45 protein-coding genes (1 of these 45 running past the window's edge) are annotated in these 57,671 nt (G+C 51.1%); 28 read left to right on the forward strand and 17 right to left on the reverse strand.

Features of this window, described 5'->3' with window-relative positions; all coding sequences use genetic code 11:
• Positions 1 to 224: hypothetical protein (locus CRO74_RS31850; protein WP_218840239.1), on the forward strand; the 224-nt coding region annotated here is incomplete at its 5' end.
• 72 nt (positions 225 to 296) lie between these two features.
• Here CRO74_RS31850 and tyrS read toward each other — a convergent pair.
• From tyrS to CRO74_RS26700, 3 genes are all read right to left on the reverse strand, one after another.
• Positions 297 to 1,598 (reverse strand): tyrosine--tRNA ligase, encoded by a 1,302-nt coding sequence (tyrS, locus tag CRO74_RS26690; RefSeq protein ID WP_097130581.1) that lies wholly within the window; start codon positions 1,596 to 1,598, stop codon positions 297 to 299.
• Positions 1,599 to 1,660: 62 nt separating this feature from the next.
• Positions 1,661 to 2,890 carry an S-adenosylmethionine:tRNA ribosyltransferase-isomerase gene (locus tag CRO74_RS26695; RefSeq protein WP_097130583.1) on the reverse strand — a complete coding sequence of 410 codons (1,230 nt, stop codon included), beginning with the start codon at positions 2,888 to 2,890 and terminating at the stop codon, positions 1,661 to 1,663.
• Positions 2,883 to 3,392, reverse strand: coding sequence for a hypothetical protein (locus CRO74_RS26700; protein WP_097130585.1), 510 nt, complete (start codon positions 3,390 to 3,392; stop codon positions 2,883 to 2,885). Before CRO74_RS26700 ends, CRO74_RS26695 begins: the two co-directional genes overlap by 8 nt.
• A gap of 186 nt (positions 3,393 to 3,578) precedes the next feature.
• Between CRO74_RS26700 and CRO74_RS26705 the strand changes: the two genes are divergently transcribed.
• Entirely contained in the window at positions 3,579 to 4,136 is a 558-nt protein-coding gene (locus tag CRO74_RS26705; RefSeq protein ID WP_097130587.1) for a cob(I)yrinic acid a,c-diamide adenosyltransferase, read from the forward strand.
• A gap of 180 nt (positions 4,137 to 4,316) precedes the next feature.
• Positions 4,317 to 5,387: a branched-chain amino acid aminotransferase gene (locus tag CRO74_RS26710; RefSeq protein WP_097130589.1), complete on the forward strand. Its 1,071-nt coding sequence runs from the start codon at positions 4,317 to 4,319 to the stop codon at positions 5,385 to 5,387.
• Positions 5,388 to 5,490: 103 nt separating this feature from the next.
• Here the strand turns inward: CRO74_RS26710 and CRO74_RS26715 are convergent, their stop codons facing one another.
• Complete coding sequence (locus CRO74_RS26715; RefSeq protein ID WP_097130590.1) at positions 5,491 to 6,075, reverse strand: hypothetical protein; 585 nt, start codon at positions 6,073 to 6,075, stop codon at positions 5,491 to 5,493.
• A gap of 206 nt (positions 6,076 to 6,281) precedes the next feature.
• Here CRO74_RS26715 and CRO74_RS26720 point away from each other — a divergent pair, with 206 nt between their 5' ends.
• On the forward strand, positions 6,282 to 7,214 hold the full coding sequence (locus CRO74_RS26720; protein ID WP_097130593.1) for a sterol desaturase family protein: 933 nt from the start codon (positions 6,282 to 6,284) through the stop codon (positions 7,212 to 7,214).
• Here CRO74_RS26720 and CRO74_RS26725 read toward each other — a convergent pair whose 3' ends face one another.
• From CRO74_RS26725 to CRO74_RS26740, 4 genes are all read right to left on the reverse strand, one after another.
• Positions 7,215 to 8,978, reverse strand: coding sequence for an ABC transporter ATP-binding protein (locus CRO74_RS26725; protein ID WP_097130595.1), 1,764 nt, complete (start codon positions 8,976 to 8,978; stop codon positions 7,215 to 7,217).
• The gene (locus CRO74_RS26730) at positions 8,962 to 10,716 is read right to left on the reverse strand and encodes an ABC transporter ATP-binding protein (RefSeq protein ID WP_097130597.1); all 1,755 of its coding nucleotides are present in this window, start codon (positions 10,714 to 10,716) and stop codon (positions 8,962 to 8,964) included. The genes CRO74_RS26725 and CRO74_RS26730 overlap by 17 nt, the downstream gene beginning before the upstream one ends.
• Positions 10,717 to 10,840: 124 nt before the next feature.
• Entirely contained in the window at positions 10,841 to 12,793 is a 1,953-nt protein-coding gene (locus CRO74_RS26735; RefSeq protein WP_097130599.1) for an SPFH domain-containing protein, read from the reverse strand.
• Positions 12,794 to 13,028: 235 nt separating this feature from the next.
• Entirely contained in the window at positions 13,029 to 14,465 is a 1,437-nt protein-coding gene (locus tag CRO74_RS26740; protein WP_097130601.1) for a BamA/TamA family outer membrane protein, read from the reverse strand.
• A gap of 122 nt (positions 14,466 to 14,587) precedes the next feature.
• Between CRO74_RS26740 and CRO74_RS26745 the strand changes: the two genes are divergently transcribed.
• Together CRO74_RS26745 and CRO74_RS26750 are read left to right on the forward strand one after the other, a co-directional pair.
• Positions 14,588 to 16,117 carry an MFS transporter gene (locus tag CRO74_RS26745; RefSeq protein WP_097130602.1) on the forward strand — a complete coding sequence of 510 codons (1,530 nt, stop codon included), beginning with the start codon at positions 14,588 to 14,590 and terminating at the stop codon, positions 16,115 to 16,117.
• Between the two features lie 122 nt (positions 16,118 to 16,239).
• Positions 16,240 to 17,187, forward strand: a complete 948-nt coding sequence (locus tag CRO74_RS26750) for a carbohydrate kinase family protein (protein WP_097130604.1) — start codon at positions 16,240 to 16,242, stop codon at positions 17,185 to 17,187.
• Positions 17,188 to 17,250: 63 nt separating this feature from the next.
• Here the strand turns inward: CRO74_RS26750 and CRO74_RS26755 are convergent, their stop codons facing one another.
• From CRO74_RS26755 to lgt, 4 genes are all read right to left on the reverse strand, one after another.
• Entirely contained in the window at positions 17,251 to 17,868 is a 618-nt protein-coding gene (locus CRO74_RS26755) for a transposase (RefSeq protein ID WP_097130606.1), read from the reverse strand.
• Between the two features lie 169 nt (positions 17,869 to 18,037).
• Positions 18,038 to 19,696: a M1 family metallopeptidase gene (locus CRO74_RS26760; RefSeq protein WP_097130608.1), complete on the reverse strand. Its 1,659-nt coding sequence runs from the start codon at positions 19,694 to 19,696 to the stop codon at positions 18,038 to 18,040.
• A gap of 64 nt (positions 19,697 to 19,760) precedes the next feature.
• Positions 19,761 to 21,902, reverse strand: a complete 2,142-nt coding sequence (locus CRO74_RS26765) for a S9 family peptidase (RefSeq protein ID WP_097131132.1) — start codon at positions 21,900 to 21,902, stop codon at positions 19,761 to 19,763.
• A gap of 201 nt (positions 21,903 to 22,103) precedes the next feature.
• On the reverse strand, positions 22,104 to 22,949 hold the full coding sequence (gene lgt / locus CRO74_RS26770; RefSeq protein ID WP_097130610.1) for a prolipoprotein diacylglyceryl transferase: 846 nt from the start codon (positions 22,947 to 22,949) through the stop codon (positions 22,104 to 22,106).
• An 85-nt stretch (positions 22,950 to 23,034) separates the two neighbouring features.
• Between lgt and yidD the strand changes: the two genes are divergently transcribed.
• The 3 genes from yidD to CRO74_RS26785 all read left to right on the forward strand — a co-directional run bounded on the left by yidD (position 23,035) and on the right by CRO74_RS26785 (position 24,257).
• Positions 23,035 to 23,244 carry a membrane protein insertion efficiency factor YidD gene (gene yidD / locus CRO74_RS26775; RefSeq protein WP_097131134.1) on the forward strand — a complete coding sequence of 70 codons (210 nt, stop codon included), beginning with the start codon at positions 23,035 to 23,037 and terminating at the stop codon, positions 23,242 to 23,244.
• Between the two features lie 132 nt (positions 23,245 to 23,376).
• Positions 23,377 to 23,751, forward strand: coding sequence for a co-chaperone GroES (locus CRO74_RS26780; RefSeq protein WP_097130611.1), 375 nt, complete (start codon positions 23,377 to 23,379; stop codon positions 23,749 to 23,751).
• A 125-nt stretch (positions 23,752 to 23,876) separates the two neighbouring features.
• Positions 23,877 to 24,257 (forward strand): DUF4174 domain-containing protein, encoded by a 381-nt coding sequence (locus CRO74_RS26785; RefSeq protein WP_245877995.1) that lies wholly within the window; start codon positions 23,877 to 23,879, stop codon positions 24,255 to 24,257.
• 105 nt (positions 24,258 to 24,362) lie between these two features.
• Here CRO74_RS26785 and CRO74_RS26790 read toward each other — a convergent pair whose 3' ends face one another.
• A complete protein-coding gene (locus tag CRO74_RS26790) occupies positions 24,363 to 26,324 on the reverse strand; it encodes a sialate O-acetylesterase (protein ID WP_097130614.1) in 1,962 nt (653 codons plus the stop codon).
• Positions 26,325 to 26,434: 110 nt separating this feature from the next.
• Here CRO74_RS26790 and CRO74_RS26795 point away from each other — a divergent pair, with 110 nt between their 5' ends.
• A complete protein-coding gene (locus CRO74_RS26795) occupies positions 26,435 to 27,319 on the forward strand; it encodes an SDR family oxidoreductase (protein ID WP_097130616.1) in 885 nt (294 codons plus the stop codon).
• A gap of 12 nt (positions 27,320 to 27,331) precedes the next feature.
• On the opposite strand, the gene CRO74_RS26800 is transcribed toward CRO74_RS26795, so the two are convergent.
• Together CRO74_RS26800 and CRO74_RS26805 are read right to left on the reverse strand one after the other, a co-directional pair.
• Positions 27,332 to 28,198 carry a hypothetical protein gene (locus CRO74_RS26800; RefSeq protein WP_097130617.1) on the reverse strand — a complete coding sequence of 289 codons (867 nt, stop codon included), beginning with the start codon at positions 28,196 to 28,198 and terminating at the stop codon, positions 27,332 to 27,334.
• Positions 28,199 to 28,445: 247 nt separating this feature from the next.
• A complete protein-coding gene (locus CRO74_RS26805) occupies positions 28,446 to 28,976 on the reverse strand; it encodes a DUF2911 domain-containing protein (protein WP_097130619.1) in 531 nt (176 codons plus the stop codon).
• Positions 28,977 to 29,263: 287 nt separating this feature from the next.
• On the opposite strand from CRO74_RS26805, the gene CRO74_RS26810 reads away from it, so the two are divergent.
• The 16 genes from CRO74_RS26810 (at position 29,264) to CRO74_RS26885 (ending at position 53,007) form a co-directional block, all read left to right on the forward strand.
• Positions 29,264 to 31,084 (forward strand): acyl-CoA dehydrogenase, encoded by a 1,821-nt coding sequence (locus CRO74_RS26810; RefSeq protein WP_097130621.1) that lies wholly within the window; start codon positions 29,264 to 29,266, stop codon positions 31,082 to 31,084.
• 170 nt (positions 31,085 to 31,254) lie between these two features.
• On the forward strand, positions 31,255 to 32,313 hold the full coding sequence (locus tag CRO74_RS26815) for a YheT family hydrolase (RefSeq protein ID WP_097130623.1): 1,059 nt from the start codon (positions 31,255 to 31,257) through the stop codon (positions 32,311 to 32,313).
• Between the two features lie 66 nt (positions 32,314 to 32,379).
• Entirely contained in the window at positions 32,380 to 34,284 is a 1,905-nt protein-coding gene (gene serA / locus CRO74_RS26820) for a phosphoglycerate dehydrogenase (RefSeq protein WP_097130624.1), read from the forward strand.
• Between the two features lie 80 nt (positions 34,285 to 34,364).
• The gene (locus CRO74_RS26825) at positions 34,365 to 35,456 is read left to right on the forward strand and encodes an aminotransferase class V-fold PLP-dependent enzyme (protein ID WP_097130626.1); all 1,092 of its coding nucleotides are present in this window, start codon (positions 34,365 to 34,367) and stop codon (positions 35,454 to 35,456) included.
• 158 nt (positions 35,457 to 35,614) lie between these two features.
• Positions 35,615 to 36,310 carry a putative outer membrane beta-barrel protein gene (locus CRO74_RS26830; RefSeq protein WP_097130628.1) on the forward strand — a complete coding sequence of 232 codons (696 nt, stop codon included), beginning with the start codon at positions 35,615 to 35,617 and terminating at the stop codon, positions 36,308 to 36,310.
• Positions 36,311 to 36,772: 462 nt separating this feature from the next.
• Positions 36,773 to 38,569, forward strand: a complete 1,797-nt coding sequence (locus tag CRO74_RS26835) for an arylsulfatase (RefSeq protein WP_245877996.1) — start codon at positions 36,773 to 36,775, stop codon at positions 38,567 to 38,569.
• Between the two features lie 323 nt (positions 38,570 to 38,892).
• The gene (locus CRO74_RS26840; RefSeq protein WP_097130630.1) at positions 38,893 to 39,492 is read left to right on the forward strand and encodes an RNA polymerase sigma factor; all 600 of its coding nucleotides are present in this window, start codon (positions 38,893 to 38,895) and stop codon (positions 39,490 to 39,492) included.
• 48 nt (positions 39,493 to 39,540) lie between these two features.
• Entirely contained in the window at positions 39,541 to 40,659 is a 1,119-nt protein-coding gene (locus CRO74_RS26845; protein ID WP_097130632.1) for a FecR family protein, read from the forward strand.
• 48 nt (positions 40,660 to 40,707) lie between these two features.
• Entirely contained in the window at positions 40,708 to 44,211 is a 3,504-nt protein-coding gene (locus tag CRO74_RS26850; protein WP_097130634.1) for a SusC/RagA family TonB-linked outer membrane protein, read from the forward strand.
• A 42-nt stretch (positions 44,212 to 44,253) separates the two neighbouring features.
• Positions 44,254 to 45,783 carry a SusD/RagB family nutrient-binding outer membrane lipoprotein gene (locus CRO74_RS26855; protein WP_097130635.1) on the forward strand — a complete coding sequence of 510 codons (1,530 nt, stop codon included), beginning with the start codon at positions 44,254 to 44,256 and terminating at the stop codon, positions 45,781 to 45,783.
• A gap of 33 nt (positions 45,784 to 45,816) precedes the next feature.
• Positions 45,817 to 46,590 carry an HpcH/HpaI aldolase family protein gene (locus CRO74_RS26860; RefSeq protein WP_097130637.1) on the forward strand — a complete coding sequence of 258 codons (774 nt, stop codon included), beginning with the start codon at positions 45,817 to 45,819 and terminating at the stop codon, positions 46,588 to 46,590.
• A 43-nt stretch (positions 46,591 to 46,633) separates the two neighbouring features.
• Positions 46,634 to 48,079 (forward strand): GntP family permease, encoded by a 1,446-nt coding sequence (locus CRO74_RS26865; RefSeq protein WP_097130639.1) that lies wholly within the window; start codon positions 46,634 to 46,636, stop codon positions 48,077 to 48,079.
• Positions 48,080 to 48,109: 30 nt separating this feature from the next.
• Positions 48,110 to 48,973, forward strand: coding sequence for a 2-hydroxy-3-oxopropionate reductase (locus tag CRO74_RS26870; RefSeq protein ID WP_097130641.1), 864 nt, complete (start codon positions 48,110 to 48,112; stop codon positions 48,971 to 48,973).
• Positions 48,974 to 48,993: 20 nt separating this feature from the next.
• Positions 48,994 to 50,121 (forward strand): mannonate dehydratase, encoded by a 1,128-nt coding sequence (locus tag CRO74_RS26875; protein WP_097130642.1) that lies wholly within the window; start codon positions 48,994 to 48,996, stop codon positions 50,119 to 50,121.
• 14 nt (positions 50,122 to 50,135) lie between these two features.
• Complete coding sequence (locus CRO74_RS26880) at positions 50,136 to 51,440, forward strand: enolase C-terminal domain-like protein (RefSeq protein WP_097130645.1); 1,305 nt, start codon at positions 50,136 to 50,138, stop codon at positions 51,438 to 51,440.
• Between the two features lie 253 nt (positions 51,441 to 51,693).
• On the forward strand, positions 51,694 to 53,007 hold the full coding sequence (locus tag CRO74_RS26885) for an IS4 family transposase (protein ID WP_218840240.1): 1,314 nt from the start codon (positions 51,694 to 51,696) through the stop codon (positions 53,005 to 53,007).
• Positions 53,008 to 53,190: 183 nt separating this feature from the next.
• On the opposite strand, the gene CRO74_RS26890 is transcribed toward CRO74_RS26885, so the two are convergent.
• Entirely contained in the window at positions 53,191 to 53,706 is a 516-nt protein-coding gene (locus CRO74_RS26890; RefSeq protein ID WP_097130648.1) for a DinB family protein, read from the reverse strand.
• A 264-nt stretch (positions 53,707 to 53,970) separates the two neighbouring features.
• On the opposite strand from CRO74_RS26890, the gene CRO74_RS26895 reads away from it, so the two are divergent.
• Complete coding sequence (locus tag CRO74_RS26895) at positions 53,971 to 55,122, forward strand: spore photoproduct lyase family protein (protein WP_097130650.1); 1,152 nt, start codon at positions 53,971 to 53,973, stop codon at positions 55,120 to 55,122.
• Positions 55,123 to 55,217: 95 nt separating this feature from the next.
• Here CRO74_RS26895 and CRO74_RS26900 read toward each other — a convergent pair whose 3' ends face one another.
• Complete coding sequence (locus CRO74_RS26900; RefSeq protein WP_097130651.1) at positions 55,218 to 57,257, reverse strand: M13 family metallopeptidase; 2,040 nt, start codon at positions 57,255 to 57,257, stop codon at positions 55,218 to 55,220.
• Between the two features lie 125 nt (positions 57,258 to 57,382).
• On the opposite strand from CRO74_RS26900, the gene CRO74_RS26905 reads away from it, so the two are divergent.
• On the forward strand, positions 57,383 to 57,671 hold the 5' portion of the coding sequence (locus CRO74_RS26905) for a DUF4920 domain-containing protein (protein WP_097130653.1). The gene runs 167 nt beyond the window's last position; the window shows 289 of its 456 coding nt (coding positions 1–289); the start codon lies at positions 57,383 to 57,385; the stop codon falls past the right edge of the window.

The raw sequence follows: 57,671 nt of genomic DNA on the forward strand, positions 1-57,671 counted from the left end.
TTAATCTCTTTTTGTCAATCTCCCTTATTGTTTGGGAGTGCAAAGGTACGAGACTTTTTTTTGTTTGTCAAGTAAATCTGAAAATAAATTTTTACATTGATTTTCAGGGCTTTGCACGTAATGAATTGATTGCCAGTGGCTTTCGCTTATGCTTTCAACTCATTCCCGATGTTTGGGAGTGCAAAGGTAGGCTGATTTTACACCCTTGTCAAGACCTGTTCTGAAAATAATTGGGTGTTTACCAAACATTATTCGGTAAACACCCAATTATCAATTACTTAACCAATGAAAATTCTTTACAATTTTTTCAACAAATGGTTCTTTTTGCCTTTTGAGATCAGCACATAGCGGTCTTGAAGCCATTCCAGGTCAACAGATGCGGATGGATCAGACACCTTCGTTTTGTTAATACTAACCGCATTTTGTGAAATCGCCCGCCTTGCCTCGCCCTTCGATGCATATACCTCGCCCCTACTGGCTACGGATAATAGGTCCGTAATATCTTTACTGTTGGCCAGTTCTTCTGCCGATACTTCGGTTTGTGGTACTCCTTCGAAAATAACGTCGAATTCATCCACCTGTATGGAGCGTAATGTTTCGAGAGTTGCTTTCCCAAATAGTACTTCAGACGCTTTTACGGCTAGGTCGTACCCGGCTTCTGAGTGGATTCGGGTCGTTACTTCTTTTGCAATTGCTTTTTGAAGGATTCGCAGATGCGGTGCCTCGTTATGCTGCCGTTCCAGCTCTTCAATCTCCTCACGCGTTAATAAGGTGAAAACACGAATAAGGCGTGGGCAGTCAGCATCAGCCGTGTTAAGCCAGAACTGATAGAATTGGTATGGCGAAGTAAGCGTCGGGTCAAGCCAGACATTCCCACTTTCCGATTTCCCAAACTTTGTGCCATCCGATTTGGTCACTAGTGGTGTGGTCAGGGCAAAAGCCTGATGACCTCCTTCTTGATTGTCGCCCCCCCCCTCTTTGCGCCGGATAAATTCGGTGCCGGTGGTTATGTTGCCCCACTGATCAGAACCTCCCATTTGCAGACGTACATTCCTATGCTTGTAGAGCCAGTAAAAATCGTATCCCTGCAACAACTGGTATGAGAATTCGGTGAACGAAATACCCGTTTCGAGCCGTTTCCTCACCGAATCTTTTGCCATCATATAATTGACGGTAATATGCTTTCCGGCTTCCCGCAGAAAGCCCAGGAAGGAAATCTCTTTAAACCAGTCGTAATTATTGACCATCTCGGCGGAGTTATCGCCACAATCGAAGTCGAGAAACTTAGTTAGCTGTTGCCGGATGCCTTCCTGATTACGTTGCAGCGTTTCTTCCGAAAGAAATTCCCGTTCGGCCGCTTTGCCCGACGGGTCGCCAATCATACCAGTGGCCCCCCCAACGAGTGCGAATGGCTTATGCCCTGCCCGCTGTAAATGGACAAGTAGCATAATGGTAGCCAGATTTCCAATGTGGAGTGACGCAGCCGTTGGATCGAAGCCAATGTAAGCCGCTGTCATTTCTTTCTGTAATTGCTCTTCGGTGCCGGGGGTCATGTCGTTTAACATACCACGCCAGCGGAGTTCGTCAATAAAATTCATAAGTAAAAAAAAGAGTAAAACCGGGCCGCCGGTTCACTCGTTAAGTTTGCAAAATTAATTCTTTACGGTAAAAGAAGGGACGAGTCGCCATAACTCAGAAAACGGTACTCGTTTTCGAGAGCTTCCTTATATACAGTCTTCCAGTTATCACCAATCAGGGTAGCAATCAGTAAAATGAGGGTTGAACCCGGCTGATGAAAATTAGTCACCAGACCTTTGCACAGCCTGATTCGATAGCCGGGTGTTATATAGATACCCGTATGTGCCACAACCGACTCTTTATTCATAGCGATCAGATAATCTAGAACAGCTTTAAGCGCATCGGCTACAATGGGTTGCTTGTCGGGTGGAAGTTGGTATGCATAATGTTGATCGAGTTGAAACGGATTCGACTCCTTTCGCACCAGTTTAGTGCCCATCCAATACAAACTTTCCAACGCTCGCATGGATGTAGTACCCACTGCTATGATCGTATCCAGATGATTCAGGAGATTCGTCAAATTGGCCTGCGTATACACGACCTGCTCCGTATGCATGTGATGCTGCCTGACATCATCCGTCTTAATGGGCTGAAACGTTCCGGCCCCAACGTGTAAAGTAAGGTAGTCATGGCTGATATTCTTATTGGTTAATGCCTCGAATACAGCCGGTGTAAAATGCAGTCCAGCGGTTGGCGCGGCTACGGCACCCTCTTGTTTTGAATAAACGGTCTGGTACGTTTCCCGGTCGGTGGCGGTGGCTTCCCGTTTGAGGTAGGGCGGTAAGGGGATCTCTCCTATATACTGGACAAGCTGTGCAAATGTCAGCTTGGCAGGTTGCCAGCTTAGTCGAACAGCCGACTGCTCGTAATCATACCAGGAAGCGGTAAGAATAACCTCCCCTTCGGGCGTAGGAAACGAGGTTACCAGCAATTCATCCTGTTTCCATCGCTTCCGATTACCGATCATACCCTGCCAAATGGTCGTGCCCGTTGCTTCCATAGCCAGCGAGATTGGCGCAGGCTCTCCGCCAGGTTCAGTTGGAAATGGGCTTAGCAGGAACAATTCAATAACAGCCCCTGTCGGTTTAGCAAAGTGCAGCCGTGCCGGTATGACTTTTGTGTCATTAAATACCAGAAAGCTATTCGGCGGCAGCAGATCGGGCAAATCCGTAAACCGGTTGTGGCTCACCTTCCCACCTTTGTAGAGAAGCAGTTTCGATGCATCGCGCTGGGGCAATGGGAAACGGGCTATCCGGCTATCGGGCAAGTCGTATTGAAATTCGCTCAACAACAACTCATTCGAATTAGTCATCATCACCGGGTTTCATGAACAAACGGATGGGCAACCACGCCAGTACGGCAATCAGGATAGCCGTACTTAGGGGTAACAACCAGGCATACTCGACAGCCCGAATTGGCCGGTCGGACCGGTTGAGGAACGAGAGGACCAATAGTCCCAGGCCAACTATTGTATTAATAGCCGACATCAGTAAGCTGAACCAGTTCTTAAAAAGAAGATTCAATTTTGGCCGATTCGCTGCCCAGACATCGTGATTTGGTATCGGAAGTTTGTCGGTCGGCACTTTAGCAATCAACCGGGAGGCCAGATTTATCAAGGTATTGTTGATGATAAAAATACCGATGGCCAGATAGAAAATTGTTTCGCGACCCAGGGTCTGGATAGGGTGATTCTGCTCGTCGAAGCGAACGGCTACCGCATCGGGATACGAAATGTAACTACTGAAAAGAGCGAATAAGAATCCGGCAATGGAGAGAATACGCCATACCCGGATAAAGAAGATACCTGCTTTCATTTAAATACAATGCGTGAAATAGTGAACGATTGAATGACGAATTATCCTTTTAGATCCTAAGTCATCGTTACAACCACTTTATGAAATTTACATCTGGCTTTTTCAAATCAGGGCGCAAAGGTAAGGCCCGAACGGGGGAAATCCGTTAGCTTAGCCCCTTGTTAAGCATAATGGTTTCGGTAGCGTATGAAGATTTACACAAAAACAGGTGATAAAGGCCAGACGGCGCTGATTGGCGGGCGCAGAGTATCGAAAAGTGATCTACGGATTGACACCTATGGAACCGTGGACGAACTGAACTCCTGGATAGGTTTGGTTCGTGACCAGCCCGTAAATAATGGTCGTAAGGATTTATTGAAAGAGATTCAGGATCGGCTTTTTACCATTGGCTCAGAACTGGCTACAGATCCTGAAAAGAACCTCAAGCGGCCAATGCCTGCTATCACCCCCGAGGATGTTACGCTGCTGGAGCAAGGCATGGACACTATGGATGCCGAGTTACCTGAGCTTCGGGCCTTTGTGTTGCCGGGTGGTCATGAATCCGTTTCCTTCTGCCACCTTGCCAGGACGGTTTGCCGCCGGGCTGAGCGGCTTATTATTTCGTTGAACGACGAGACGAATGGTGCTGTAGACGAACTCGTTTTACAATATGTTAATCGATTATCTGATTACCTTTTTGTGTTGAGTCGTAAAATGGCACAGGAATTGAACGCCGAAGAAGTAACCTGGCAACCAAGAGTCTGATTTTAAGTTAATTGACGGGTCTCATTTCACTCGCTATATCTCGAAAGTACGGTATGCGAAATGGGATCAATCTAGCCACTCAAAAAAAAGTTGTCTTGACAACTAAACTTACTCAATCTAATTTTTTAGCTTTGCCTCAGCCAGTTCACAAACAGGCTAACTCATTAACCACAAGCAGTTATGACGACAGACGTATTACAAATTGAACTGCGGAAAGCGGAACGCTCTCGCATTCAGGAGGTAGATTTTAACCATCTGCCTTTCGGCAAACATTTTTCGGACCACATGTTCGTGGCCGATTTTATAGATGGTCAGTGGCAAAATCAAATGATTGTGCCGTTCGACAATTTCACGCTAAGCCCTGCTCTGTCGTCGCTGCATTATGGCCAGTCTATTTTTGAAGGCATGAAAGCGTTTAAAAATGAGGACGGTCAGGTTTCTCTATTTCGTCCTTACGCGAACTTTGAGCGTATTAACGAATCGGCCCGGCGGATGTGCATGGCCACCTTACCCGAAGAAGTATTCATCGGTGGCCTGGAAGCGCTGTTGCGCGTCGATGCGGACTGGGTTCCCAACACCCCCGACAGTTCGCTTTATGTACGTCCTTACATGTTTGCGACGGATACCTATCTGGGCGTAGCGCCTTCCAAGACGTACCGCTTTTGCATTTTCACCTGCCCGGTGGGTGCGTATTACTCGAATCCGCCAAAGCTGAAGGTTGAAACCGAATACATCCGCTCGGCACCGGGTGGCGTTGGTTATGCCAAATGCGCCGGTAACTACGGTGGCTCGCTATACCCAACCCTCATGGCGCAGCAACAAGGTTATGACCAATTGATCTGGACCGATGCCCGCGAACACAAATACATTGAGGAATCGGGTACGATGAATATCATGTTCGTCATTGATGGTAAACTAATAACTCCAGCCACTTCCGATTCAATTTTGAAAGGCGTGACCCGCGATTCTATTCTGCAAATTGCCCGGAGTTGGGGTATGGAAGTAGAAGAGCGGCTGGTGTCTATCGACGAGGTGATCGGTGCTATTGAGAACGGTCGCTTAACCGAGGCCTTCGGTGCGGGCACAGCGGTGGGTTCATCGCCTTATTCGCTCATTGGCTACAACGGTAAAGATTACATGCTGCCCGAGTTTGCGCCGGAAGAGTCGTTTGCCGTTAAAGTTAAAAACTACCTGGCTGATCTGCGCACCGGCAAAATAGATGATACATTTGGCTGGATGCACCACGTATAGATTCGTTGATATAATGGAAATATAAAAGCCTCAACCATGCAGTTGAGGCTTTTATATTTCTGGGTATTGACTCTTGTTTTACAGAAACTCTGTTAAGAATGTTTTACTTCACAGAGGCTGTCGTAGCGCTATTGGCTGGTCCAATCTTAACTTTCAAACCGAAATCTTTTCCTTTCGAAACGTCTTTCAGAACAATCTGCTCCCCTTGCCGACCTGTCCAGAGCGTGCCTCCTTCAGCGGGTTTCGACGCACCGTAACGCGCCGTGAAATACGCGCCCAGTTCTTTCTGGTAATCACTGACAGCCTGACGACTGTTTAGAAATAGATCAACATCAATGGCAGATACGTTCGAGTTTGTTTGATAATACAGTACATCCGCCGATTCTAGGCTCTTTAACTCAATGGTATAGCCGATGTGATCAGCGTCACTCTCAAATGGCTCCCCTTTCTCAGCCGCTTTTACTTTCGTGAACTCATCGCCGAGGTTGATACCGCGCCAATGACTGTTGGGGGTTAGGCCTAAGTCCGCCAGATGTCCGGTTATGGCGATGGTAGAAGTTGCATCAGCGGATGATAAGGTCGTTGCCGTTGAATCCACCGATGTAGAGTCGCTCTTCTTTCGATCACCACAGGCTGTAAACACAAGCGTTGAGGCACAAACAGCGAGTGTAAGAAAATATCGATTCATATTCGTTTAATTGATTAGACAAAGGTAATCATTGAGATGGCTTAGGGTATATCATGAAGAAATTGCCCGATTACAAGCGCTTTATCAAGTATTGTATTTTAGGTAGGTGATCTTTAAATTATCTAACCAATAGATCCTATAGATAAACCCAAATTAAAAAACGTAGTTCTTTAAGGTATAACACGCGTTCGCGACGAGCTACGATTATGCTTTTTTCTTTATTTGGTGCCGAAAAAATTCCTTTCGACAGTATACACAACATCGAGAAAAACATTCCTAATATCATTTTATGGGCTGTTCCGGTTATGCTGTTCTTCACGGTTATCGAGATGGCCGTTACGTATTATCAGGAGAAAGAGTTTTATGAAAAGAAGGAAACGATTGGGTCAATCCTGGTTGGTCTGGGGAATCTGGTCGTTACGGCAGCGCTGAAACTGGGCTTGCTGTACATGTGCATCTGGATCTATAACCTCATTCCCTGGCGCATGGAATTACAATGGTGGACGCTTATCCCCTGCTATATTATTTATGATTTCTTCAGTTACTGGGCGCACCGGGTATCGCACGAGCAACGCTTTTGGTGGGCTACACACATTGTTCACCACTCCGGAGAGCATTACAATTTGACGGTTTCCTACCGGCTAAGCTGGATTCAGCACCTGAAAATCATTTTCTTTTTACCCGTCGCCTTCATGGGTTTTCACCCGATCATTTTCTTCGTGACCAATCAGATTGCCGTGCTTTTCCAATTTTGGGTGCATACCGAATACATCCGGCGAATGCCCGCCTGGGTTGAGTACATCTTTGCCACGCCCTCCAATCACCGGGTACATCACGGCTCGCAGGAGAAGTACATCGACAAGAATTTTGGGGCAACATTCATTTTCTGGGACCGGATATTTGGCACCTTCCAGCCAGAAGAAGAGCCAGTCATCTACGGCGTCACAACAAACATCACCAACAAAGCCAATCCGTTCTTTATCAATTTCCACGAAATTACCGACATGGTAAGTGATGTGAAACGAGCGAAGGGGTTCCGCAAGAAGTTTTTCTACGTCTTCGGTAGCCCCGTAAAAATTGCCGAAGAAAAAAAGGAGCTGGAACGTCAGCAGCAGAAAGAAGCGCCTGTGACGGCCTGATTAGCTCACCCGTTTGCCATGCAGCAGCATATCGACGGCATCGTTGAGCGAGCCCGCCGGGCTAACCTGCCCTGAGTTGATGAAGAATATTTCGTCGGCACTCTCAATAGTGTTCAGTCGATGCGCGATGATAATGCGGGTTGTCTTTTCGGGAAGTTTTTGAAGAATTTCGTCCAATAGTTGCTCCGTAACGGTGTCGATGTTGGCAGTGGCTTCGTCCAGAATGAGGAGGTCGGGGTTACGCAGAACGGCCCGCATAAAGGCAATAAGCTGTTTCTGGCCAAGACTGATGGCATCCCCGACATTCTGAACGGCTGTGTCCAGCCCCTCGTCAAATCGCTCGACCAGGTTTTCCAGATTGGCCTCCCGGATAACCTCCGCGAGTTTTTCATTCGAATAGTGCTGATAGGACTCGTTTCCGTAAAGAATATTTTCGCGCACTGTGCCCGTAAACAAAAAGGGTTCCTGTAAAATGAAGCCGATCTTACGGGTACGCTCCTCGGGTGTGTACGAACGAATGTCGTTTCCTTCGAGCAAAATGGTTCCGCTGGTTGGGTCGTACAAACGGGCCATGAGCGATGCGGTGGTCGTTTTGCCGCCCCCGGTTGGCCCAACGAGCGCGTACGTCTTGCCCCGCGCCAACTCGAAACTGATGTCGTGCAACACCTCTTTTCCATCGGGATAACTGAACGAAACATGCTGGAAGGAAAGCAGAGCCGACGTTTGTACCGGTGCGGAATTTGCGACCGGTAGCAAATCTGTTTGCATAGACAACAGATGCGAAATACGATCCCAAGCGGCTAAGGCTACCTGAAAGTTGGCCCACAAAGCCGCCAGTTGTCGAAGCGGGTTGTAAAAATTATTGACGTACGAGAAGAAGCTGATCAGAAGACCAACTGTAAAATTGCCCGTCGAGATCAGGTAAATACCGAAGGTCAGTACGATAAGCTGGCCCAGATTGGCCGCCATGCCAATAACGGGCGTAAACACATTATTGGCCAGCCCCGCCCCAACGGCTGTCTGATAACTTTGCTGATTGGCGTCATCGAAACGTCTCCGAAAATAATCGCGCCGGTTAAACGCAATGATGACCTTGAAGTTGTTCAGGTTCTCCTGAATTTCGGCACTCAGGTTCCCTACGCTTTCTAGGTTCGCGGCATTCTTTCGCTTTACCCAGGCTGAGGTTGCTTGGGTGAAAACCCACATCAGAATGGCAGGCGACAGCGCAGCGGCTCCGAGCGGTAACTTAATGAACAACAAAAACAGACCCGCGCCGGTCATGATGAAGATACTCCCAACGAACTGCATCAACGACTGCGAGAAGAACTGATTCAGCTTATCGGTGTCGTTATTGATTCGGGAAATCAGGTCTCCTGCTTTGTTCTGGTTGAAGAAAGCCACAGGCAGTTCCTGTAGTTTATTGAACACCGCGTTCCGAAGTTTGAACAGTGTACGCTGCCCTATGCCGCCCATCAAACGTGTTTGCACGTAATTGGTTACGAACGCAACGATGTAGATACCCATCAGAATACCCGCATTTATCAGAATGCCATTGTAATCCTTCTTTTGAACATAGTTGTCGATTGTGTGACCGATCAGCACGGGGCTTACCAGTGTCAGACCTGAGTTCACCAGGATAGCAGCAAAAGCCAGAATCAGTCGTTGCCGTTCGTCGTCAATTAAGGCCAGTAGTTTGCGGAGGGCTTTATAGGTGGCGTTTTTTTCCGCTTTTGGCCCCGTAGCCTGATTAAGATCGTACTTCATACTGGCTGGTGCTGCGTTGGGATTGGTAAATCTGAACGTACTCGGGGCTGCTCAACAGGAGTTCGGCATGGGTGCCTTTGGCAACAATTTCGCCTTCCATCAGCAGGATTATCTGCTCGTAATCCTCGACAGGCGCGATTTTCTGAGTTACCGACAGCAGTGTCAGGCCGGGGTAATTCTGCTGCACATTCGCCAGAATTTTCTGCTCCGTACTGGCGTCCACCCGAGCGGTGAAATCGTCCAGCAACAATACGCGGGGATTCAATGCCAGTGCCCGTGCCAGCATGATCCGCTGCTTTTGCCCACCCGACAGGCTGTTGCCCCGTTCGGAAACAACCGTCTGAAGTTTTTCCGGCAGTGAATCAATAAATTCCGGCAACTCCGCCGTAGCAATCGCCTTCGCCAGCGATTCGTTGGTTGCGGTGTCACTGAACGCAATGTTTTCGCGGAGACTAAGGTTGAAAATAATGCTATCCTGAAAGACGAACCCAACCTGCTGATGGAACGAATCCTCATCATAGTCGGCAATGGGTTTGCCGTCATACAGCACACTGCCTGAATTGGAATTGATTAGTCCGGTGAGCAGATACAGCAATTGACTCTTTCCGGCCGCCGTTGGCCCGACAATGGCCGTTCGGCTTCCGGCTTTTACCGAGAACGACACATTTTTCAACGCCGGTTTTTCGCCATAATAAACCGATACATTTTCCAGGTCAATATCACCCTTCAGTGTCGCGGTCAGTGTTCCGGTTTGGAGGGTTTCGACGGCTTGCAGCACCTGATTAACGCGCTCGTACGAAGCAGAAGCCTGCGCTATGACATTACTCATGAAACCGATCACGACAATCGGAAAAATCAGTAAGGCGAGGTAGCTGTTAAACGCGGCAAAATCGCCCAGCGACATGCTTCCCGTAATGACAAAGTGCCCGCCCAGCACCAGAATCGTCAGCGCGGCCATGTTGGCGGTAAAACTGATAATGGGAATAAGGGCCGCGAACAACCGTAAAATGGACAAGCCAAGGTCTTTTGCTTCGGTATTAGCCGCCAGAAATTTGTCGTATTCAAGCTGTTGCGAGTTTAGCACCCGGATAATGGCCGAGCCAAGAATACTTTCGTTGATCACCCGATTGAGCCAGTCGATCACCTCTCGGCTACGCTTGAACAATACCCGAACTTTTTTCAGAACCAGATAGAAGGTAACGCCAATGATCGGTACAATGGTCAACACCGCCAGTGCCAACTGCCAGTTAATACTAATCAGTAAAATACTCGCGCCGATAATGATGCACAGAGACGAGGCAATAGACACAATGGCCTGCGAGACAAACAGCTTGATCGAATCAACATCCGACGTCAGGTTCGTCAATAAGCGGGACGGATTGGTTTGCTGAATGTAGCTGAAATTTTGCCGTGAAATTTTGGCCGCCAGCTTCGTTCGCACATCCCGCGCAACCCGTTCCGATGCGTACGTCTGAACAATGCTCTGGAGGTACGTAAAAACAAGGATAAGTACCGAGGCTACCAGAAATTCGAGAAGCATCGTGCGCAGGACAAACCGACCGGCGGCATAATCGTCAATACCGTGCGCGATCAGCATTGGCAGCACCAGATTTATTCCATTGCTAAGCAGCGCGAGGAGAATAAGTAGAAAAATGGGGCGGGCATAGGGCTTGAGCAGGCCTATTAACGGGGACGATGGTTTCTTCGACGCTCCTTTCTGCGACGCATCTTTATCCATAGCAAGTCCTGGTGGTGAGGTTCTTTGATGAACAAAGATAGATAATTGCAACAGTAGCGTGTAGTACCTCGACAGGAAAGCCGGGTTCTACACGCTACAAATTACGGTTCACCACACGTTCTACTTACTCTTTCTCCGCGGTTGGCTTTGTTATATCGACAATCTTTGTCGGTTTTCCCGTCTTGCGTTCTTCGATCTGTTCGAGCAGTTTCAAGCCCATCAGGCCATTGAGTGACCCTTCGGTGCCGTTGCCCGTGCCATTGATCACGATGTCCGGAATGACGCGGATATGTCCTTTGCCAATTTCCTCCGTGATTTTGAAGCGCGTAAAGTTCTCGTCGCCCATGGCTTTCACCTGTAGTTCGTAAGCCTCCGCCGTGGAGCGGCCGATGGCCAGAATTTTCTCGGCTTCGGCGGTACCGGTTTTGGCTATCCGCTCCGCTTCGGCGTCGGCCGTCAGTTTAGTGGCTTCGGCATCGGCGGCCGCCTGCCGACGACGCGCTTCTGCGTTAGCCTCCGCCCGAACTTTGGTGGCTTCGGATTCAGCACCAACCTGTAATTTCAGACTACGAGCCTCCCCTTCCGACTTTTTGACGGCCGCATCGGCCGTCCGCTGGGCGATCTCAACACTTTGCTGCGCCTTCACCACTTCGCGCTGAATATCGGCCAGGGCCGTTTCGCGTTCCATACCCTGCCGTTTTTCCTGCGCCATCCGCTGCGTTTCGTAGGTCTTTTCTTCTTCCTGCGCAATTTTCCGGTCGGTGAGGGTTTTCATCAAACTATCGGGCGGCACAATGTCGCCGATGAGCGTATCAACGGCGTTGACGTTATATACTTCGAGCACCGCCCGGATGTGCTCACGGGCCGCTTCCTGCCGTTCTTTCCGGGTGCTCAGGAACGCAATCACATCCGAGTCCTGGGCCGAGTTCCGAAAATAGTTACCGATGGTGGGTTCCAGCACCTGCGACACCAGGTTGGTCATGCTGCCAAAGCGGGCAATCACTTTGGGGGCCTCCACGGAAGGGATGTGAATGATCTGCGCCACATCGAGGTTGAACGGGAAACCATCTTTAGACCGTACCGTAATGGTCGAAAGGTTTCTATCCAGTGCGTGTGACTCCGTACGGGCGTTGGCCCAGTTGAGCACGAGGTTCGTTGTTGGTACCACCTCTACCTTCATAGTGAACGTATTGATGGGGTATTTGCCCGGTCCGGTGGGTTCCATCCAGACACCCCGGAAACCCTTTTTCACAATGTTCCCGTGTTTAAATGTTGCTCCCGTAACATCTTCGCCGTCTTCGCCGATGTACGAAATCACCACTCCTACGTGGCCAATGGGCACTTCGGTCATGGGAATCTCCTCAATCTGAACGGCCCAAGGGTTAATGTAATAGGACCCGGCCAGCACCACCTGCGGTTGCAGACCCCGGTTACCGCCGTTCTGCAAAAAGAAATCGACGTTCTGAAAGTTATTGTGTCCTTCTACGTTCTTACCGGCAATCTGGCCGGGTTGCAAAGGTGCTCCATCGAGGGTGGTGATAATACCCACCATATTCTCCCGGATAACAGTCATATCGGCAATGGTAACCGTAAATGCATAAGGGTTGATCCGATACGTGCCTGGCGTCAACACCGACGTTTGTCGGCCTTTTTGCCCGCCACTGTTCAGGAACCGCTCGGTATCCTGAAAGTTATCGGATTCTACCCGCCGGGCGAGGATGTTACCCGTTGGCAGTTCGGCCCCATCGTTGGAGAGAACCAGCCCGATTTTACCTTCCGGAATAACCGTAAACGGCTGCATAGTGATGCCATACTGCCAGGGCCAAAGCCACCAATATAAGCCAGGGGCCAGGGTTTGTGCCTGATAACCGGCTTCACCTTTTGTGGCAATGATGCGCCCATCGGGTAAGCCCCGGTCGGCACCAACGAGTACATATTTTTTGGTCACCAGACCAATACGGTCTTCAGGCACGATGACCATACCGAACAGGAAGCGGAGAACTAGTTTGTACAGTACAACCGCGAGCAATAACCCGATCAACCAGGACCAGGTAGACATAAAGGATAAAAACTCCATGAATGAAACGGGGTTTTAGTGGTTAAGAAATGAGATAGAAAACAGTCCGACTATGAGTCGAAAAATGAAGACAGAGCGCCTACATCGGAGTGAAGGATAAGTGTGTCAGATTGACGGGTCAAATGTATAATTCCCCCGAATAGCGCGTGACAGAAATCGGATAATCGGCTACTAAAGACCTAAATTGTGCAGGGGAATTGATGAGTGGGGAGGTGCTGGCACGTTGGTAAATACCCTATAAATCCTGCGCCAGATTGAAGAAGAAACCGGCTTTGCCTTGCGCGTTTATAGTACCGCTGAAACGCATGACCAGATTGTAGAAGGAAACAATATCCAGACTCATGCCAGTGCCTGCCAAAAGTTTGTTAGCCAGTTGGCTCTGGTATTGTTCGGCCACGGTGCTGCTCACATAGCCCGCATCGCCAAAAGCCGTAATATAAGCGGCCACAGGCACGGTATTGAACTGCCGCACATGCAACCAGTTGAGTTGCTTGCGTACATTGAAGAGTTGATACCGTACGCTATTACGCCAGATGAACGTCCGTTGCCCGTCGACCACGTTGAGTTCATAGCCCCGCACCATATCGTTACCACTACCCAGGCCACGCAGCGTAAAATAAGGCTGGCGGACAGGCCACGTACTCCGCAGACGTACACTCCCGGCCAGATAGAATCGTTTGCCCAATGGCCAGTACCGCGTAGCCGATGTATTCAGGTCGAGAAAATGAAAGTTGTCACGAGGCAGAACACCCGATACACCAATGCCTGCCGAAAACAAGGTGCCCTGCAAGGGGTACACGATATTATCGCGCCGGTCGTATCGATACATATAATTTATAGCCAGAAACTGAAGCCGGGTTTTACCATCCAGAAAATAGTCGGGGTTCAGCAGGGCAATGGTATCGGCAATGGTGTTGCGGACGTAACGCGTATCGAGGGTGTGGTAATGGTACAGGCCACGCCGGTGCGTCAGGATTAGTGCCGCGTAAACGCGTTCGCGAAGTACATCTTCCGATTTTACATAAACCCATTTATCAAACTGGGTACGAAACGGGATTTCTTTATTGGTTATGTAGCCAACATCGGCCCGCAAACCAATTTTTTGTGCCCGGTCGATATAGGGTTTGGAATACGACAGGATGGTTCGTTGCAGGAACCCCCGTTCAATGACAACCTGTAGCCTGTCGTTGTTGCCCGTCACGTTGCGGTAGCTAAGATGCCCGCCATAAATGACCCGTCGAAAATCGTGCCCGCGATCGTACCACCACTCGTTGAAATTGCGGTCTGCCAGATCAAAGACCGGGTAAGCGATGAAGTACCATCGCTCTTTCATGGTTACCGTTATGTCCAGTTGGGCCAGTTGAGTAGAGTCTACGGCGGGGATAAATTCGCTGGTTACGTCGACAGTAATGAACAGGGTAGTGTTATTGATATTCCGTTGATCCCAGGCAATACGTCCCGACAAATCGGCCAGCCGAACGGAATCTCCCATGTGAAGCGTCATCTCCCGAAGAATGATTCGGTCGCGGGTGCGGTAGTTCCCTTTTAAGTAAACAGCCCGCACAATAGCTTTCTGCGTCGAATCAACAGACGTGTCGGCCGTTGCAGCAAAAGAGGTTACTAAAAAAGCTGTAAGTACCAGAATACAGAGCAGCCACTTTTTCGGAATCATTCTCAAAAGTACGGCTTTTCAAAAAAATAAGACAAGTATATCTCCGTATGCTGCAAATCAGTACGTATTATTGTTGGCTATTCGTTGAAATAAACAACCATTCTATAAATATAGCGCAATCGATGCAAACAGGAAATATTCAGAAGCCGAAGGCCACCGGTAAACCCAGTTTGAGCTTCTGGCAAATCTGGAATATGAGTTTCGGATTTCTAGGCATTCAATATGGATTTGGACTTCAACAGGCCAATATGAGCCCAATTTATCGGTATCTGGGAGCCGACGAAGCCTCTATTCCAGGACTTTGGCTCGCCGGTCCACTCACGGGGCTATTGCTCCAGCCTATCGTTGGTGCCATTTCGGATAAGAGCTGGTCGCCCCGCTGGGGCCGACGGAAACCGTTTATCCTGGTAGGGGCACTGGCGGGAAGTATTGCCATGATTTTTATGCCCAACTCGTCCTACATCTGGATGGCTGCGGGACTGATGTGGATGCTTGATGCGGGGCTAAATTCGGCCATGGAACCCTTTCGGGCTTTTGTGGGCGACATGCTCAATGACAAACAACGACCTGTCGGTTTTGCCATACAATCCTTTATGGTTGGCTTTGGACAGACCCTGGCGAATCTGATGCCCTATTTGCTGCCTCTTCTGGGTATATCGATGGTCATGTCGGAAGATCAACTGGCTAATGGGATTCCCAACTCAGTGCGTTATCCATTCTACATTGGGGCAGCGGCTATTCTGATCTCGGTGTTCTGGACAATCCGTACGACGAAAGAATACCCGCCCGTTAATGATAAATATAAAGAACCACACGTTTTCACCGATGAAGAAAAGAAGTCGATTTCGTTCTGGCACCTGGCGTTAGCCTTGGGCGGGGCCATTCTGGCTTTCTTTTTTGCAGCACGAATTGGTGGTCTGGTTACGGGCTCGCTATGGGGACTGGGTGTGTTTGCATTCAGTTATCTACTCTTGATGCTGCCTATTTTCAAAGAGATACTGGCTTCGCTCTCGGCCATGCCAACCGTTATGAAACAGTTGTGGTGGGTCAAATTTTTCACCTGGTATGGATTGCCGCTTATGTGGCAGTATCTATCGCTGGCCGTGGCCCGGTATGCCTTCAACGCCCCGGATGCCGTGTCCAATAAAGTTGGCTTTGAAGAAGGTACTAAATGGGGTGGCCTCTGCTTTGCCATGTTTAGCATCTCCTGTGCCGTTATTTCGTTCTTTATTCCACGTATTGCCAAAGCTCTGGGCAGTGCGAGGGCTACCCATGCGCTATTCCTCACCATTGGGGCGATGGGCTTCTTCCTGACCCTTACCTCCTCGGATAAGTTGGTCTATCTTGTGGGCATGATGATTATCGGGTTTGCCTGGGGGTCTATTATGTCAATGCCTTATCTGATGCTGGCCAGTGCGGTTCCCAAAGAACGTATGGGCGTTTACATGGGCATATTCAATGGCTTTATTTGTGTGCCACAGTTTATTGGTATGCTCACTGTACCCCTTTATTACAAACCTCTGCTGGGCGACGATCCGCGCAACGCACTGGTATTGGCTGGTATCTGTCTCTTATTGGCAGCCGCTTCCTGTTTTCTGGTAAAAGAGATCAAAGCGACAGACGAACCTACCATTCCCGTTGAACTTGGTTAAACTTAAACCGAATTTATTGCCTGTGACCGTATGGCAGCTTCATTACGATTTTTTTCCACGCCGGGAAAAACCGTAATTCGTGTATCGTAACGAAGCCGCCCGTGCGGTCGTAATTCATTTACATGACAACCTCACCCCGCCCCTACGCCCTTCTCTCGGTCGGCGAACTCCTGGCCGATCTGATTGGCCACCATGTTTCAAACAGTTTACTGGATGCTCAGGATTTTCGCCGTTACCAGGGCGGTAGTCCGGCTAACATGGCCACTAACATGGCTCGGCTAGGTAATCCGACTGCGTTGGTCTCCTGCGTAGGCAACGATAACATTGGGCGCTTCCTGACCCGCCAGATTGAAGAATCCGGGGTAGATACCCAATTTATCACGTACGACCCACTGGCACCCACCAGCATCGTACTGGTTTCCCGAACGGCGGGCACACCCGATTTTGTAGCCTACCGTCATGCAGACTGCCGCATTCATCCCGAACAACTGCCCGATTCGTTGCTTTCTCAGGCTCAGTTATTTCATACAACCTGTTTTGCCCTCAGCCAGCAACCGGCACAGGACACTATTGTAGATGCCGCCAAACGTGCGAAGGCCGCCGGTTGTCAGGTAACGATCGACACAAACTACGCCCCCAGCATATGGCCCGATCGTGATCAGGCGTGGCGGGTAATCAGTGATTATTGCTCAGCCGGGGCACTGGTAAAAATCAGTGAAGACGATGCCGAACGACTTTACGGCAGCCCGCAGACGCCGGATCGGGTACTTGAGGATTTCCATAAGATGGGCGCTAAGATGATTTGCCTAACCCTGGGGCCCAACGGGAGCCTGGTTTCGTATGATGGCGGGGCTAAACAATCGCGGATACCGGGCAAAAAGATAGATGTTGTCGATGTTACCGGCGCTGGTGATGCCTACTGGGCAGGTTTCTTAACTGCCTATCTGGATGGATACGCACCGGGAAACTGCGCCCACGCAGGAGCGGCTCTGGCAAAAATGAAACTTACCCGACAAGGGCCATTGCCGGATAAAGTTGACCGAAAGCTGCTTTACGATCAGTTTGAATAAAGTTAAACGGCAGAAGGCCCCGATTACGAATTCGTAACCAGGGCCTTCTGCCGTTTAACTGGTTTACTTTAAATCGCTCAGTTTATCGAGATCAACATCTTCCAGGGCGGCTTTCATCTTATCCATGCTAACGCCACGGCCTTTGACCGTTACGACGAAGCGCTTGTTGACCAACACATTTAATTCGCCGTCTTTACCGCTGGTATCGTATTTTTCATACGATTTATTATCACCAATTGTGCTGGTTTTCTCATAACCATTTTCGGTTTCTTTATCCACTTCCATCATCGACCAGGCGGCTAAGCCCATCATCATAGCCGAGCCACCTCCATCCACAATGGATATTTCTATGGTTTCGGTGCCGTCGGTGTTCGCGTATTTACCATTTGCCGTGGAGATGGAGAAACCAGCAGCTCCATTTTTTTCGCCGGTTGCTTCTTTCCGAGCCAGTCCATCGGCATCAGCAGGCAATAATTCTTTCAGTGCCCGAAAGTCAACCGTTGCTACTGGGCCGTTTTTCTGCATTTCTTCGGCCTGAGCCGCCATTTCTTTCATGGCACTCACGGCGCCTAAGGTCGATACAGACGCTTCGTCTTTGGCTTCTTCTTTATTTCCTCCGCAGTTCGTAAGCAACATGACAGGCAAGAGCCCAGCCGCCAGCAGGTATAGTTTCGTATGCATGGTAGAATTGTAGATAAGGATTCGATCATTCATTAATCCTCCGCAAGCTACACGTCCTGTCTGCACGATGGCTACTTTTTTGATTTAACGTCATACAGCCATTACTCATCATTGATGGCTACCAACCTATTTACGCTTGCAAAGCAATCAACACCTAACAGTACACCAACTATGGCACCAGCTTACTTAACACATAATAATTGGCGTCGACAGTCAGGAGGGTTTCATTTTTTGCCGACACTGTTTTCCACTGCGAAGTCGGTTGCACCTTCACATAAGGCCCCGACTCGCCCAGACATAATTTGACGGGCATGGCAAACTCATTAACACAATTGACCCAGCGATACTGAAAGCCTCCCGCAACCGGTCGGTATTCGAGAACGGGGATTTTACTATCCCGCAGATACTGGTCAAATACGGGTTTTAAATTAACCCCCGATTGCTGACTCATATACTGCTCGATCTGAGCTGAGGTAACAGTCTTATGGTAGAACGTTTTATTCAGACCACGCAGAATTTGCCGCCACTTCGCATCATTATCCACCAGTTGCCGGATGGTGTGCAGCATATTTCCTCCTTTATAATACATGTCCGACGACCCCTCATGATTTACATTGTAAATACCAATGATGGGCCGGTCGTTGCGAATGTTGGCCCTACACCCAATCACGTACTGTGCCCCGGCATCTTTTCCATAATAGTACTCCGTAAACAGGCATTCCGAGTAGTTGGTAAAGCTTTCATGAATCCACATGTCGGCCACATCCTTGTAGGTAATGTTGTTGGCAAACCACTCATGACCCGATTCGTGTACGATAATAAAATCCCACAGAAGCCCCCAACCCGTTCGCGAAAGGTCGCGGCCCAGATAACCATTCCGAAACCGGTTACCGTACGTCACTGAACTCTGGTGCTCCATACCGAGGTAAGGTGTCTCAACCAACTTATAACCATCTTCGTAAAATGGATACGGCCCAAACCAGTGCTCAAACGCCTTCAGCATTTTAGGCACCTGCTTGAATTGGGTCCGGGCGGAGTCGACGTGTTCGGGCAGGGCGTAATAATTCAACGCCAGCGGGCCTTTTTCGCCGGTGTACGTTTCCGACCAGTGTTCGTAGCGACCGATGTTGAGATTAACGCCGTAATTGTTGATGGGATTGACCACATACCAGTCAAATGTGCGGGTATGGTCATTGTTCGTCGTTACCCGGCGCAGCCGTCCATTCGATACATCGGTCAGGTCTTCGGGAACCGTGACGCTGATCGCCATCGAATCCGGCTCGTCGTACATATGGTCTTTGCAGGGCCACCAGGCGCTGGCACCTAACCCCTGGCAGGCGGTGGCAATGAACCAGTTCCCTGACTTATCGCGCGACCAGACCAGACCGCCATCCCAGGGTGGCCGTTTGGCAACCCGTGGTTTACCGCCGTAAAAAACCGTTATCGACTCTGTCTGACCAACTTTTTGCGGCTTCGTGAGCGTCACGAAATACGCGTTGCCATCCTGCCGAACGGCCAGTGACTGCCCATCCTGCTCAACGCGCATCACCTTTAACGGGCGCTGTAGATCGACCTGCATAGTCTGGCCCGGTTTTAGCACCCGGTATCGAATCAGCGTTGACCCGCTCAGGGTACTGTCTGTTGGTTGCACACGAACGGTTAAGTGATAAAACGCCAGGTCCCACCAGGCCCGTTCGGGTGTAATGGTGCCACGAAGCGTGTCGTCGTGGGTAAATTCATAGCGCTGCGCCGATGCCAGAAAAGGAAGCAGCAACACGAGTGTAATCAGGCGGAAAGTAATGGCAGTTTTCGGGGTATGTTTTCGCATTATAGTTCAGTGTCGGTAGTCAGGTAACCGGTTTATATTTCCCCGATCACCCGACAAATAATCATTAACGTGGTCCCGGAGGGCAGTTTTTGAGTAGGTAGTTTGTGTACAAGGTGCGTAGATGCTGGGTCGTACCCTCTCCTTCATTGATACTGTGCGACCGATTCGGATAAGGCATCACCTGAAACTGCTTGTTATGTTTGATCAGCTCGTTAATAAGCACTTCGGCATTGTCATAGTGTACGTTGTCATCGCCGGTACCGTGGATGTAGAGCAGATTACCCCGTAGATTTTTGGCGTACGTAATGGGCGAACCCGCTACAAAATCCTCCCGGTTTTCCTGTGGTATCCCCATATACCGTTCCTGGTAGATGTTGTCGTAAAACAATTGATTACCAACGGCGGCAATGGAAATGCCTGTTTTATAAATGTCCGGGTACTGAAATAACAGGTGCAAAGTTGTGGACCCGCCCCCACTCCATCCCCAAACGGCGACGCGGCTGGTATCGATAAACGCGTGTTGAGAAAATAACTTCCGGGCTCCCATCGCCTGATCGCGGATGTTGACGCGCCCAATTTGCCGGTAGATCGACTTGCGCCAGGCCGCTCCTTTCAGGTTGGGCGTTCCCCGGTTATCGAGGGCCACGTAGATGTAGCCCGACTTAGCTATGTCGCCCTGAAAGAGCCGATTTTGACCGATGGAAAAGTCATCATTCACTGTACTACCCGCTGGTTCGCCGTAAACGTAAAAGACAACCGGGTACTTCTTCGTGCTATCGAAGTCAGTAGGCTTGGCCATCCAGCCATCGAGCGAAACGCCGTCTTCGGTCTTCAGCGTAAAGAAACTGATGTTCGATTTGGCAACCGGCTTCACACGGGCGGCAATACTTTCGGCTTCATTAACCGCTTTGTGGTCGGGCAAGCTAACCCATTCCCGCGTAGGTGGCGTTTGGTAGTTCGTGAACGTATGCTGGCTGAACTTCCCGTTTGGCGAAATCGTGTAGTTGTGCGTTCCCGATTGCCCAGCGGGGGTTATGCGCTCGGCTTTGCCTTTTCCGTCCAAACTGGTCCGATACAGGTACCGCTGGTTCGTATTCTCCAGTGACGCTATGAAATAGATTCTATTGGTCGGTTCGTCGATGTGGCTGATGGTGGCAATATCGTACGCGCCTGGTGTCAGCAGGGTTTCTTTTTTTCCATCGACATTGATTCGATAGAGGTGACGCCAGCCGTCTTTTTCCGACACCCACACGAACGATTTGCCATTTTCCAGCCACTCCCAGCCGCTTGGATCATCGCGGCTCCAGCGGGCTTTGCCATCAATCCAGGCTTTGTCCGTTTCGGTATATATTGGCGTGACGGATGCACCACCCGCCTTGCAAACATACAGCTTACTTTCGTTCTGCTTGCGGTTCAGTTGCTGTACAATCACGCTGCCACCGGTGGGCAACCACTCCAGACGAATCAAATAATGTTGCTGCGAATCGCCGGGGATATTAAGCCAGGTTGTTGGTGGTACGGCATTCCGGCCGCCCGTTACCGAAACCACTCCAATGCGAGTGGGCGAAGGGCTTTCGCCCACTTTCGGGTACTCGACCGGAACCACGTGCGAATAGGCCGAATCGGTGGTGTTCAGCATCAGGTAATCCCTGATTTTGGTAGCATCTACCTGCCAATAAGCAATCTGTTTACTGTCGGGGCTCCACCGGAACCCATCCCGGCAACCGAACTCTTCTTCATACACCCAGTCGAATGTGCCGTTGATACGTTTGCGGGTGCCGTCTGTCGTCAGCTGGGTAGTTTTTCCGCTGGCTACGTCTTCAACAAACAGATTATGCTCGCTCACATAACCCACCATCCGCCCATCCGGCGACAGTTTTGCGTACATCAACGATTGACTAGGTCGTTTGCTGACGGTTCCGGCCGTTTGCCCCAATTGCCGGGCCTGTCCGCTCGCCCGGTTTATCAGGTAATAATCGCCTTTGGTGTTGTATCGCCAAACACGGGCGGTATTCGTAAAAACCAGTACAGATGCGCTGTCGGGGGTGAACGCAAAATCAGCCACGGGCATAGGCTGATCACTGCCGGGCCGACGAAGTTTATCTTTTCCCAGCAAAACAGCTTTGTGGCCCGTTTTGATGTCCGTTTTTACCAGATCACCCTGTTCAACCGCTGCGTAGGCATTGCCATCGGTGGTCCAGTGCAGTTGACGGCCGGGCACCTGAGCGGTTGCCTCAACGGTAATAAAGCCAATGAGTAAGGCGGGTAGTAATTTTCGTAACCTAAACGAAGATGGGTTCACAGAATGAAGTGTATGATTGAGGTAAGACACCGTCAAAAATACACCATTTCCGTGAACCCATCTTATTGAGCATTTAGGTTTCTCACCTATAAAGAACGGTCGGCGCTACGACTGAACTGTTTTCGGTTCCTCCGAAACAGAAGTCGGAACAGGCAGGCGATAGCTGCGAACAAGAAAATAAATACCCAACAATACAGCCGGAATACTTAGAAGTTGCCCAACATTAAGTGGTAAACTATCCTCGAACGCAACCTGGTTTTCTTTCAGGTATTCGTAGAAGAAGCGGAGTCCGAAAATACAGATCAGGAATATACCGAGCATACTCCCCCGTGGCGTCCGCTCTTTATGCCGATTCCAGAACCACAACAGGCCAAAGAACAGAACCAGACACGACAGCGACTCGTACAATTGGGCCGGATGGCGGGGTATTTTGGCGTACTCGTTGTTGTTCATGAATACAAACGCCCAGGGCACATCCGTTGGACGACCCACAATTTCCGAATTCATCAGGTTACCAAACCGGATGCAGGCTCCGGCCAGTGCCACCACGATAGCAATACGGTCGGTTACCCACAAGAATGTCTGATTCGTCAGGCGGCTTTCCTTGCGACGGGAATAGAGCCAAAGACCCAGTAAAATACCAACTAAAGCGCCGTGGCTGGCTAATCCCGCAAAGGGCGGGGTAACAACGGTTAGCGGATGATGCAACAACACCTCCGGTTCGTAAAACAGAAAATGGCCAATACGAGCCCCCAGAATGGTAGCGACGACCATGTAAATCAATAACGAATCGGTATCGGCAAGAGGCTTATTTTCTTTCTTGAAAACATAGCTCATGATTTGCATACCGATCAAAAAACCCAGTGCGAAAAGCAACCCGTACCAGCGCACCGAGAATGAGCCAACGTGGAAAATTTCGGGATTAACCTCCCAGATAACGTATTGAAGCATGAGAAAAGAGTGTATTACACGGGATATTGGCAAAGATACAGATTGCGGGAAAGTTTTTGGTTGTTTTCGTGTTTACGTGTTCATGATGAAGTCAATTCTGATCGGGCTGGTCAAAATTTACCAGGCCATGGTATCGCCCTACTTCCCGAATGCCTGCCGATATACACCCACCTGTTCGCAATACATGGTGGAGGCTATCCAGAAACACGGTGCTATTCGCGGTGGCTGGATGGGCCTGAAGCGAATGGGCCGTTGCCATCCGTGGGGCAGTCATGGCTACGACCCGGTTCCCTAAGAAAATTTGTCAGTTATTGGTAGTCAGCCTATTGTGCCATTTCGCTGACATTTTGACTTGCTATCGAGATTTGCCCGATTTTTGACCAGCCTCTGACAGCTTTAGACGAACGACTTACTCTTCTTGATTACTATGATTGGCATTACTCCTGACAATAAACTGAAACGCCTGATCGTGGTAGGCGACCGGGTTCTGATTAAACCCAAAGACCCATCCGACCGCACAACGAGTGGCCTGTATTTGCCACCAACGGTGCAGGAAAAAGAACAAGTTCAGTCCGGGTATGTTATTAAAGTAGGTCCGGGTTATCCCATTCCTTCACAAGCTGAGGATGAGCCCTGGAAGGAAACCGAAGAGAAAGTAAAATACATGCCGCTTCAGGCGCAGGAAGGCGATGTAGCGCTTTACTTACAACGCAACGCCATCGAATTGCAGTACGAAGGTGAGCAATACGTAATCGTTCCGCAAGGGTCGATCCTGATGCTGGAACGTCTGGAAGATTTATAAAAAAGCGGCTTCCCGGCCGCCAATGTATCAACAAACAGCGGCCGGGAAGCCGCTTTACAGCAAACACTATGCGAAGCTATTGGTTGATATCGTTGACAATCCTGCTAATGGGATTAACCTTTGTTATGGAAAGTGTAGCAAATCAGCAAAAATCGCTCAAAGCGATATTGACCGAGAAGAAAGACCATCGGCGCGTATTATTGATCTATAGCCGCGACGATGCCCAGCATTATAGCCTAGAGCAACAGGAAGCCCTGAATGAAGAACGAGCCGGTTTAGATGAGCGTGATCTGGACGTAATTGTTTTGGTAGCGTCGCTGGTAATGGAACCCGACCGCCAGTTTCTGATGCATGACTACAAGCTCAACCCTTCCGATAACTTTGTCGCCTGGCTGATTGGCAAAGACGGTGGCGTGAAGCAAACCTACCACAAACCCATTGACGTAAAAGAGCTGTTCAGAACCATCGACAGCATGCCGATGCGGAAGCAGGAAAGTAAACAGTAGTCAGAACCAGGATTTTTATGATTTTGCTAACAGACTGTGATTTTACCTTCAGGAGAAGCTACCTGTTAACATCATAGTCTGTCAGCAAAATCATAAAAATCCTGGTTAAGATTGATCCCCAAACTTAGCAGCCTCAGTAATTCCCTTCCAGGTGTCGGTACGAAAGGGCACCGCCGGGAAGTTTTCCTGATTGTACAGATTTATATCGCCGTTATCATCGGCCCAACCATACCGAACGGCCATCGGTGCTGTCACGGAATCGGCGTGAACAACAACCGTATTTCCCTGAATTTCGGCTTTGGCATAGTAGAACTTTTGATCAGCACCGGCTACTTCAAAGCCCTTCAGATACCCATATTTATCTTTAGCGACCAAACCGCTGCCCACGCTGCGAAACGTTACGATAGCCCGGTTGCCATCAACGGTCATTTTCTCGAACATGGGTCCGCGCGAAGCATCCCCTGCTTTGGCATAAGCAACCCGCATGGCTTCGGCAGCTAAGCGATTGCCAACATCCAGTTTATTCTTTGGATGAATATCCGACCGCTCGCCAATATCAGACGTTACGGCCATGCCCGTATTGGGCAGTTGAAGGGTCAACGTCTGCGCTTCCCGGAGTTCGGCCCAGTTACTCCCATGCCGACTGTCTCCGTTGGCCGCGTTAAAGCTGGCCAGTTGAACAAACAGAAATGGAAAATCATACCCCCAATGCTGACGCCAGTCCTGGATCATGAGCGGAAACGTTTTCCGGTATTGGTACGCGCGACCCGCGTTTGACTCACCCTGATACCAGATAGCGCCTTGAACAGCGTACGGGATGAGCGGATTAAGCATGGCGTTGAAAAGCTGCGTGGCGTAGGTGTTTGGACCCGGTTTGTACGACGAGGCAAACACATTGGCAACCCGGTATTTCCATTTACCCGCCAGCGGAATCAGAAGGCCATCGCCCGATAAGTTTAGCTTTTGGGGATCACCCATAAGGCCTCCGCTTCCACCCGTGTCCGTTACGCGGACGGCTACTACATTCCGGCCCGGCTTCAGCAAGCCTTCGGGTAGCGTGTATACGCGGGCACCTCTCCCCTTGGTACTGCCCACTAATTGGCCATTGACAAATGTTGAATCATTATCGTCGACCGAGTCCATATGCAGCGTTACTTTTTGCAGCTTACTACCTTCGGGAACTGTAATCTCCTGCCGGAACCAAACCACACCATCCAATGTCGGTAAGCCGCCCCACTCCCAGTCGCCGGGCATGTTCATGGATTTCCAGTCACTATCATTCAACGCAGCACTGGCCCAGGTCTGTTCTTCGACGGGCGTTGGCAGTCCACCCTGTTGCGTTTTCAATAAAGCTTGTGTACGTGCTGCACCACTTCTAATCACCTCTTCATCTGTGGCAGGCAATTTACCAGCTACCAGTTTTAGTTCGTCATGCTGGTTCATGGCTTCGCGACTTGTCCAGGTTTCGGAATGTGTACCGCCCCAGGAGGTGTTGATCAACCCGATGGGGACGTTCAGTTCTTTTTGCAGTTGTTTGGCAAAAAAGTACCCAACAGCTGTAAACTGGGGAGCGGTTGCCGGTGTACATACACTCCAGTTTCCCTCGATATTTTCTTTAGGTGTCAGGCTAAGGTCTTTTTTAACTAATAACTGCCGGATATTGGGGAAGTTCGCAATCGGGATTTCTGTCTTAGCATTGGCGGCCGCGGCCAGGGGCCACTCCATATTGGACTGACCGGAGCAAATCCAGACCTCGCCCGCCAGTACATCATCAAATGTAACGGTGTTTTTTTTGCCCTTTACCAGCAGTTGATATGGGCCACCGGCCTCCATTGGGTCGAGGGAGATGCGCCACTTCCCATCTTTGCCCGCTTTGGTGGTCTTGGTCTGACTGGCGAGGGTTACGGTTACTTTTTCACCGGCATCGGCCCATCCCCAGACGGGTACCGGCTTTCGGCGCTGCAAGACCATGTGTGAGCCAAAAACGTTCGGTAAACGAACATCAGCCAGGGCCGTTTGAACAATAAAAAAGCTTAAGAAGAAGAAACGTCCTGTCAAACGATTCATTTGTAATGAGCAGTTAAAATAAGTGATGACGCAGACCACGAGTATGGTGCTAACATAAAAGACAAAGTTCTACTTTTATCCTTATTGACTAATAAAACTTCCTCTCACCGATGATGACTGAACGCATACTCATTACCGGAGCTACCGGCAATGTAGGGTTGGAAACCCTGACCGAGCTGATGAAACACCGGGATAAAGAAAATTTTACGTTTATAGCAGGATTACGTACCCTCACTCAATCAACCGGACAACCGGATATTGAGGCCGACGAAACCATTTCCCTTGATTTCGAAAATGCGGCCACATTCGATGCCGCTCTAGCGGGTGTGAGCCGTGTGTTGCTGGTTCGTCCCCCGCAACTGGCCGACGTCGATAAGTACTTTAAGCCGTTTATAGATGCCATGCAACGGGCTAAAATCCGGCAAGTGGTCTTTTTGTCTTTACAGGGCGTTGAAAATAACCCCGTAACACCCCATCATAAAATTGAAAAGCTGATTCGGGAAGCGGGCTTGCCATATACGTTCCTAAGGCCGAGTTTTTTCATGCAGAACTTAAGTACAACGCACCGGGACGAAATCCGGCTTCGAGATGAGATTTTCGTACCTGCCGGTCAGGGTCGAACCAGTTTCATTGACGTGCGGGATATTAGCGCCATTGCGGCTTTAGTGCTAACGGGTGAGCCGAACGAATTTATAAACAAGGGCTACGAGTTAACCGGCTCCGAAGCGTTGACCTATACCGAAATAGGGCAGATATTGACGGACGTACTTGGCCGAAAAATAACGTACCGGAATCCATCAATTCTGAGTTTCGTCTGGCAGAAATGGCAGCATGAAAAACTTCCCCTTGGCTTTACCCTGATTATGACGGCCCTTTATACCGTATCAAAACTAGGCAAGGCAGGAGGGCTTACGTCCGAAACAGAACGCTTACTAAAACGCCCGCCAATAACCTTCCGGCAGTTTGCTTATGATTTTCGGGATGTCTGGAACTAGCGATTGACACTATTACAGTCGTGATGTTTTCCCGCGAACGTCCAGCGCGTTGCCTAACTTTCGTTTTGTCGAGAAAGTATACCGGAGCGTCATGCCATAACTCATGCCCGTACCGGAGCCGGAAAGCTGAGCCTGTTGAACAGCCGTACGATTAATGCTATACGTAACATCGGTCGTCAAAGCACTGCCGATCCCCCAGAACCGACGAACCGAAAAGCCGAGGTCTACAGCTTTGCTCAAGCGCACGTTGTATTCGGCACCCACTTCGGCCAGAGCCGTTAAATTCACGTTGGTATTCGTCTGGCTGGTCAGGCGGAGCGTATCGGGGGTTTCCCGACGCCCGTAATAACTATAGCCGATCAAGGAGAAGCGACCTTCCTGCTGACCCGTATTGGGAACAACCCACAATCCGCCACTCAACCACAAACCGGACCGAAGCCAGGGCTTACTTGTCGATAAAACAAGGCGTTTCCCGCGTAAAACAAATGCGTTACGAGCGTTGCTGTAGCGGAATACCAGCGGGGAGTTTGCACTCGTTACCGACACTTGTGTGTGAATAGGCATTCGAGCGTAGCCGCCTTCTACAGCCCACCGTTCACGATATACCCAACCAACAACCGCACCCCAACCCGGTTTACCCACTAAATCGCTTTCAATAAGGCCGTTTAAGGTGTTATCGAGTTTGGCGCGGTCTGTCCGGATAAATCCCTCCAAAGAAGCATACCAGCGACTTTGAATGTAGGGACCACCGTAACGGGTGAGCAGCCGGTCATATTGATGACTTCGCTCCGGCAACCGGTAATAGTCCGTTACTCCCTGTCCAAAAGCAGGCATAACAACTAAGCCGAGCAGTATATACAGCAAGTAGCGTTTCATCATCTGGTATCCGTTAGAGCGTTTTACAAATAACGTGATAAACGTTTGTTTGTTAATTACTTAGGCGCAATTTAATTAACAAACAGTTATTAAATGGAACAAAGGAGATACGCAAAGAACAAGTTTTACGTTTATCACCTCACAAACCAATCATAATCCCCTGTGTAACAACCATATAACAAAAAAAACAGGTCTCACTTAAAAATGAGACCTGTTTTTTTGAATTACTTTGTTATTTCGGGCCGTTTTCTCAGCCGTGTTTCATAACAGGCACCGCAATAGTCATGTTGTCCCAAGCAATAGAAATGCTGCTGTTCGCAGGTGTGATCGTCAGCTTTTCGATGGGCGTTTTGTTCATCGAAACGGGTACTTTGATCATGGCAACATCCGTTCCTTTGATTTTGTCATAATCATACGCTCCCCACTGACCTAGTGTGCTGTTCAGGATAACACTCCACTCCTTTTCGCCAGGAATCGTGAACAGTGTATACGTACCCGCTTTCACCATTTTACCACCAAACATGACATCACTCTTGAAGGTGACTTCAGTGGCGTCGTTTGCGCCGGTGCGCCATACTTTACCATATTTCTCCAGGCTGTTCGACCCGTCGGCTCCAAAAATAACCCGACCTTTTTTAGAGGGTTGACCGTAAACCACTTTGATGTTTTTGTCTGGACTTTCGACCGTCACTTTTGGACTTGCAGGTGCTTTATTGTCCTGCGCCTGAACAACGGATACCAGGACAAATAGAAAAGTAAAAAGGGCAAATAGATTCTTCATGTGCTAATGAATTGGATTGGTTTATCGTTTATTACTCTATAAACGTTACAAAGTAAACGATAGTTTTCTGAGAACGGTACATCTACTACCAGAACATTAATGGTCAATAGCCTTATCGTCTGGATATAATTTGCAAACGGTACAATACAAACTACGCACTGGTTTAAAGCATTACGACACTTAAAAATTATAAAAATCAGCGTTCTATTACCAATCAAATCCAAAAGCAGGTAATTTTAGGGGAATAATCGTATGTAAGCATACCTTTTCCAACTTGTTTGGCCCCTATGGCAACGACCTACTTTAGTAAACGCAATCTCCAGTTTCTCCTGCACGATGTATTCAAAGCTGAGGAGCTAACCAAATACGACTATTTCAGCGCGCACGACCGCGAAACGTTTAACCTCGTGCTCGACTCGGCTACCTACATTGCCGATACGCTCATGCACCCGTACCTGAAGGATGTCGACAAAAACCAGCCCGAACTTAAAAACGGGCAGGTAACAGTACACCCAAAGGTAAAAGAGTATTTAAAAGCCGTAGGCGAAGCCGGACTCATCGGAGCAGGATTTCCCTTTGAGCACGGTGGGCAGCAACTGCCCGAAATGATCAGTTCCTGCGTTGGATTTATTCTAATGGCGGCTAACAACGGTATGATGTATACGGGGCTGACGTCCGGAGCGGCTCACCTCATCACGTCTTTTGGCTCGCCCCAACTCAGCGAAACGTACGTACCCAACATGCTCGCCGGTACCTGGCAGGGAACTATGGCCCTGACGGAGCCCCAGGCAGGTTCGTCGCTGTCTGACGTAACGACGTCGGCCACTCCGCTACCCGATGACCAGTTCGGGCCGGGCGCTTACAAGATCAAGGGCCAGAAGGTCTTTATTTCGGCGGGCGACCACGATGCCGTCGACAATATTATTCACCTGATGCTGGCCCGAATCGACGGTGCACCCAAAGGCACTAAAGGTATTTCGCTGTTCGTGGTACCCAAATACCGGCCCGACGGCAACGGCGGCTTCGTCGACAACGACGTGACCTCAACGGGCGTTTATCATAAAATGGGGCAGAAAGGCGTACCCGCCATGCACCTGACCATGGGCACCAGCGACGACACCATCGGATTTATCGTTGGTCAGCCGCACCAGGGCCTGCCGTACATGTTCCAGATGATGAACGAAGCCCGCATCGGGGTTGGCATGACGGCAGCGGCCATTGCTACCGCTGCTTACCATGCCGCGCTAGAATACGCAAAGGAGCGCCCTCAAAGTCGGCGGCTTAACCAGAAAAACCTCCTCGATGCGCCCCAAACCGCCATTATCAATCACCCCGATGTTCGGCGGATGCTCCTTTTCCAGAAAGCCGTAACGGAAGGCTCGCTCTCGTTGCTGATTGAAGCTGCCCGTTTATACGACATCAGCGAAGTTGCGGAGGGCGAGGAAAAAGAAAACGCTTTTCTACTGCTCGATCTGCTGATGCCCGTGGCGAAATCCTACCCGTCCGAAATGGGCGTACAGTCGGTAAGCCAGAGCTTGCAGACGTTTGGCGGCTACGGCTTTACGGAAGATTTTCCCGTCGAGCAGTTGTACCGCGACATCCGCATTACGCCCATCTACGAAGGCACAACGGGGATTCAGGCCCAGGATTTATTAGGTCGGAAGATGACCATAAAAGGTGGCAAAGCGCCCCAGCTTCTTTTTGCCGAAATAAGCAAACTAATCGCCGAAGCCAGCACTTTCGACGATCTGAAACCCTACGCCGACCAGCTCACTGCCGAACTCAAACGCACACAGGAGGTCATGGGCAGCCTGATGCCCCACGCACTGAAAGGTGATATTGAACGCTACCTCTCCGACGCAACCTTGTTCCTGGAATTATTCGGAATCGTTGTCATTGCCTGGCAGTGGCTAAAACAGGCCGTGGTTGCCAAACAGTTGCTGCTCACGCAGAATCCACAAGGCGATGATCTGGTCTTTTACGAAGGAAAGATTCACACCATGAAATTCTTCTTCCATTACGAAGTTCCCAAAACCCTGGGCTTAGCGGTTCGGCTCAAAGACCCGGAAGTTCTTACCATTGTCACAGAGAAAGAACTGGCCCTGTAAAGCCGTCTATCTTGGTCTCAAGCCAGTCAGTTACATTTCTTGGCACGTTAAGAAATGTAACTGACTGGCTATTTTATAATAATACCGGACAAAACTATGTTTTTTGTCATTTATCAAGCTTCTACATTTCAGAACCTTTACCTTTGCGGCTTCAATCGACCGCGTTCGTAATGCCGCTGATTGCCCCATCAAGTTATGAGCCGCCTATCCGGTTATGGAACGGCCACCTGCAAACCATCATTCCCTCGCTGTTTCGCAAGGTACAGGTTACCTACGTCCGCGAACGCATCGAAACCCCGGATGATGATTTTCTGGATTTGGATTGGGGTTTTTCTTTAGGAGTTAGGAGCGAGGAGTTAGGAGTGAGGAGGGCTGACGCGTCAGCAACTCCTCACTCCCGGAACGCCGGCCGCTCGCTCCTAACTCCTAACTCCTCCCTTATCATTCTCTCCCACGGGCTGGAGGGGAGTTCCACCAGCTCTTACTTAGCGGGGATGGTTCGGCAGTTGACAAAACACGGGTTCGACTGTCTGGCCTGGCATTACCGCTCCTGTAGTGGCGAGTTAAACCGGCAGCAACGGTTTTACCACATTGGCGAAACGGGCGATTTACACTTCATCATTCAACACGCCCTCTCGAAAGGCTACCAGACTATTTACCTCATGGGGTTTAGCGCTGGCGGCAACGTCACCTTAAAATACATTGGTGAACAGGGACAGGCGCTGCATCCGGCAGTAAAAAAAGCCGCTGTTTTCTCCGTACCCGTTCATTTGATGGGCTCAGCCAGTCGGCTCGAACGATGGGACAGCCTGGTCTATAATTATCGGTTTAATCGCACCCTTAAACGAAAGATTTTGCAGAAAGCGTCGCTGATGCCGGGGGTTTTCCCAACCGAAGCGGTAACCAAAGCCCGTAATATTCGTGAATTCGACAACCTGTTTACGGCACCGATGAATGGATTTAAGGACGTAACCGACTATTACACGCGAAGCAGCTCATTACAATTTATACCAGACATTGCCATTCCAACCTTGCTCGTGAACGCCAAAAATGACCCGTTTCTATCGCCCGAATGTTTTCCCGAAGCGTTGGGCAGGGAACTACCCAACGTCTGGATGGAGTTTCCGGTACAAGGTGGTCACTGCGGCTTCCCGTCCCGGAAAGAAGGAATTCAGGGCACGTACTGGTCGGAAGAGCGGGCGTTGCAATTTTTGACAATCACGAACTAAAGACCATACTCGTAGAATTCGTACACCGATTGCCCCGCATTTAGTTGGGGATAGCTAACTTATCTGATGCTCACCAAACCACTCGAACAGACGTATTACATCATTGATTTCGACAGTACCCTTACAAAGGTAGAAGCGCTTGACGTGCTGGGCGAAATCTCACTCACTGGTCGGCCCGACCGGGATGATGTGCTGAATGAAATCAAGATAATCACCGACCGAGGAATGTCGGGAGAAATTTCGTTTACCGATTCACTCAAGCTACGGCTGCACCTGCTGAAAGCCCATAAAAGTCAATTACCCGCCCTGATCGAAACCCTCATGGGAAAAATTTCGGATTCCTTTCAGCGGAACAGGCAATTTCTGTCCGAGAATGCCGACTCGATCTATATCGTTTCCAATGGGTTTAAGGAGTTTATCGTCCCTATTGTCACGTCGTTGGGCATTCATGCGGAGAATGTGTTTGCCAATACGTTCGAGTTCGATGAGAGCGGGGCTATCGTGGGATTCGACGCTCAAAACCCACTCTCGGCCAATGGCGGCAAATCGCAGGTGATCCGCAACCTGCACCTCGATGGCGAAGTGTACGTCATTGGGGATGGTTATACCGACTACGAAATCAAAGCCTCTGGTCTGGCCAATCGCTTTTATGCGTTTACGGAAAACGTGATGCGCCCTCGCGTGGTGGAGCACGCCGATCACGTAGCGCCTTCGCTCGATGAGTTTTTGTACCACAACAACCTGAGCCGCAGCCAATCGTACCCGAAAAGCAGGATTAAAGTGCTGCTTCTGGAAAACGTTCACCCAAATGCCATTCAACTGTTTGAACAGGAAGGGTTTAACGTGGAAATTCGCAAAGGTGCGCTGGATGAAGATGAACTGATCGAAGCCATCCGCGACGTATCTATTCTGGGTATTCGGTCCAAGACCAATGTAACCGCACGCGTACTGGAACATGCCAATAAACTGATGACCATTGGTGCGTTTTGCATCGGCACCAATCAGATTGACCTCGACGCCTGCACCGAAAAAGGCATTGCCGTTTTCAACGCCCCCTACAGTAACACCCGCTCGGTGGTGGAGTTGGCCATCGGCGAGATCATCATGCTGATCCGCAGCATTGTGCCCAAGAGTAACTTGATGCACAAGGGCGGCTGGGACAAATCAGCGAAAAACAGCTTTGAGGTACGGGGCAAAAAACTCGGCCTGGTGGGCTATGGCAACATTGGCACCCAACTATCGGTTGTGGCCGAAGCTCTGGGCATGGAAGTGTATTTCTACGACGCCGTCGACAAGCTGGCGCTGGGAAATGCCCGCAAATGTAAATCGCTGGACGAACTGCTGTCCATTTCGGACATCATCAGTCTGCATACTGACGGCCGGAAGGAAAACAAAAACCTGATCAGCTACCGCGAATTCGGGCTGATGAAAAACGGCGTCATCTTCCTGAACCTGTCGCGCGGGCATATCGTGGATATTCCGGCGCTGGTCGACGCCATTGAGCGGGGTAAGGTTGCCGGTGCGGGTGTCGACGTGTTTCCGTACGAGCCGAAGACAAACAACGAAGAGTTCATGAGTGCACTGCGTAACCTGCCCAACGTGATTTTGACGCCCCACATCGGCGGCAGCACGGAGGAGGCCCAGGCGAACATTGGGAGCTTTGTGCCGGGCAAACTACTCGAATACATCAACAATGGTAGCACCTACGGCAGTGTCAACTTCCCCGAGCTGCAACTTCCGCTGTTGAAAGGGGCGCACCGCCTGTTGCACATTCACGCCAACGTTCCGGGTATTCTGGCCAACATGAACACCATCTTTGCCAAGTATCACATCAACATTCACGGCCAGTACCTCAAAACCAATGAGAAAATAGGCTACGTAATTACCGACGTTGCCAAAGAATACGCCGACGAAGTGGTGGAAGAACTGAAAGGCATCGACAACACGATCAAATTCCGACTGCTGTACTAAATTTTGACTGAGTGACTGAGTGAATGAGCCAATTGTATCGACGAGCCCATTCACTCATTCATTCATTCGCTCATTCAAAAATGAAAAACACCTACTTCACGCCCGGCCCGGCCGAGTTATACCCAACGTTTTCTCAACACCTGCAAACGGCAATGGACGAACAGATTGGCTCGATCTCGCATCGGAGTCAGCGGTTTCGTGACATTTATAAGTTTGCCGATGAACAACTGCGGACGTTATTGAGCATTCCATCAACGCATGGTATTTTCTTTACCGGTTCGGCTTCGGAAGTATGGGAGCGGGTACTCCTGAACTGCGTGGAGCACGAAAGTTTTCACCTCGTGAATGGCTCGTTCTCCCAGAAATTTTACGATTATGCCAACGCGCTTCACAAACACGCGCATGTGCTGGAGAAACCGTTTGGCGAAGGGTTCGATGCTGCCGACGTGGAGATTCCTGCCTACGCGGAACTGGTTTGCCTGACGCATAATGAAACCTCATCGGGTGTGCAGATGCGGACGAGCGAAATGCACAAGCTCAAGCGCAAATACCCAAAGAAGTTATTCTGCATCGACACCGTTTCCTCGGCCCCCTACCCCGACCTTGATTTTAGCCTGATCGACTCGGCATTTTTCTCGGTTCAGAAAGCGTTTGGTATGCCCGCCGGTCTGGGCGTCTGGATTGCCAGCCAGAATTGTCTGGTCAAAGCCGAGCGGCTGGAAAAGAACGAGTCGCTCACGATCGGCGCGCACCACACCCTGCCTACGCTCTGGAAGCATTACAAAACGTTCGAAACACCCGCTACGCCCAACGTTCTGTACATTTATATTCTGGGCAAAATTGCCGAAGATTTCAACCGGATCGGTATTGACACGATGCGGAAGCAGACGGAAGAAAAGGCCCGGATGCTCTATAAATTCCTGGAAACATCCGATACCCTGTCCCCTTTCGTGAGTCAGGAACGTCACCGTTCGCAAACGGTCATTGTGGCAACTACCGGAACGCCCGACAAACCAAAGGCATCGGCAGATGTTATCGCTGCGGCTAAATCGATTAATATGATCGTGGGCAGCGGCTACGGTAAATTCAAGGATTCCCAAATTCGGATTGCTAACTTTCCGGCCGTTTCTATCGAACAGGTAGCCTCGCTCATTGACGAGTTGAAGAAATAGTACTACCACCGCCCGGCAACTTTATATAACGCCCTTTTCTGAATTGGAAAGGGCGTTCTTTTTTTGTGCGCTATTCCTAACAGAGCCTTCGTTACACAAACCTTATGGGGGTTGTGTGGTTAATAGGACAGTATTGAAAGAAATTTAACTCAACGACGATGAAGAAACTACTTACAACCTCAACACTATTGATGGGCCTGATGATTACGGGCATGGCTCAAAATAGAACCGAGTCCTCCAAGGAGGAGAAACCGCTGATTGACGAAAAAACAAAGCAGGAAGTTCGTCAGAAAGCAAACGAAGCTGGTGAGAAAGTGGAAGAAGAGATTGACAAATCCATTAGCTATCAGCAGGCAAACCAATTAAGCTGGTTTCAGCCAAACAACCTTTTTGTGGGTGGCGGCTTAGGTATGGGCGCTACCGACGGAAAAGTTTACCTGGCGTTCAATTCGCGGATCGGGTACTTTTTCCAGCCGGGTTTTGCGGCCGGGCTGCGCTATGATGCCGACCGGCTGGTAGGCAACAAGTACCATTCTCGTCAGGTAGGTGCCTTTGCCCGGTACTACCCGTTCCGAACTCGTATCAGTAGCTTCGTCGGAGCTAGTTTGAACAGTGGGCGAGAGTTCTCGGAAAATACATCTGCCGATACAAAATTCAAATACACCAGCGTAGGTCTCGAAATTGGCGCTATGGCCTGGATCCTGCACCGCCTGGGGGCCGAAATATCCTACGAAAGCAGCTTTTACAACAAAATTGACCCAACTGTGAGCCGGGGTAAAGGGAATCGGGTAAAAATTGGCGTTAACTACTATTTTGGCCGGGTAGCCGGAAAAGGTATTAAGCTGGCACGGTAATTAATAAAATTAAGTTTGCCCGATTATATAGTTGGTCATTTTAGTAGCCACAGACGCTCCATTGATTTCCAGATAAATCTCTACACAGCAGCGGGGGCACTTTGCAGAACTAATTCCGATTACAGTATAAGAGTAAGCCAAGGCTATGTTGTGTTGAAAAGCACTTCTAATAGCCTTGGCTTGTTTTTGATATATACTAAATACCTAAAAATTGCCCGGGTATTTCCATTATCCGTAGACAATTTCCCCGAAGTACCTGTCTTATTGCTCATGTTTCTATTGTTGGTGAGCGCAATTTTGTGGCCTTTGTTCCAACTGTTGAGTTACGATCTTTGATTGAGAAGTTGAAAGAATGCAGTAGTTTTAGTCCTACAGGAAACAGTGACATGAATTTGTAGTCTGGTTAATCACAAAGATTACCGGCTACCAGCCATGCGTCGACACACCAACAATTTTTTTGACATGAAACCTCCTTTCTGGATTGGCATGGCCGCGCTACTCATCGGCGCATGGGTCGCCCGGCGGCCGACTATCGGCACGTCGACAGCCAATGCAACTCCAAACGTATTGTTCATTCTAACCGACGACCAGGGCTGGGGCGACCTGAGTTTGCATGGTAACCGATTCGTTGAAACGCCCAACATCGACCGGCTGGCCCACAGCGGAGCGCAGTTCGACCGCTTTTTCGTCAGCCCGCTTTGTGCGCCAACCCGCGCCAGTCTGCTCACAGGCCGCTACCACCTGCGCACGGGTACGGTATCTGTGACCCAGGGCTGGGAACGAATGCGAAGCGATGAACTCACGCTGGCCGAGGTGTTTCGTCAGAACGGATACGCCACTGGCTGTTTTGGCAAATGGCACAACGGCGAACACACGCCCGAAGACCCAAACGGGCAGGGATTTGACGAGTTTCTGGGCTTTTGTGCGGGCCACTGGAATAATTACTTCGATACCGACCTTCAGCATAACGACCGGATGGTGTCCACAAAAGGATTCATTACCGACGTACTGACCGATGCCGCCCTGCACTTCATTGGCAAAAATAAATCCCGGCCTTTCTTCTGTTATGTACCGTTCAACGCCCCCCACAGCCCGCACCAGGTGCCCGACCGTTATTTTGACAAGTACAAGGCAAAAGGCCTCAACGATGAGGAAGCCAGCATCTACGGCATGGTCGAGAACCTGGACGATAACGTGGGGCGACTGCTGACAAGATTGGACCAATTGGGTTTGGCCCAAAATACGATTGTTGTATTTGCGACCGACAACGGCCCGAACGGCCACCGCTTCAACGGCGACATGAAGGGGATCAAAGGGTCGGTGGACGAAGGGGGTATGCGCGTGCCGCTGTTTGTGCGCTGGCCGGGTGTTATCCGCCCCCAAACCCAAATTAAACCAAATGCGGCCCACATCGACCTGATGCCAACACTGGTCGACTTATGCGCTCTGCGCTTTACGGCGGCCCACCCACTCGATGGCCACAGCCTCGCGGGACTGTTAACGGGCCGAACGGACACACTTCCCGACCGAATGCTGTTTACACACGTAGCCGGGACAGCCACGAACCCACTTCCTGCCGAGCCAGGGGGTGTTCGCACGGCTCAATACCGCCTGGTACGGCAAAAAGGGCAGACCCAACTTTACGATATGCTCCACGACCCCTCTCAAACGACTGATTTGGCGGCTGGGGAGCCTCGGCAGGTGAAAACGCTGCAAGCTGCTTACGACCGCTGGTTCCGGGATGCGTCACAACGTATAAATTTTTCCCGACCCGCAGCGGTGGCGGGTCGGCGGGTGCTGTTGCAGGCACCAGAAGCCCGCTTTTCGGGTAAAATACGGTACAAACAGGGCAACGGCTGGGCCAATGACTGGCTCATCAACTGGCAGTCGCCCGCCGATTCAATTTGGTGGGATGTCGTGGTGGAGCGGCCTGGATCATACCAACTGAGCCTGCAGTATACCGCTCCCGATGCGGCTCGCGGAACGATTCTTACCCTTACAACCAATAAGCAAACACTGCAACAAACCATAAACCGCAGCTTCGACCCACCCCTGAAACCCAGCCCCGACCGGATTCCGCGCAAGGAAGTGTACGAGAAGGCATGGGCATGGCTGCCACTGGGCAGGCTGGAATTACCCAGTGGCAATCACCGGATTCTGCTGCGGGCAACATCGGTGCCGAAAGAGCAGGTAGCCGAGGTAAAGGCGTTGCTGCTGACATTTCAAGGTACTCCGGCACCTGTCCGCACACAAAACTAAGCGATAAGCACCCTGCCGTATTCCATTTTTGGGAGTGGCTTAATTTCATTTATCCGCGAAGAAAAACTGATTAGTGAATAGACTGATCCCTCGCACTGTATTAGTGTCAGGCTAGTTACAGCTCAGTGTTCTCTGTGCCGCAGGGCGGACCGTCTCTGTGGTTAATAGATTTTTCAGGTAACTCCCCGGCCTGTAAATATCCGCCCGAAAAGTCTTCAGAGAGCCACTTATTACAATTATTTCATATTTTATAAAAAAATAATCTTAATTCAGAGGTTAAGTTTCCTTTGAAAGCTGCTCATGGTATAAAGCCCCATGGAGCAATGAGCAGACGGCTACCCCCAAACGACGCACAACAACTTTGGCAGGAATACAGGTCGGGCGATATGTACGCCCTCGCGAAGATCATGCAAAGTCATTACTCCGACCTTTTCCATTGGGGTATGCGGCTCCATGCCGACCGGGAGTTTGTGAAAGACTGCATTCAGGAAATCTTTCTGAACCTCTGGAAGATGCAGGAGTCCATCCGCCCGGTCGATAACGTGCGGGCATATCTGCTCGTCGTGCTCAAAAGCCGCATGTTGCGGGAGCTGGCAAAAAAACAAACAGCCTATAATTCGTCGGTTTCCGATGAATACGCGTTCTCGGTCGAATTTGCGGCCGACGTCCACCTCATCGAAGAGGAGCACGAAATCTACCAGACCCGCAAGCTGGAGTACGGCATCAACCATCTGCCCAACCGGCAGAAAGAGCTTATCTATCTTCGTTTTTACCAGAATCTAAGTTTCGAACAGATCGCGGATGTCATGCATCTGGGTCGTCAATCGGTGTATAATCTGCTCCAGAAATCCCTCAACAGCCTCCGAAAGAACTGGACGGTCAATGGACTTGGGTTGGTGTTTTACTTTCTGACCGGAGCCTGAGCAGCCCGCTAACGGTATCATCAACCCATTGGAACGCACCCAACAGCCATGAAGCCTTACGAATCATACACAATAGACGACTTTATTCAGGACGAAGATTTTCGGGACTGGGTGCAGGGCAACAGCAATCGCGAGTCGTTCTGGCTGTCTTTTCTTCAGCAATATCCCGAACAGTGGGAGACGTTCAAACACGCCGAACGCTTTATCCGGGCAACGAATGTTACTGACGAACGGCTCAGCGAAGCCGAAGTCAGAAAAGAAGCCAACCGGTTCATTGAACGGGCAAGCGCTTTTATACCCGTCCGCCACCCGGCGAAAGCACCCCGAAACACCGAACAGTCAACCGTTTCCCCGTTCGACTTTCGCTGGAAATTAGCCCTTGCCACGCTCCTGACTGTCGTTTTAGGGATAAGCTGGTATTTGTCACGACCAGACTTAATTCAGCCTTTCCCGCATCTGGCCGAAGCTTCCAAAAAACAACTGGTTGAAACCATCAACGATACGCAGCAGCCGTTGCGGGTGGTCCTGAATGATAGTTCTGAAGTGCTGCTCAGCCCGAAAAGCCGACTCCGGTACCCGGCACAGTTTACGGGAAATTCACGAACTGTGTACCTGACCGGCGAGGCCAGTTTTTCGGTGAAGCGACAAAGCCAGCCGTTTATGGTGTTCACCGGCGAAATGGTTACCAGAGTGCTGGGTACCCGCTTTGTCGTACGCGCCTTCGACCTCGACCGGAACATCACCGTACAGGTACTTTCGGGAAAAGTGTCGGTCTACAAGGCAAAAGCGAAACAAGAACCAGTCAGTAAGGAGGTTAGCGGGCTAATTCTCTACGCGAACCAAGCCGCTCTCTTCGAAAAAACAGTGGGCAATCTCACCAAAACGCTGGTAGCCAATCCGTCGTTGCTCATCAAATCCGAGAAAGAAGCTTCGTTCGTGTACGATGAAGTGCCCTTGCCGGTGATTTTACGGGAGTTGGAGAAAAGCTACGGCATTCCAATTCAGTTCGATGAGCAGAATTTTGCTGCCAGCCGGATCACGGCTACGCTTTCCAGCGAGTCGCTCTACGAAAAGCTGGATCTGCTTTGTAAAGCAGCCTCCGCGAGTTACGAAATAACCGATGGCCAGATCGTGATCAGTCCCCAGAGAGTCCACGCCCAAAAGTAACCGCTCCGCAAAAGAGCCTGATTCTGAACGTATAACCCTTATAAAACTATGAACAAACACCTTTCCGGGCAATTCTGGGCAAAACTTATGCGGTTTTCACTAACACAGAGTTTAGTTATGTTCTTGCTTGTGGGTGTGTCGTACGCCCATTCGACAAACGCTCAGGAATACCTGAAAAAACGCCTGACCCTTCATGCCGAAAATCAGGAGATCAAAAAGGTATTGGCTGAGATTGAAAAAGCGACCGGTGTGCAGTTTGTTTACAGCTCGCAGGTAATCGAGCCGAAGCAAAAAATAAGTATCCAGGCCACAAACGCCACGCTGGAAGAGGTACTGATCAAGTATTTCAAACCCCTGAAAGTGGATTATGAGCTGGTGGGCCGGAAACTGGTTTTGTCGGCGGTAGTTCCACCAAACTCACAAACCGGCTTTATTAGTCCGGTAGAGAATGTTATGGAGACTGTAGCGCCCAAACGATTGGTGTCGGGGAAGGTAAGCGATGAGAAAGGAGCTGGTTTACCGGGCGTCAGTGTACTGGTAAAGGGATTACAGCGCGGCACCACCACCAACGCCGAAGGAAACTTCCAGCTCGACATTCCCGATGAGGGCGCTCCCGTGCTGGTATTCAGCTTTGTGGGGTACGAAGCCAAAGAGGTAATTGTTGGAAACCAGTCGGTTGTGCGCGTTTCGCTGGCTCCCGAAAGTAAAGCTCTGGGCGAAGTGGTTGTAACGGCATTGGGCATTAAAAAGCAGGCCAAAAGCATTGGCTATGCCACCTCTACGGTCACGTCGGATCAAATCACGATCAACCGCACCGCCAATTTCATGAACGCCCTGCAAGGCAAAATTCCGGGAGTAAACATCACGTCCCTGGGGTCAGGCCCCGCAGGAACCAGCAAAATCCGGATACGGGGGCAGTCGTCCTTTGGCGGCAACAACTCCCCGCTGATTGTGGTCAATGGTGTGCCTATCGACAACACCAACTACGGTGCCAGGGGCGATGTATCGGAAAGAGGCAGCAACCGCACCTCCGACAGCGGGGACGGCCTGAGCAGCATCAACCCCGACAATATCGAAACCATGACCGTGCTGAAAGGCGCGGCTGCTTCGGCGCTGTACGGCTCCCGCGCCAAAGACGGCGTTATCATGATTACGACCAAAACCCGGGGAGCCGGGTCAGGTATCGGTCTCGAATACAACACCAACTTCACGACCGACACCCCGCTGGACTATACCGATTACCAGTACGAATACGGGCAGGGCGAGAATGGCGTTCGGCCCACGGCCCCCTTTCCAACGTCGGGCCAGTGGAGCTTTGGTGAGAAATTTCAGCCGGGCATGACCCACACTCTGTTCGATGGCGTGGTAGTGCCTTATGAGCCACAGCGCAACCAGATTACGAAGTATTACCGTACCGGCCAAACCTGGACGAACACCCTTACGCTGTCGTCGGGGGGCGAATTTGGTGGCTTTAGTCTGTCGCTTTCCAATCTGGACAACAAGACGATTCTGCCCGGTTCGGGCTATAACCGCAAAACGATCAACTTGGGATTTACGCAAACGCTGGCCAAAAAGCTGACGGTTTCGGGAAACATCAACTACTCGAACGAGTCCCGTACCAATCCGCCGAACATCGCCGAGCAGGATTATAGCCCGGTTGTGCTGTTCAACATGGCAAATTCCATGCCGCTGGATCTGCTGGAAAAATACGCGTCCGATGCCCAGGGCAACGAAGTCGTCTGGTCGAGGTTCACGAACCGAACCAATCCGTACTTCGCCCTCAAACGCTTTGAGAATGTTCGCAACGACCGTATTTTCGGTAACCTGACCGCCCGCTATAATTTTACCGACTGGCTGTTTCTTCAGGCGCGGGTAGGTCAGGATTACTACTCGCGTGAGCAGGATTACAACCTCCCCACCGGCAGCCAGCGACAGCCCGCAGCCCCCGCCGGTTTCGTGAATGGCCAGTATGTGCAGGACGCCCGGAACGTCCGCGAACTCAATACCGACTTTCTGCTGGGTGCCAACCGCACCTTCGGCGTTATCGGGGTGAACGTAAATGCCGGGGGTAACCAGATGTACCGTCGAATCAGCCGACATAACGTCTTTGTGCAGGATTTCTACACCCGCAACCTATATACCATCGGCAATGGACGCCAGCGCGACGCCACCTACGAATTTTCTGAGCGTCAGGTCAACTCGGTTTACGGCTCGGCAGAGGTATCGTACAAGGACTTTCTGTTCGTAAACGGAACCGTCCGAAACGACTGGTTTTCTACCCTTTCGGCCGAAAACCGGAGCATTTTGTATCCGTCTGTAACCGCCAGTTTTGTATTTTCTCAAGCATTTGCCAATGCTCTGCCCGGCTGGATTTCGTTCGGAAAAATCAGGGCAGCCTACGCCGAAGTGGGCAGCGATACGGATGTACAACCCTACGCTAACAACCTGTTTTACGGAATCAATGCCCAGCAGTTCCCCTCCCCCAGTGGAACCGCCCAGCCGCTGGCCAGTATCAGCGGTTCGACGGTGCCCAACGCCAATCTGCGCCCCATGCGCGTATCCGAAAAGGAGGTCGGCCTGGAGTTGAAACTGTTCAACAATCGAATTGGACTCGACCTGACCTATTACGACAAACTCTCCTCCGACCAGATCCTGCGAGCCCAAACCTCCGATGCGGGTGGTTACCTGACACAATTGATTAACGTTGGCAAAAGCCAGAATCAGGGGTTCGAAATGCTGCTGACGTTCTCGCCCCTTAAGCGGGCTACTTTCAACTGGGATGTGAACGTAAATGCGGCCTATAACAAGACTAAAGTGCTTGATCTGGGCACCAGTGTCAGCGACAACATGATCACCGTGGGCACCGGCGACTTTACCGGCGAACTCCGGCAGGTGGTGGGCTTGCCAATGGGCCAGCTCTTTGGTTTCGGTTACCTCCGCGACGCCCAGGGCCGTCAGGTGTTTGACGTAGGCAACGGGCGACCCCTGCGAACGCCCACCCAAATCAGCTTTGGTAGCGCCCTGCCCTTGTGGGTGGGCGGCATTACCAACAGCTTTACTTACAAAGGTGTCAGCCTGTCGTTTCTGATCGACTTCAAGCTGGGGAATAAGATGATTTCCGGCTCGAACCATAATGCCTGGCGGCACGGTTTGCACAAAGCCACGCTGGTTGGCCGGGAGCAGGGATTTGTCATTGGCAACGGCGTCAATCCAAACGGCGAAGTCAACCAGACCAAGTCGGGCGTGCAGGCGTATTACGAAACCGTTCGGTCGCAGAACATTGCCGAAGAGTTTGTGTACAATGCCGGTCTTTGGCAGTTGCGGCAGATCACGCTGGGCTATGACTTCAGCAAATTCCTCCCGTCCACGATTCCGTTCATCAAGGGAATCCGGCTTAATGCCGTGGCGAATAATGTGGCGGTGATCAAAAAATGGGTACCTAATATTCACCCGGAGCAGTTTGGCTTCCCGTCCGATAACCTGATTGGCCTCGAAGCCACCGGACTGCCCGTCACCCGCAGCGTAGGTTTCAATCTCAATCTCCGCTTTTAAGTGCCCACGGCCCACATTCTCAACCCATCAAAACGGACTATCATGAAAACGATCCATAAATACGTACCAGGCTTAACCCTCCTTGTCTTTCTGCTGGTCTCCTGCGACAAAGGGTTCGACCAGATGAACGTCAACCCCATTGCACTGACGGGCGTTGAACCGGCCTTTCAGTTGAATACCGCCATCCTCAACAGTGTTCCGGGCTACGGCAACCTCAGCTACGAAACCACCATCGTGAAGCAGATGATTACGCCCTTCAGCGGTCAGGGGTCGGCGGCTAACTTTAATCAGGACAATCGCAACGTGGCTGCGGGCAACTGGAACACCTTTTACCAGTCGGTCATCAAGGAATTGACGGATGTTGTCACGAAAACCAAAGACGATCCAACCCGCACGAATCTGTACAACATGGCCCGGATCTGGCGAGCGTATTCGTTCATGATCCTGACGGACACCTACGGCGATATTCCTTATGCCCAGGCCGGAAAAAGTTATCTGGAAGGCATTGTTGCCCCCGTTTACGACACCCAGGAAGCCGTTTATACGAACCTCCTAACCGAACTCGATGCGGCCTCAGCGGCTATGGACGCCACCAAAACCAAAGTAGCCAGCGATATTCTGTACGATGGCGATGTGGTGAAATGGAAGCGACTGGGCTATTCTATTCTCCTGCGGACTGCCATGCGCCTGTCGAAAGTGAACCCGACCAAAGCCGCCGAATACGTGGCCAAAGCGGTAGCCGGTGGCGTTATGCAGTCCAACGACGACAACGCCATCATCCGTCATACGGCCAGCTTCACCAATCCCGTTGGCTCTCAGTTGAACGGCGGACAGTCAGCCTTCTTCTACCTGGCCGATGATTTCGTCAGCTACCTGAGCAAAACCAACGACCCGCGTCTGGCTTCCATTGCGGTTCGTTACGTGGGTGCCACCAGTGGTGCTCAACAGGTGGAATCGAGAGCCAACCGGACACCGGCCGCTCAGATTGGCGCTCCGCTGGGTTACGATAATACGACCATCAGTGCGGCCGTTACGGCCAGCAAACTGGCGAGTTTATGGGACTACAGCCAGCTCGACAGAACGAGGATGGCGGCTCTGCTGGCTCCCAGCTTTCTGGTTACCTATGCTCAAACGCAGCTTTTACTGGCCGAAGCCGCCTTCCGAAAATGGATAACCGGCGACCCGGCCACGTTGTACGCCAACGGTATCCGGTCGCATATGCGGCAACTGGCTATTTACGGAGCCAGCACCGCCGTTCCCGATGCCGCCATTACGACTTATTTACAGGCCAATCCGCTAACGACGGGTCAGGAACTGGAGCAGATCAACACCCAATATTGGGTCGCGTCTTTCCTGATCGGCCCGGAAACCTGGGCCAACTTCCGCCGGTCGGGCTTCCCGGTTCTGAAACCAAATCCATACCCCGGAAGCGACCTTAAAACGGAGCCGTTCATCCGTCGGCTAACCTATACCGATGCCGAGCTGAACGTCAACAAAGTCAATGTGCAACAGGCCATTAGCCGACAGGGTCCGAATCTGCTCGACACCCGAATCTGGTGGGATAAGAAGTAAAGTAAAGCCCCGTTCATTTCCCCTTTAGTGGCCATGAAGAATTTAAAAAAACGACTTAAACAAGGCGAAACGCTCAACGGCTGCTGGCTGAATCTGGGCAGTCCGCTCACCGCCGAAATCGTTGGGCAGGCCGGTTTCGACTGGGTCCTCATCGACCTCGAACACGGGGCCGGGTCCGAGAAAGACGCCCTGTATCAACTACAGGCCCTTGAGCATACGGCCGCCGGGGTCATAGTGCGGGTAGAAAGTGCCGAAAGCCAGCGGATTCACCGGGTGCTCGACATGGGTGCTGAAGGGATTATGTGTCCAAAAATTTCCAATCCGGCCGAAGCGCAGAAGGTAGTGAACGGGCTTCATTACCCACCGCATGGCAGCCGGGGGGTGGCCAAAATGGTACGGGCAACGGGTTTTGCTCAAAATTTCAACCAGTATTACGAAGAGTCGCGGGATACGATTCTGGGCGTGGTGCAAATTGAAACGGTCGAAGTGCTGAACCACCTCGACGAAGTGGCGGCTATGGACGGTGTCGACGTGCTGTTCATCGGGCCCGCCGACCTGTCGATGGAGTTGGGCATTTTCGGGCAGTTCGATCATCCCCGGTTCAAGGAAGCCTTGCAGGAAACGGTCAATGCCGCCCAGAAAGCGGGTAAAGCCACCGGTATTCTGTTCTTCAATCCCGATGACTACCAGCGATACCATGACCTCGGCATCCGGCTGATCGCCTGCGGAGCCGACGCCACGTTTGTCGCCGACGGTGCCCGCAATCTGGCCAAAAAGCTGGACGGATTCAGAGCTGTTTATAGATAAGAATTTGTGAAACTACCCCCTCCTAACTTTTATTTTTCCCTGAATGACTGACCCCTTACTCATCCTGGCCTTAGGCGTAATTATTGTCGTTGGCGGCATCATTGGCCTGAAACTTCACCCGTTTCTGGCGCTGTTGCTCGGCGCTTTCGTCGTGGCTTTTTTAACCCCGGCTTCCGCCATCGAACAATTTGCGCTGGCCAAAGGCACCGCTCCGGCGGCTGCGCTGGCCCTGTCAAAAAAAGGCATTGGCGAACGCATTGCCACCGAGTTTGGCAACACCTGCGGTAAAATAGGCATTCTCATTGCCATGGCCGCGATCATCGGCAAATGCATGCTGGAAAGCGGTGCCGCCGAACGGATCATCCGCTCGGTGCTGAGGCTCACGGGCATCGACAAAGCACCCATCGCGTTTCTGGTCAGCAGTTTCTTTCTGGGGATACCGGTCTTTTTCGACACCGTTATTTTCCTGATGATGCCGCTGGCCAAAGCCATGACCCTGCGGATTGGCAAAAATTACCTGTTGCTCGTTCTCTGCGTCATGGCCGGTGCCGCTATGGCCAACTCGCTGGTTCCACCCGCACCGGGGCCGTTATTTCTGGTCGGCGAAATGCACATTCCCATCGGGATGATGATGGTTGGCGGTACCATCGTTGGTCTGTTTACCATCACCGCCGGGTATTTCTTTGCACTTTGGGCGAACAAAAAATGGCCCATTCCTTTGCGGGATTCGCTGGATGCTCGGCTGGTCGACATCGAAGCCATTGCGGCTAAAGAAACCATTCATCTGCCGGGGCTGGGGTTATCGCTTTTACCAGTGCTGATCCCACTCGTATTTATCTGCCTCGATACGGCTCTCACCGCTATGGCGACGCCCGGCACCCCACTGACGACCTCGCCGTTGGGGATGAAGCTGGTAAACCTGATCAAATTTTTCGGGGATAAGAACATCGCCATTGTAACCGGCGGCATCGCTGCCCTGCTTGTACTGGCCAAAGAGAAAAAAGGCAGCAAAGAAGGGCTATCCCCTTTCGTTCAGGCAGCGCTGCTGAGCGGGGGCGGTATCATTCTCATTACGGCTGCGGGGGGTGCGTTTGGCGGTATGCTCCAGCAAACGGGCATCAGCGCCCGCATCGCTGATATGACCAAAGAGTATCAGATGGCCCTGATTCCGATGGCGTTTTTCATCGCGGCCGTTGTCCGAACAGCGCAGGGATCGGCTACGGTGGCCCTGATCACGGCTTCGGGGATACTATCGGGGATGGCCAGCAACGCGAACCTCGAATTTCATCCGCTGTACCTTGGGCTGGCTATTGGCTGCGGCTCGAAACTGGTGCCCTGGATGAACGATGCCGGGTTCTGGATCATCTGTAAGCTCAGCAACTTAACAGAGCAGGAAGCCCTGAAAACCATCTCGCCCCTGCTGGTAGTCATGGGCCTGACCGGCCTTGTTATCATTCTCATCGGTGCCCAGTTGTTTCCGCTGGTGTAAAGTATCTGATCGTTGATTTATGAAAATCACATGGAAAAAATAGGGTTTATCGGACTGGGTATCATGGGAAAGCCTATGGCCCTGAATCTACTCAAAGCGGAGTATTCGGTGGCTGTTCTGAGCCAGAGCAAAGCAGCCGACGCCCTGATAAGCGCGGGTGCGGAAGCTTTTCCGACAAGTAAGGAATTAGCGCAGACCTGCGACATCGTCATTACAATGCTGCCCGATTCGACGGATGTTGAACAAGTCGTGAGCGGGCCGGACGGTGTGCTGGCCGGTATCCGGACGGGCGCTCTGTTCATTGATATGTCGACTATTGCGCCCGCTACGGCCAAAATTATTTACGGGCAAATGCAGGAAAAAGGCATTGACGCGCTGGATGCGCCAGTTTCGGGCGGTCAGGTGGGAGCCGAAGCGGCCTCGCTCTCCATCATGGTTGGCGGCAGCGAAGCGGCTTTCAATCGGGCGTTGCCGGTGTTTCAGGTGATGGGCAAAAACATTGTGCATATCGGCGAGCCGGGGGCGGGTCAAACGACCAAAGCCTGCAACCAGATGATCGTGGGCATGACGATTCAGGCCGTTGCCGAAGCCTTTGCGCTGGCCCGGAAAGCCGGTGTCGACCTGGAGAAAATGCGGGAGGTGCTGCTGGGTGGCTTCGCCCAGAGCCGCATCCTCGACCTGCATGGCAAACGGATGATCGAACGGAACTTCACGCCGGGTTTCAAGATCAAGTTACATCGGAAAGACATGAGCATCGCCCTACAGACCGGCCAGGCATTTTCCGTTCCGCTCAACGGTACGGCCTTGGTAGCCGGGCAGATGCAGGCCGCCATCGAGCAGGGCAACGGCGACCTGGACCATAGTTCCCTGCTGCTGCTTTTGGAAAAAGAATAACCCCTTAAACCTTTACCACAATGAAACGTAAAAGCTTTATCAAAGCCCTGACGGCGGGTTCCGTGGGTGCTGCCACGTTCGGTGCCGAGTCGGTAACGGCTGGCCATACGGGTCAAAAACCCGAGCGTCCGAAAAAGGTATTAATGAAAGCGGGCTGCCAGTCGGGCGGTACGACCATTGAGAATCTGGAGTTCAAAGCCCGGCATGGTATTTTCAACATCGACGGTGGAGCACCTAAAACCATTGCCGGAAAAGGCTGGGACCTCGATGATTCCATGCGCAAACGGGACGCCTGTGAGAAGTACGGCATCAGCCTCGACGCCTATCATTTTCCGCTGGCCTCTTCGGGCATCGACAAAGCCGAATACCCGAATATCATGCTGGGAAAAAGCCCCGAGCGGGATCGGGAAATTGAGATTCTCCAGCAGATGATTCAGGTGGCCGGAAAGACGGGCGTCAGGGTGCTGAACTACAACACAACCATACTTCCGGTGCTACGCACGGGCAAAACGGTCGACCCAAAACGCGGCAATGCCATTTACAGCACCTGGAATTACGAAGAAGCATTAAAGCAAAACGCGCCTAAAACCATTGCCGGTGACGTATCCATCGAGCAGATGTTCGAGCGCATTACCTACCTCCTCGACCGCATTCTGCCAGTAGCCAAAGAATACAAAGTAAAGCTGGCCAACCACATTGCCGATCCGCCAACGCCCATCGGCTACCGGGGTATCAGCCGCTGGAACAGCCCCGATGTGTTCAAGGGGATTCAGCGGTTTGCGAAGTTATACGACAGCGAATACCACGGCTTCAATTTCTGCATCGGCTCCATCGCCGAAGGGCTGAAAGACCCCAAAACCGAAATTATGCCGATCATCAAATGGGTAGGCGAGCGAAATCAGATTTTCAACGTTCATTTGCGGAACATTAAAGGCGGCTGGAATAATTTTCAGGAAGTTTACCCCGACAACGGCGATATGAATTTCCTGCACGTGGTTCGTGCCCTGCGCGATGTTGGCTACTCCGGCATGGTTATGCCCGACCACGTACCACATCACGCCGACACAGCCGCCGATTTGCAGGCTTTTTCTTTCTGTTACGGCTACATAAAAGGGCTGTTGCAAACCGTCACCGACGAAGCACTCTAACGCGTTACTCAAACATGCATACCAGAACCGGCCCAAGAATTAACCAGATCATCATTACCCCCATTGCCATTGTCGACCCTCCCCTATTGAACGCGGCCGGGTTGCACGCTCCCTATGCCCTGCGAACCATTGTCGAGATCATTACGGACGACAACATTTCGGGGATCAGTGAAATACCGGGTACTGCCGCCATTGATGCCTCCCTGAACGAATCCAGAGAGCTGCTCATTGGCCGGGATGTCTTTCAACTCAACGAAATCAGGCAGGTGTTGATCAATCGGTTCGGGACGGAGAGTGCCGCCCAACGCGGGGAAGCGCCCTGGGATCAGCGGAAACTGGTGCATATTTTCAGTGCCATTGAGGTGGCCTGTCTCGACATTATCGGAAAAGTAACGGGTCGTCCGGTTGTGGATTTGCTGGGTGGAAAAATGAGGGACAGGGTTCCATTTTCGGCCTATCTGTTCTACAAATACGAAGGCGCTGGCGGGCCGTTGGCGTTCGGTACGGACCCGGCCGCACAGGGATGGGCAGCCGCCCGGCAGGCCAGCGCCCTCAACCCCAGCGAAATTGTGGCGCAGGCCAAAGCGATGTGTGCGGAGTTCGGTTTCCAGTCCATCAAACTCAAGGGCGGGGTATTCGAACCGCAGCAGGAAGTCGACGCGATGTTTGCGTTATACGAGGCTTTTGGCCCCGACGTACCCCTGCGCGTGGACCCCAACGCCCTTTGGACCGTCGAAACTGCCATTAAGCACGGGCGGCAGATGGAGCCGATTCTCGAATACCTGGAAGACCCGGTTCGGGGACAGAAAAACATGGCGGAAGTCAGAAAAGCGGTGAAAACGCCCCTGGCAACGAACATGTGTACGACTTCATTTGATGATATTCCCGGCAGCATTGCCCTTGGTTCGGAAGACATTATTCTGAGCGATCACCATTTCTGGGGAGGACTACGGGCATCCATGACACTTTCGGGCATTTGTGAGACGTTCGGGCGGGGTCTGTCGATGCACTCCAACAGCCATTTGGGCATTTCGCTGGCCGCAATGGTTCATCTGGGTGCGGCCCTCCCGCAGGTGCCCTATGCGCTCGATACCCATTACCCCTGGCAATCCGATGAAATCATCACCGCTGGACGATTTACGTTCGAAGAAGGGGCCGTATTGGTACCGCAGGAACCGGGTCTTGGCGTCGAACTGGACCGGGAAGCGTTAGCCCGGCTGCACCAGAACTACCTGACTTGCGGGCTAACCAAACGGGACGACGAAATCGAAATGCAGAAAGTCCAGCCCGGCTGGAAATTCCAGTCGGTACGTTGGTAAAGTTGTAGTACCGACCGTCCCGGTCGGGTGGAAAACAGTTGGATACACGCCCGACCGGGACGGTCGGCACTACAACCTACGCTCGGACGCTCGGCATACTATGTGACTGTTAACAAGTGGTGTCAGGTCCTCAGACCTACGGTATATACACATCTATTTTTGTAGTTTTGTTCATATGTATTTACCAGATCTTCGCTTAGAAAATGTGCTTAGCCAATTCACCCAACGAGTGGCCGCCAAACAGTCCCTGATTATGCGCCAGCTAGCCAATTGCCGTAAGGAAGAGATTCAATTTGGTCGATTTTTAGCCAATCCCCGTGTGAGTCGGGAGGCTTTGGAGAAGAATCTCTATGCACAGTGTGCCGCTGGTATTGATCCCCATAGCCACCTACTCTTGCTGGAAGATACCTCCCAACTTGCCTTTGGACTCCAGCGTAGTATTGACGGACTGGGTAAACTGGCCCAGGGCCTTAAGCAAGGATTTTATCTGCATCCGGTCTTAACCCTGGATGCCACCACAGGAGCCTGTCATGGTATTGCCGCAGTGGAATTTCGAAACCGACCCCAAGTCGAGGATGGCTTGACGGCCCAGCAACGAAAAGTGGCTCGTGATCAACTTTGCTTTGAAGACAAAGAGAGCTATCGCTGGCAAAGTAGCATTGCCCAAGCCATCGACCAATTACCGACGACCACCAAAAAAACGGCCATCATGGATCGGGAAGGGGACATTTACGCCGTTATTGTGGGCTTACATAAGACCCTGGGCGTGGATTACCTGATTCGCAGCCGACTGGATCGGCTCTTAGTCAGCCCGCCCAAATTATACCCAACGATTCAGGCCTGGCCCCTGGCTTTAACCATTGAGTTAGACTTACCCGCCACCGATGGGCGTAGCGCGCACCTGGCCCGTTTAGAGATCCGATTTGGGCAGGTGATGCTCAAAAAGTCGGCGAGTAAAACCCGTCAGGCCTTACCCCCTAGTTACCCCAGTTGGGTGGTTTGGGTGCAAGAAGTCGCCCAAACGGTGGTCAATCAGGAATCACCCATTGAGTGGGTGTTGTTGACCTCCCACCAGATTCAAAGTGCTCAGCAAGCATTGGTCATTGTAGGTTATTACAAACAGCGGTGGAATGTGGAGCAAGTGTTTCGAGTGCTCAAAACCAAGTGCTTCCGTTTCGAGTCGAGTCAGTTATCGACTTATGAAAAGCTTCGTAAGCTGATGCTGGTGGCTTTGTTGGGGTCGGTCAAGATCTTACAATTGATCCGCGCTCGGGAGGGCCATAGCCAGCAGGGCTTAGGGGTGGTCTTTAGTGGAGAGGAAGCTACGTTTCTAGCTGTGCTTAAGCCCAAGTTGGAAGGTCAAACCAGTAAGCAGCAGAATCCCCACCCAAAAGAGAGTTTAGCTTTTGGCGCTTGGCTAATTGCTCGGTTGGGGGGGTGGAGCGGTTATGAAAGCCAGCGTCCACCCGGCCCAATCGATTTCTTTACGGGTCTACAGCGATTCTACGACCAATGGCAAGGTTTTTTGCTGGCTCAAGCGTATCAAAAAGATGTGTATATACCGTAGGTCCTCAGACCTGACACAGCAAGGTTTCTCAAAACCTTGTGGAAGCTTTAAGAAACTGCCCAATGTCGGGCCTGAGGACCCGACACCACGAGAACTGTACCGGTCAGAGACCGGATAACGCCCAGACATAGTCATAGACTACGCCCAACCGACCGGGACGGTTCGACGCATCGACGGTTGGTACTACTTCAACAACTCCAAATGATGCTGCGTGTGTATACTCGTGAAATAGAGCATTTCGCGCACCGATAGTTTGCCGAGTACGGGATGGGGAATGCAGTAGTCATCCAGTTCGTGTGTCGGCCAATATTCTACGGCACGAATCAGGTCCTCGTAAATACCTTCAAATCGCTTCACCATGTCGCCCCGCCCGATCTGAATATCTTCCGGGCGGGGCGACATGCCTGCGGGCGCTTTCACCCCCGTACCCAAAATGGTTTTGTAAGTCGACGCGATTTCGTCGTAGCCTTTGGGCAACGTTTCCGACCTTCCCCACTGCTTGAGTGCGTCACGAGAACCTGCCAGCAATCGCGCTACCGGACGGGCCGACAAAAACAAATGCTGCATAACCTCGACTACAGACCACTTCCCGTCCAACTGCACAGCAAACTGTTCATCGGAGAGCGTATCAGCCCATTTTATAAATTCTTGGCAATCCTCTCGTAATCGGTCCTGAATAGTAATTTCCTGTGCTTCCATAGGGTATTTTCAAATTGCGAAATGACCTGTTAATGTACAACGGATTGGTAATCCGTTAGGCCGCTAGGCCAATTGGACATATTGTTAGCTTATCGGCTCAACGGATTGCTAATCCGTTGTACAAAAATTACAATCCCTTGTCTTTCAATTAATTAAATACCAAACTAATTCCCCCTTCCGGGATTCATCCCACTCTATTATCTGTTATAAATACAGATGGATGAGTCTATACAAAATACTCAATCTTACCCTTTCTACTCCGTTATGATACCTGAACTAACCGCAACATTAATTCCCGAACCGCTTACCAAGTCGGCCCGCCTTTGGATGCCGAAGCGGGTCATCTTCACAGCCGACGCCCTTAACGAACCCTTTGGTCAGGCGATGTACGAGCGAATTTCGGCGCTTGACCTGCCCATTGAGATTGCCAAAAATAATCGCATTACGGGCTTGCGGGGTGCCGACGAACGCGAGACGTATCGAAACGCCAAGAACACGCTGGCAATCGTAAATGCGCCCCCCGGTGCGTTCAAACTCCAACCCATCCCCCCTTCCGCCGACTGGCAGATGAACCTGGCCGAAGGGTGTCCGGCTCACTGTCAATATTGTTATCTGGCGGGTAGTCTTTCCGGGCCGCCGGTAGTACGGGCCTACGCCAACCTGCCCAAAATGCTGGCTCATACCGCCACGTACGAAGGCACCTATCCTCCCAACCGAACCTGGCAGGGATCGACCACCGGCGTCAATAGCACGCACCGCCCAACCACCTTCGAGGTGAGTTGCTATACCGATGTTTTAGGCATCGAGCACCTGACTGGAAGTATGGCGGAGTGCATCCGGTATTACGGTACGCGGGAGATGGCAGAACTACGTTTTGTGACGAAGTACGACCAGATTGACAGCTTGCTAAACCTGCCTCATAACGGCCACACCCGCGCTCGTGTCAGCCTCAACGCCGACGCCATTGCCCGTCGTCTCGAAGGGGGAACAGCCTCCGTTGAAGCCCGGCTACAGGGTATCCGCAAGCTGTCGATGCCGCAAGAGCTGGGTGGTGGCGGCTACCCTATCGGGCTGGTCATTGCACCTATCATGCCCATTCCGGGCTGGCGCGATCACTACACAGCCCTGCTCGACCGCATGGCCGAAGTGCTGGACTTTGCGCAGGGTGGCGAAGCGGTCGATATGAACGTTGAATTCATCAGCCACCGCTTCACCCCCGGCTCCAAAGACATTCTGTTGCAGTGGTACCCCAACACCTCGCTCGATATGGACGAGGCAACGCGGTCACAGAAGCGGAACAAATTCGGGGGTACCAAGTATGTGTACCGTCCGGAAGAGATGAAGGAAATGAAAGCCTTTTTCTATGCCGAATGGACGAAACGTTTCCCCAAAGCCCCGATTCTATACTGGACCTGATTATTGAAGAAGGAGTAATTTTAAAGGGAGTCAAACGCCATATCTTAAGAATATGGCGTTTGACTCCCTTTAAAATTACTCCTTCTAACCATACATTACCACACTTTAGCCTGCTGCACTTCCGGCTTGTATAACTTCTGTCCCGGCTTTACGTCAAAAGCCGCGTAAAACGGGGCGAAGTTCGTGAGCGGCCCATTTACCCGAAACTTATCCGGCGAGTGCGGGTCTGTAGCTACCCGAACGCGCAGTGATTCATCACGAACTTTAGTACGCCACACCTGCGCAAAACCCAGAAAGAACCGCTGATCAGGCGTAAAGCCGTCGATTTTTTCGGTGCCTTGGCCCTGCTTGGTCAATTTGAACGCCTGATAAGCCAGCGTAATACCGCCCAGATCGGCGAGGTTCTCGCCCAGCGTCAGGCGGCCGTTCAGGTGCAGATTATCCAGCACGGTGAAGTTATTGTACTGATTGACAACCGCCTGTGTTTTGGTGTTGAATCGCTCGGCGTCCGCTTTGGTCCACCAATCGCGGAGGTTACCATTGGCATCGTACTGGCGACCCTGATCGTCGAAAAGATGGGTCATTTCGTGGCCGATCACCATCCCAATAGCGCCGTAGTTGATCGCGTCATCGGCGTCTTTGTCGAAGAAGGGGAATTGCAGGATACCCGCCGGAAAGACGATTTCGTTGTTTGTTGGATTGGCGTAGGCATTCACCGTTGGCGGTGTCATCATCCACTCAGCCCGGTCGACGGGTTTATTGATCTTGGCAAAATCTTCCTTTACGTGATGGATGTAGGTTTGCTGTACGTTGCCGTAAAAATCGTCGCGCTTTATGGTCACTTCCGAATAATCCTTCCATTTATCCGGGTAGCCAATCTTCTTCACAAACCGATCCAGTTTGACCAGAGCGACTTTTTTAGTCTCCGGTGCCATCCAGTCCAGCTTTTCAATCCGCTCCCGATACACTTTTTGCAGATTGTTAACCAGGGTGAGCATACGCTCTTTGGCTTCGGCCGGGAAGTACTTTTTCACCCATAACTGCCCTAGTGCTTCGCCCAACCCACGATCCACAAACTGAGTAACCCGTTTCCAGCGATCGGCCTGTTTTGGCTGGCCGTACAACGTTCGACCATAAAACTCGTATCGAGCCTGTTCGAACGGCTGACTGAGCAGTCTGGCGTTCTCATCAAGCAGATCAAATACCAGTTTGTCTTTCAGTTCGCCGATGGGCACCGTTGGCAGGGTTTTATCCAGCGCTTTGTAATAGCCGGGCTGACCTACCAGCACGGTATCAATACTGGTCAGCTTCATGGAGTTTAGCAACGCTCGCCAGTTGAGGTTAGGCATTTGTTTTGTCAGATCGGCAACGGAAAGTTTGTTATAATTTGCCACCGGGTCGCGCAGATCAGCCTGCTCCTTATGCGACTGGGCGAGGGCCGTTTCAAAGGCCAGAATGGTGTTAGCTTTCGTTTTAGCCGAGAGCGAGTCGACGCCTACCAGCGTGAATAGTTTGGCCGCGTAGTTGAGAAATGCCGTGCGAATTTTTTTCGTAGACTCGTCCGTTTTGGTGTAATAGTCCTTTTCGGGTAAACTAAGCCCCGCCTGACCGAAGTTGATCCGGTTCAGGCTACTCTGTCGATCATCGGCCCCTACGTAATACCCGATGAACTTCCCGCCCGGATTACTCTGACTGGATGCCAGGTAATTCAGAGCCTCTTTGTAATCGTTCAGAGCCCCAATTTGGGCCAGTTCAGCCTTCAGCGGTTCGTAGCCAAGCTTATCAATCGTGGTTGTATCGAGGCCGCTGGCGTATAAATCGCCCACCTGCTGTTCTATACTTCCGGTTTTGGCACCGGCACCGGCGGCTTCAGTCAGGATGGATTTCGTTTTTTGAAGATTCTCTTCATAGAGCGTATTGAAAGAACCCCAGCCGGTCTGATCGTCGGGTATTTTCGTTTCCTTTACCCACTTGCCGTTGGCATAGGTAAAGAAATCATCGCCGGGGCTAACGGTTGTATCCATCCCGGATTTATCAAAAAATGACGTTCGGGTGGTGGTTTCTTCTTTTTGCTGGCAGGATGCTACGGCTACGACCGAAAGTGCCGTGACCAGAATTTTTACAATGGGTCTCATGCTGAGTTTGTAAATGAATGAGAATTGGTAATTTTGAGTGTAAATATAACGACAAGGTATAGTCTACTCCGTTCGTTATTATAACTACGACCGTCAACAATACACGTATAATCAACGAATAAATCATGAAGACCATCCTGCTTACCAGTCTACTCATTGCAGCCTCTTTTGGCGTATTTGCACAAACAGAAGCCAGTTATCACGGCAAAAAAATCACGACCTCGGGTGCCCTTCCGGCAACGGAACTGGCCACTAAAATGGCCGATAAGAAAGAAATGCCCGCTAAAGTGGAAGGTACGGTTGAATCGGTTTGTAAAGTTAAAGGGTGCTGGATGAAGGTTAAAACCGGCGACGGACAAACGATGCGCGTAACCTTTAAAGACTACGGTTTCTTTGTTCCCAAAGACATCGTAG

The sequence above is a fragment of the Spirosoma fluviale genome (genome assembly GCF_900230225.1).
Classification (GTDB): domain Bacteria; phylum Bacteroidota; class Bacteroidia; order Cytophagales; family Spirosomataceae; genus Spirosoma; species Spirosoma fluviale.

Bases quoted from the DNA above. Each gene is read 5' to 3' on its own strand.
- CRO74_RS26695 (WP_097130583.1), bottom strand. From the start codon at position 2,890: ATGACTAATTCGAATGAGTTGTTGTTGAGCGAATTTCAATACGACTTG.
- CRO74_RS26860 (WP_097130637.1), top strand. From the start codon at position 45,817: ATGAAGAATTTAAAAAAACGACTTAAACAAGGCGAAACGCTCAACGGC.
- tyrS (WP_097130581.1), bottom strand. From the start codon at position 1,598: ATGAATTTTATTGACGAACTCCGCTGGCGTGGTATGTTAAACGACATG.
- CRO74_RS26745 (WP_097130602.1), top strand. From the start codon at position 14,588: ATGCAAACAGGAAATATTCAGAAGCCGAAGGCCACCGGTAAACCCAGT.
- CRO74_RS26810 (WP_097130621.1), top strand. From the start codon at position 29,264: ATGGCAACGACCTACTTTAGTAAACGCAATCTCCAGTTTCTCCTGCAC.
- CRO74_RS26710 (WP_097130589.1), top strand. From the start codon at position 4,317: ATGACGACAGACGTATTACAAATTGAACTGCGGAAAGCGGAACGCTCT.
- CRO74_RS26840 (WP_097130630.1), top strand. From the start codon at position 38,893: ATGAGCAGACGGCTACCCCCAAACGACGCACAACAACTTTGGCAGGAA.
- CRO74_RS26780 (WP_097130611.1), top strand. From the start codon at position 23,377: ATGATTGGCATTACTCCTGACAATAAACTGAAACGCCTGATCGTGGTA.
- CRO74_RS26750 (WP_097130604.1), top strand. From the start codon at position 16,240: ATGACAACCTCACCCCGCCCCTACGCCCTTCTCTCGGTCGGCGAACTC.
- CRO74_RS26790 (WP_097130614.1), bottom strand. From the start codon at position 26,324: ATGAATCGTTTGACAGGACGTTTCTTCTTCTTAAGCTTTTTTATTGTT.
- CRO74_RS26845 (WP_097130632.1), top strand. From the start codon at position 39,541: ATGAAGCCTTACGAATCATACACAATAGACGACTTTATTCAGGACGAA.
- CRO74_RS26875 (WP_097130642.1), top strand. From the start codon at position 48,994: ATGAAACGTAAAAGCTTTATCAAAGCCCTGACGGCGGGTTCCGTGGGT.
- CRO74_RS26705 (WP_097130587.1), top strand. From the start codon at position 3,579: ATGAAGATTTACACAAAAACAGGTGATAAAGGCCAGACGGCGCTGATT.
- CRO74_RS26755 (WP_097130606.1), bottom strand. From the start codon at position 17,868: ATGCATACGAAACTATACCTGCTGGCGGCTGGGCTCTTGCCTGTCATG.
- CRO74_RS26760 (WP_097130608.1), bottom strand. From the start codon at position 19,696: ATGCGAAAACATACCCCGAAAACTGCCATTACTTTCCGCCTGATTACA.
- CRO74_RS26700 (WP_097130585.1), bottom strand. From the start codon at position 3,392: ATGAAAGCAGGTATCTTCTTTATCCGGGTATGGCGTATTCTCTCCATT.
- CRO74_RS26740 (WP_097130601.1), bottom strand. From the start codon at position 14,465: ATGATTCCGAAAAAGTGGCTGCTCTGTATTCTGGTACTTACAGCTTTT.
- CRO74_RS26850 (WP_097130634.1), top strand. From the start codon at position 40,708: ATGAACAAACACCTTTCCGGGCAATTCTGGGCAAAACTTATGCGGTTT.
- CRO74_RS26815 (WP_097130623.1), top strand. From the start codon at position 31,255: ATGCCGCTGATTGCCCCATCAAGTTATGAGCCGCCTATCCGGTTATGG.
- CRO74_RS26865 (WP_097130639.1), top strand. From the start codon at position 46,634: ATGACTGACCCCTTACTCATCCTGGCCTTAGGCGTAATTATTGTCGTT.
- CRO74_RS26835 (WP_245877996.1), top strand. From the start codon at position 36,773: ATGAAACCTCCTTTCTGGATTGGCATGGCCGCGCTACTCATCGGCGCA.
- yidD (WP_097131134.1), top strand. From the start codon at position 23,035: ATGAAGTCAATTCTGATCGGGCTGGTCAAAATTTACCAGGCCATGGTA.
- CRO74_RS26825 (WP_097130626.1), top strand. From the start codon at position 34,365: ATGAAAAACACCTACTTCACGCCCGGCCCGGCCGAGTTATACCCAACG.
- CRO74_RS26890 (WP_097130648.1), bottom strand. From the start codon at position 53,706: ATGGAAGCACAGGAAATTACTATTCAGGACCGATTACGAGAGGATTGC.
- CRO74_RS26730 (WP_097130597.1), bottom strand. From the start codon at position 10,716: ATGGATAAAGATGCGTCGCAGAAAGGAGCGTCGAAGAAACCATCGTCC.
- serA (WP_097130624.1), top strand. From the start codon at position 32,380: ATGCTCACCAAACCACTCGAACAGACGTATTACATCATTGATTTCGAC.
- CRO74_RS26715 (WP_097130590.1), bottom strand. From the start codon at position 6,075: ATGAATCGATATTTTCTTACACTCGCTGTTTGTGCCTCAACGCTTGTG.
- CRO74_RS26785 (WP_245877995.1), top strand. From the start codon at position 23,877: ATGGAAAGTGTAGCAAATCAGCAAAAATCGCTCAAAGCGATATTGACC.
- CRO74_RS26855 (WP_097130635.1), top strand. From the start codon at position 44,254: ATGAAAACGATCCATAAATACGTACCAGGCTTAACCCTCCTTGTCTTT.
- CRO74_RS26735 (WP_097130599.1), bottom strand. From the start codon at position 12,793: ATGGAGTTTTTATCCTTTATGTCTACCTGGTCCTGGTTGATCGGGTTA.
- CRO74_RS26870 (WP_097130641.1), top strand. From the start codon at position 48,110: ATGGAAAAAATAGGGTTTATCGGACTGGGTATCATGGGAAAGCCTATG.
- CRO74_RS26805 (WP_097130619.1), bottom strand. From the start codon at position 28,976: ATGAAGAATCTATTTGCCCTTTTTACTTTTCTATTTGTCCTGGTATCC.
- lgt (WP_097130610.1), bottom strand. From the start codon at position 22,949: ATGCTTCAATACGTTATCTGGGAGGTTAATCCCGAAATTTTCCACGTT.
- CRO74_RS26895 (WP_097130650.1), top strand. From the start codon at position 53,971: ATGATACCTGAACTAACCGCAACATTAATTCCCGAACCGCTTACCAAG.
- CRO74_RS26725 (WP_097130595.1), bottom strand. From the start codon at position 8,978: ATGAAGTACGATCTTAATCAGGCTACGGGGCCAAAAGCGGAAAAAAAC.
- CRO74_RS26900 (WP_097130651.1), bottom strand. From the start codon at position 57,257: ATGAGACCCATTGTAAAAATTCTGGTCACGGCACTTTCGGTCGTAGCC.
- CRO74_RS26885 (WP_218840240.1), top strand. From the start codon at position 51,694: ATGCGCCAGCTAGCCAATTGCCGTAAGGAAGAGATTCAATTTGGTCGA.
- CRO74_RS26795 (WP_097130616.1), top strand. From the start codon at position 26,435: ATGATGACTGAACGCATACTCATTACCGGAGCTACCGGCAATGTAGGG.
- CRO74_RS26830 (WP_097130628.1), top strand. From the start codon at position 35,615: ATGAAGAAACTACTTACAACCTCAACACTATTGATGGGCCTGATGATT.
- CRO74_RS26800 (WP_097130617.1), bottom strand. From the start codon at position 28,198: ATGATGAAACGCTACTTGCTGTATATACTGCTCGGCTTAGTTGTTATG.
- CRO74_RS26880 (WP_097130645.1), top strand. From the start codon at position 50,136: ATGCATACCAGAACCGGCCCAAGAATTAACCAGATCATCATTACCCCC.
- CRO74_RS26720 (WP_097130593.1), top strand. From the start codon at position 6,282: ATGCTTTTTTCTTTATTTGGTGCCGAAAAAATTCCTTTCGACAGTATA.